This window comes from Nocardioides sp., from assembly GCF_041913365.1.
GTDB lineage: Bacteria > Actinomycetota > Actinomycetes > Propionibacteriales > Nocardioidaceae > Nocardioides.
In genome coordinates, this window is record NZ_JAYSFM010000005.1 from 137,360 (window position 1) to 193,681 (window position 56,322).

53 protein-coding genes and 1 riboswitch (1 of these 54 running past the window's edge) are annotated in these 56,322 nt (G+C 71.7%); of the genes, 25 read left to right on the top strand and 28 right to left on the bottom strand.

Annotated elements, in window-relative coordinates:
- Both ACE3QY_RS13520 and nadA read right to left on the bottom strand, forming a co-directional pair.
- On the bottom strand, window positions 1-939 hold a 939-nt coding region (locus ACE3QY_RS13520; protein WP_374456542.1), incomplete at its 3' end, for a DNA glycosylase AlkZ-like family protein.
- A gap of 13 nt (window positions 940-952) precedes the next feature.
- Window positions 953-2,125, bottom strand: a complete 1,173-nt coding sequence (nadA, locus tag ACE3QY_RS13525) for a quinolinate synthase NadA (RefSeq protein WP_374456543.1) — start codon at window positions 2,123-2,125, stop codon at window positions 953-955.
- A 57-nt stretch (window positions 2,126-2,182) separates the two neighbouring features.
- On the opposite strand from nadA, the gene ACE3QY_RS13530 reads away from it, so the two are divergent.
- Window positions 2,183-3,424: a glucose-1-phosphate adenylyltransferase family protein gene (locus ACE3QY_RS13530; protein WP_374456544.1), complete on the top strand. Its 1,242-nt coding sequence runs from the start codon at window positions 2,183-2,185 to the stop codon at window positions 3,422-3,424.
- A gap of 21 nt (window positions 3,425-3,445) precedes the next feature.
- Here ACE3QY_RS13530 and ACE3QY_RS13535 read toward each other — a convergent pair whose 3' ends face one another.
- The 3 genes from ACE3QY_RS13535 to ACE3QY_RS13545 are packed head-to-tail and all read right to left on the bottom strand — an operon-like array spanning window position 3,446 to window position 5,110.
- The gene (locus ACE3QY_RS13535; protein ID WP_374456545.1) at window positions 3,446-3,766 is read right to left on the bottom strand and encodes a hypothetical protein; all 321 of its coding nucleotides are present in this window, start codon (window positions 3,764-3,766) and stop codon (window positions 3,446-3,448) included.
- 40 nt (window positions 3,767-3,806) lie between these two features.
- Window positions 3,807-4,694 carry a GNAT family N-acetyltransferase gene (locus tag ACE3QY_RS13540; RefSeq protein WP_374456546.1) on the bottom strand — a complete coding sequence of 296 codons (888 nt, stop codon included), beginning with the start codon at window positions 4,692-4,694 and terminating at the stop codon, window positions 3,807-3,809.
- On the bottom strand, window positions 4,691-5,110 hold the full coding sequence (locus ACE3QY_RS13545) for an SRPBCC domain-containing protein (protein WP_374456547.1): 420 nt from the start codon (window positions 5,108-5,110) through the stop codon (window positions 4,691-4,693). Before ACE3QY_RS13545 ends, ACE3QY_RS13540 begins: the two co-directional genes overlap by 4 nt.
- Before the next feature lie 42 nt (window positions 5,111-5,152).
- Between ACE3QY_RS13545 and ACE3QY_RS13550 the strand changes: the two genes are divergently transcribed.
- The 3 genes from ACE3QY_RS13550 to erpA all read left to right on the top strand — a co-directional run bounded on the left by ACE3QY_RS13550 (window position 5,153) and on the right by erpA (window position 8,196).
- Window positions 5,153-6,235, top strand: a complete 1,083-nt coding sequence (locus ACE3QY_RS13550; protein WP_374456548.1) for a glycerate kinase — start codon at window positions 5,153-5,155, stop codon at window positions 6,233-6,235.
- Window positions 6,236-6,724: 489 nt separating this feature from the next.
- Window positions 6,725-7,534, top strand: a complete 810-nt coding sequence (locus tag ACE3QY_RS13555; protein ID WP_374456549.1) for a hypothetical protein — start codon at window positions 6,725-6,727, stop codon at window positions 7,532-7,534.
- A gap of 302 nt (window positions 7,535-7,836) precedes the next feature.
- Window positions 7,837-8,196 carry an iron-sulfur cluster insertion protein ErpA gene (gene erpA / locus ACE3QY_RS13560; protein WP_090971856.1) on the top strand — a complete coding sequence of 120 codons (360 nt, stop codon included), beginning with the start codon at window positions 7,837-7,839 and terminating at the stop codon, window positions 8,194-8,196.
- A gap of 66 nt (window positions 8,197-8,262) precedes the next feature.
- Here the strand turns inward: erpA and ACE3QY_RS13565 are convergent, their stop codons facing one another.
- Window positions 8,263-8,529: a hypothetical protein gene (locus ACE3QY_RS13565; protein WP_374456550.1), complete on the bottom strand. Its 267-nt coding sequence runs from the start codon at window positions 8,527-8,529 to the stop codon at window positions 8,263-8,265.
- Between the two features lie 64 nt (window positions 8,530-8,593).
- On the opposite strand from ACE3QY_RS13565, the gene ACE3QY_RS13570 reads away from it, so the two are divergent.
- On the top strand, window positions 8,594-9,580 hold the full coding sequence (locus ACE3QY_RS13570; RefSeq protein WP_374456551.1) for a carbohydrate kinase family protein: 987 nt from the start codon (window positions 8,594-8,596) through the stop codon (window positions 9,578-9,580).
- A gap of 104 nt (window positions 9,581-9,684) precedes the next feature.
- Here the strand turns inward: ACE3QY_RS13570 and ACE3QY_RS13575 are convergent, their stop codons facing one another.
- Complete coding sequence (locus tag ACE3QY_RS13575; RefSeq protein WP_374456552.1) at window positions 9,685-9,936, bottom strand: sulfurtransferase TusA family protein; 252 nt, start codon at window positions 9,934-9,936, stop codon at window positions 9,685-9,687.
- Window positions 9,933-11,060 carry a cysteine desulfurase family protein gene (locus tag ACE3QY_RS13580; RefSeq protein ID WP_374456553.1) on the bottom strand — a complete coding sequence of 376 codons (1,128 nt, stop codon included), beginning with the start codon at window positions 11,058-11,060 and terminating at the stop codon, window positions 9,933-9,935. Before ACE3QY_RS13580 ends, ACE3QY_RS13575 begins: the two co-directional genes overlap by 4 nt.
- A 226-nt stretch (window positions 11,061-11,286) precedes the next feature.
- Here ACE3QY_RS13580 and coxB point away from each other — a divergent pair, with 226 nt between their 5' ends.
- The 5 genes from coxB to ACE3QY_RS13605 all read left to right on the top strand — a co-directional run bounded on the left by coxB (window position 11,287) and on the right by ACE3QY_RS13605 (window position 16,881).
- Window positions 11,287-12,129: a cytochrome c oxidase subunit II gene (coxB, locus tag ACE3QY_RS13585; RefSeq protein ID WP_374456792.1), complete on the top strand. Its 843-nt coding sequence runs from the start codon at window positions 11,287-11,289 to the stop codon at window positions 12,127-12,129.
- A gap of 95 nt (window positions 12,130-12,224) precedes the next feature.
- A complete protein-coding gene (ctaD, locus tag ACE3QY_RS13590) occupies window positions 12,225-13,880 on the top strand; it encodes a cytochrome c oxidase subunit I (RefSeq protein WP_374456793.1) in 1,656 nt (551 codons plus the stop codon).
- On the top strand, window positions 13,877-14,275 hold the full coding sequence (locus ACE3QY_RS13595) for a cytochrome c oxidase subunit 4 (RefSeq protein WP_374456554.1): 399 nt from the start codon (window positions 13,877-13,879) through the stop codon (window positions 14,273-14,275). The genes ctaD and ACE3QY_RS13595 overlap by 4 nt, the downstream gene beginning before the upstream one ends.
- 102 nt (window positions 14,276-14,377) lie before the next feature.
- On the top strand, window positions 14,378-15,604 hold the full coding sequence (locus ACE3QY_RS13600; RefSeq protein WP_374456555.1) for an Ig-like domain-containing protein: 1,227 nt from the start codon (window positions 14,378-14,380) through the stop codon (window positions 15,602-15,604).
- A gap of 269 nt (window positions 15,605-15,873) precedes the next feature.
- A complete protein-coding gene (locus tag ACE3QY_RS13605) occupies window positions 15,874-16,881 on the top strand; it encodes a hypothetical protein (protein WP_374456556.1) in 1,008 nt (335 codons plus the stop codon).
- 308 nt (window positions 16,882-17,189) lie between these two features.
- Here ACE3QY_RS13605 and ACE3QY_RS13610 read toward each other — a convergent pair whose 3' ends face one another.
- The 4 genes from ACE3QY_RS13610 to ACE3QY_RS13625 are packed head-to-tail and all read right to left on the bottom strand — an operon-like array spanning window position 17,190 to window position 21,578.
- Window positions 17,190-18,956 carry a cytochrome bc complex cytochrome b subunit gene (locus ACE3QY_RS13610; protein WP_374456557.1) on the bottom strand — a complete coding sequence of 589 codons (1,767 nt, stop codon included), beginning with the start codon at window positions 18,954-18,956 and terminating at the stop codon, window positions 17,190-17,192.
- Window positions 18,953-20,020, bottom strand: a complete 1,068-nt coding sequence (locus ACE3QY_RS13615) for a Rieske 2Fe-2S domain-containing protein (protein ID WP_374456558.1) — start codon at window positions 20,018-20,020, stop codon at window positions 18,953-18,955. The genes ACE3QY_RS13610 and ACE3QY_RS13615 overlap by 4 nt, the downstream gene beginning before the upstream one ends.
- On the bottom strand, window positions 20,017-20,889 hold the full coding sequence (locus ACE3QY_RS13620) for a c-type cytochrome (protein WP_374456559.1): 873 nt from the start codon (window positions 20,887-20,889) through the stop codon (window positions 20,017-20,019). The genes ACE3QY_RS13615 and ACE3QY_RS13620 overlap by 4 nt, the downstream gene beginning before the upstream one ends.
- 41 nt (window positions 20,890-20,930) lie before the next feature.
- Window positions 20,931-21,578: a heme-copper oxidase subunit III gene (locus ACE3QY_RS13625; protein ID WP_374456560.1), complete on the bottom strand. Its 648-nt coding sequence runs from the start codon at window positions 21,576-21,578 to the stop codon at window positions 20,931-20,933.
- Between the two features lie 66 nt (window positions 21,579-21,644).
- Here ACE3QY_RS13625 and ACE3QY_RS13630 point away from each other — a divergent pair, with 66 nt between their 5' ends.
- A complete protein-coding gene (locus ACE3QY_RS13630) occupies window positions 21,645-22,724 on the top strand; it encodes a cytochrome c oxidase assembly protein (RefSeq protein WP_374456561.1) in 1,080 nt (359 codons plus the stop codon).
- 1,139 nt (window positions 22,725-23,863) lie between these two features.
- Here ACE3QY_RS13630 and ACE3QY_RS13635 read toward each other — a convergent pair.
- The gene (locus tag ACE3QY_RS13635; RefSeq protein WP_374456562.1) at window positions 23,864-24,736 is read right to left on the bottom strand and encodes a glycosyltransferase family 87 protein; all 873 of its coding nucleotides are present in this window, start codon (window positions 24,734-24,736) and stop codon (window positions 23,864-23,866) included.
- 52 nt (window positions 24,737-24,788) lie between these two features.
- Between ACE3QY_RS13635 and ACE3QY_RS13640 the strand changes: the two genes are divergently transcribed.
- Together ACE3QY_RS13640 and trpD are read left to right on the top strand one after the other, a co-directional pair.
- On the top strand, window positions 24,789-25,199 hold the full coding sequence (locus ACE3QY_RS13640; protein WP_374456563.1) for a hypothetical protein: 411 nt from the start codon (window positions 24,789-24,791) through the stop codon (window positions 25,197-25,199).
- 42 nt (window positions 25,200-25,241) lie between these two features.
- Window positions 25,242-26,273 carry an anthranilate phosphoribosyltransferase gene (gene trpD, locus ACE3QY_RS13645; RefSeq protein WP_374456564.1) on the top strand — a complete coding sequence of 344 codons (1,032 nt, stop codon included), beginning with the start codon at window positions 25,242-25,244 and terminating at the stop codon, window positions 26,271-26,273.
- 3 nt (window positions 26,274-26,276) lie between these two features.
- On the opposite strand, the gene ACE3QY_RS13650 is transcribed toward trpD, so the two are convergent.
- The 3 genes from ACE3QY_RS13650 to ACE3QY_RS13660 are packed head-to-tail and all read right to left on the bottom strand — an operon-like array spanning window position 26,277 to window position 32,464.
- Entirely contained in the window at window positions 26,277-27,665 is a 1,389-nt protein-coding gene (locus ACE3QY_RS13650) for a hypothetical protein (RefSeq protein WP_374456565.1), read from the bottom strand.
- Window positions 27,662-28,291, bottom strand: a complete 630-nt coding sequence (locus ACE3QY_RS13655) for a hypothetical protein (protein ID WP_374456566.1) — start codon at window positions 28,289-28,291, stop codon at window positions 27,662-27,664. The genes ACE3QY_RS13650 and ACE3QY_RS13655 overlap by 4 nt, the downstream gene beginning before the upstream one ends.
- Before the next feature lie 51 nt (window positions 28,292-28,342).
- Entirely contained in the window at window positions 28,343-32,464 is a 4,122-nt protein-coding gene (locus ACE3QY_RS13660; RefSeq protein ID WP_374456567.1) for a hypothetical protein, read from the bottom strand.
- 160 nt (window positions 32,465-32,624) lie between these two features.
- Here ACE3QY_RS13660 and ACE3QY_RS13665 point away from each other — a divergent pair, with 160 nt between their 5' ends.
- A complete protein-coding gene (locus ACE3QY_RS13665; protein ID WP_374456568.1) occupies window positions 32,625-32,903 on the top strand; it encodes an Lrp/AsnC family transcriptional regulator in 279 nt (92 codons plus the stop codon).
- Window positions 32,904-32,936: 33 nt separating this feature from the next.
- Here ACE3QY_RS13665 and ACE3QY_RS13670 read toward each other — a convergent pair whose 3' ends face one another.
- The gene (locus ACE3QY_RS13670; protein ID WP_374456569.1) at window positions 32,937-34,721 is read right to left on the bottom strand and encodes a DEDD exonuclease domain-containing protein; all 1,785 of its coding nucleotides are present in this window, start codon (window positions 34,719-34,721) and stop codon (window positions 32,937-32,939) included.
- Between the two features lie 114 nt (window positions 34,722-34,835).
- On the opposite strand from ACE3QY_RS13670, the gene ACE3QY_RS13675 reads away from it, so the two are divergent.
- The 11 genes from ACE3QY_RS13675 (at window position 34,836) to ACE3QY_RS13725 (ending at window position 46,436) form a co-directional block, all read left to right on the top strand.
- Window positions 34,836-35,753: a glycosyltransferase family 2 protein gene (locus ACE3QY_RS13675; protein ID WP_374456570.1), complete on the top strand. Its 918-nt coding sequence runs from the start codon at window positions 34,836-34,838 to the stop codon at window positions 35,751-35,753.
- Window positions 35,750-37,750: a hypothetical protein gene (locus tag ACE3QY_RS13680; protein ID WP_374456571.1), complete on the top strand. Its 2,001-nt coding sequence runs from the start codon at window positions 35,750-35,752 to the stop codon at window positions 37,748-37,750. The genes ACE3QY_RS13675 and ACE3QY_RS13680 overlap by 4 nt, the downstream gene beginning before the upstream one ends.
- The gene (locus ACE3QY_RS13685) at window positions 37,747-38,451 is read left to right on the top strand and encodes a class I SAM-dependent methyltransferase (protein ID WP_374456572.1); all 705 of its coding nucleotides are present in this window, start codon (window positions 37,747-37,749) and stop codon (window positions 38,449-38,451) included. The genes ACE3QY_RS13680 and ACE3QY_RS13685 overlap by 4 nt, the downstream gene beginning before the upstream one ends.
- Complete coding sequence (locus ACE3QY_RS13690) at window positions 38,448-39,347, top strand: lysylphosphatidylglycerol synthase domain-containing protein (protein WP_374456573.1); 900 nt, start codon at window positions 38,448-38,450, stop codon at window positions 39,345-39,347. Before ACE3QY_RS13685 ends, ACE3QY_RS13690 begins: the two co-directional genes overlap by 4 nt.
- Window positions 39,348-39,416: 69 nt before the next feature.
- Window positions 39,417-39,692: a hypothetical protein gene (locus ACE3QY_RS13695; RefSeq protein ID WP_374456574.1), complete on the top strand. Its 276-nt coding sequence runs from the start codon at window positions 39,417-39,419 to the stop codon at window positions 39,690-39,692.
- Window positions 39,693-39,714: 22 nt separating this feature from the next.
- Window positions 39,715-40,950: an NYN domain-containing protein gene (locus ACE3QY_RS13700; RefSeq protein ID WP_374456575.1), complete on the top strand. Its 1,236-nt coding sequence runs from the start codon at window positions 39,715-39,717 to the stop codon at window positions 40,948-40,950.
- The gene (locus ACE3QY_RS13705; RefSeq protein WP_374456576.1) at window positions 40,947-42,323 is read left to right on the top strand and encodes a hypothetical protein; all 1,377 of its coding nucleotides are present in this window, start codon (window positions 40,947-40,949) and stop codon (window positions 42,321-42,323) included. The genes ACE3QY_RS13700 and ACE3QY_RS13705 overlap by 4 nt, the downstream gene beginning before the upstream one ends.
- A 67-nt stretch (window positions 42,324-42,390) precedes the next feature.
- On the top strand, window positions 42,391-42,597 hold the full coding sequence (locus tag ACE3QY_RS13710; protein ID WP_374456577.1) for a hypothetical protein: 207 nt from the start codon (window positions 42,391-42,393) through the stop codon (window positions 42,595-42,597).
- Window positions 42,598-42,715: 118 nt separating this feature from the next.
- A riboswitch (cyclic di-AMP (ydaO/yuaA leader) is annotated at window positions 42,716-42,884 on the top strand.
- A 78-nt stretch (window positions 42,885-42,962) separates the two neighbouring features.
- A complete protein-coding gene (locus ACE3QY_RS13715) occupies window positions 42,963-43,883 on the top strand; it encodes an NlpC/P60 family protein (protein ID WP_374456578.1) in 921 nt (306 codons plus the stop codon).
- A gap of 61 nt (window positions 43,884-43,944) precedes the next feature.
- On the top strand, window positions 43,945-45,129 hold the full coding sequence (locus ACE3QY_RS13720) for a hypothetical protein (protein ID WP_374456579.1): 1,185 nt from the start codon (window positions 43,945-43,947) through the stop codon (window positions 45,127-45,129).
- Window positions 45,126-46,436, top strand: a complete 1,311-nt coding sequence (locus ACE3QY_RS13725; RefSeq protein WP_374456580.1) for a M48 family metallopeptidase — start codon at window positions 45,126-45,128, stop codon at window positions 46,434-46,436. Before ACE3QY_RS13720 ends, ACE3QY_RS13725 begins: the two co-directional genes overlap by 4 nt.
- On the opposite strand, the gene ACE3QY_RS13730 is transcribed toward ACE3QY_RS13725, so the two are convergent.
- The 11 genes from ACE3QY_RS13730 to ACE3QY_RS13780 form a co-directional block, all read right to left on the bottom strand.
- Window positions 46,437-46,628, bottom strand: coding sequence for a Flp family type IVb pilin (locus tag ACE3QY_RS13730; RefSeq protein WP_374456581.1), 192 nt, complete (start codon window positions 46,626-46,628; stop codon window positions 46,437-46,439).
- A 65-nt stretch (window positions 46,629-46,693) separates the two neighbouring features.
- Window positions 46,694-46,885 (bottom strand): Flp family type IVb pilin, encoded by a 192-nt coding sequence (locus ACE3QY_RS13735; RefSeq protein WP_374456582.1) that lies wholly within the window; start codon window positions 46,883-46,885, stop codon window positions 46,694-46,696.
- Window positions 46,886-46,969: 84 nt separating this feature from the next.
- Window positions 46,970-47,161 (bottom strand): Flp family type IVb pilin, encoded by a 192-nt coding sequence (locus ACE3QY_RS13740; RefSeq protein WP_374456583.1) that lies wholly within the window; start codon window positions 47,159-47,161, stop codon window positions 46,970-46,972.
- Window positions 47,162-47,335: 174 nt separating this feature from the next.
- The gene (locus ACE3QY_RS13745) at window positions 47,336-47,989 is read right to left on the bottom strand and encodes a response regulator (RefSeq protein WP_374456584.1); all 654 of its coding nucleotides are present in this window, start codon (window positions 47,987-47,989) and stop codon (window positions 47,336-47,338) included.
- Window positions 47,986-49,542, bottom strand: a complete 1,557-nt coding sequence (locus ACE3QY_RS13750) for a sensor histidine kinase (RefSeq protein WP_374456585.1) — start codon at window positions 49,540-49,542, stop codon at window positions 47,986-47,988. The genes ACE3QY_RS13745 and ACE3QY_RS13750 overlap by 4 nt, the downstream gene beginning before the upstream one ends.
- Before the next feature lie 4 nt (window positions 49,543-49,546).
- A complete protein-coding gene (locus tag ACE3QY_RS13755; protein ID WP_374456586.1) occupies window positions 49,547-50,476 on the bottom strand; it encodes a type II secretion system F family protein in 930 nt (309 codons plus the stop codon).
- 1 nt (window position 50,477) lies between these two features.
- On the bottom strand, window positions 50,478-52,373 hold the full coding sequence (locus tag ACE3QY_RS13760; protein ID WP_374456587.1) for a type II secretion system F family protein: 1,896 nt from the start codon (window positions 52,371-52,373) through the stop codon (window positions 50,478-50,480).
- Window positions 52,370-53,830 (bottom strand): CpaF family protein, encoded by a 1,461-nt coding sequence (locus tag ACE3QY_RS13765; protein ID WP_374456588.1) that lies wholly within the window; start codon window positions 53,828-53,830, stop codon window positions 52,370-52,372. The genes ACE3QY_RS13760 and ACE3QY_RS13765 overlap by 4 nt, the downstream gene beginning before the upstream one ends.
- A gap of 1 nt (window position 53,831) precedes the next feature.
- Window positions 53,832-55,070 carry a CpaE family protein gene (locus tag ACE3QY_RS13770; protein WP_374456589.1) on the bottom strand — a complete coding sequence of 413 codons (1,239 nt, stop codon included), beginning with the start codon at window positions 55,068-55,070 and terminating at the stop codon, window positions 53,832-53,834.
- Between the two features lie 2 nt (window positions 55,071-55,072).
- The gene (gene cpaB / locus ACE3QY_RS13775) at window positions 55,073-55,819 is read right to left on the bottom strand and encodes a Flp pilus assembly protein CpaB (protein ID WP_374456590.1); all 747 of its coding nucleotides are present in this window, start codon (window positions 55,817-55,819) and stop codon (window positions 55,073-55,075) included.
- 282 nt (window positions 55,820-56,101) lie between these two features.
- Window positions 56,102-56,322, bottom strand: partial view of a long-chain fatty acid--CoA ligase gene (locus ACE3QY_RS13780; RefSeq protein ID WP_374456591.1) — the 3' end only. 1,576 nt of this gene lie beyond the right edge of the window; 221 of the gene's 1,797 nt are visible here — the last part of the coding sequence; its start codon lies beyond the right edge, outside the window — the gene reads right to left on this strand; it ends in the stop codon at window positions 56,102-56,104.

Genomic DNA, 56,322 nt, shown 5'->3' on the forward strand with positions numbered 1-56,322 from the left:
GGGCGGGGGGTCGCGGTAGACGCCGCGCTGCTCCCCGCCCACCCCGGGGGGGTCGAGGGGGGGCACCAGCGCCGCCCACGGCTCGACGGGACCGGTGTCCTCGGCGTCCTCCGGCAGCAGCCAGCCGACCGCGCCGTCGTCGAGCGTGACCTGCACGGCCGCGACGTCGGCGAGCGCCCGGGTCACCGCGGTCTTGGTCGAGCCGAGCCACCACTGGATGTCGGCGGCCGTGCCGGGACCGAAGGTGACGAGCCAGGAGCGGACGAGGGCGGCGTACCCCTCGGCCTCGTCGAGGGGCTCCGGCACGACACCGAGCCAGTCCTCGGCAGTGGTCCACGTGGGCTTGTTGAGGCGCCAGTGCCCGGCGTTGCGGCCGCGCAGGGCCTTGCCCTCGAGCCCGAGGTGGGTCAGCACCCAGGGGGCGACCGGGACCGCCCGGTCCCACGTCTTGTCCGTGTCGCCGCCGATCATCCCGGCGAGCTCCGGGACCTCCGCGCGCAGCTGCGCGGTCGTGGCCGGGCCAGCGGCGAGGCGCTCGAGCACCGCCTCGCGGGCCGCGTCGAGCCAGGCGTCGCCGTCCGGCGCGATCCCCGCGCCGGCGATGGCCTTGGCGATGCGCTTGCGCTCGGAGGTGGCGACCCGGGCGGAGGCGCTGCCCCAGGCGGCCGGCAGCAGCTCGCGGGGGAAGACGAACAGCGTGCGCCGCATGGCCAGCTGCTTGACGACCTGGCGCACGTCGTAGAGCTCGGCGTCGATGAGCTCGGGCGTCAGGCCCTCCGCGCGCGCCGCGAGTGCGAGGTGCACCGTCGCCGCCTCGGTCGCGTGCAGCACGGTCATCGCCGAGGTGACGACGCCGACGTCGTCCTTGCGGTGCGGCGGCGCCAGGCAGTGGCGTACGGCGATGCGGCTGCGCCGCTCCGCGTCGGTGACGTGCCGCACCTGCGCGCTCGCCTCAGTCGCGGTGGGACTTGCCGGGCAGGTCGAGCATCCGCTGGAGGGCCAGCAGGGCGTCGGCCTCGGTCTCGGGGTCGACGGTGATCCGGTTGACCACCTCGCCGGCGACGAGGCTCTCCAGCGCCCAGACCAGGTGCGGGAGGTCGATGCGGTTCATCGTCGAGCAGTAGCAGACGTTGCGGTCGAGGAAGACGATCGTCTTGTCGGGGTGGGCGTCGGCGAGGCGCTTGACGAGGTTGAGCTCGGTGCCGATCGCCCACACCGTGCCGGGCTCGGCCGCCTCGATGGTCTTGATGATGAACTCTGTCGACCCGACGAGGTCGGCCTTGAGCACCACCTCGTGCTTGCACTCGGGGTGGACGAGCACGTTGATGTCGGGGTGCTTCGCGCGCAGCTCGTCGACGACGTCCTCGGAGAAGCGGCCGTGGACGGAGCAGTGGCCCTTCCACAGGATCATCCGGGCGCGCTGGAGCTCCTCGGCGGTGAGGCCGCCGCCGGGCTGGAGCGGGTCCCACACGACGCACTCGTCGAGGGCGATGCCCATCTGGAGCACGGCGGTGTTGCGGCCGAGGTGCTGGTCGGGAAGGAAGAGGATCTTGGAGTCCGGCTTCTGCCCGAAGGCCCAGTCGAGCGCGACGTCGGCGTTGGACGAGGTGCAGACGACGCCGCCGTTGCGGCCGCAGAACGCCTTGATGTCGGCGCTGGAGTTCATGTAGGTCACCGGCACGACGCCGTCCTGGATGCCGGCGTCGGCCATCGCGTCCCAGGCGTCCTCGACCTGGCGCAGGCGGGCCATGTCGGCCATCGAGCAGCCGGCCGCGAGGTCGGGCAGCACGACCTGCTGCGCCGGGGAGGTGAGGATGTCGGCCGACTCGGCCATGAAGTGGACGCCGCAGAAGACGATGAACTCGGCGTCGGGGCGGGCCGCGGCGTCGCGCGCGAGCTTGAAGGAGTCGCCGGTGACGTCGGCGAACTGGATGACCTCGTCGCGCTGGTAGTGGTGGCCGAGCACGAAGACCCGCTCACCGAGGGCCTCCTTGGCCGCGCGGGCGCGCTCGACCAGGGTCGGGTCGGACGCTGCCGGGAGGTCACCGGGGCACTCCACGCCGCGCTCGGCGTCGAGGTCGCGGCCCTTGCCGAGCGGGAGGAGCGGCAGGTCGACGATGCTCATGGACGCCATCCTATGAGGGCGTACCGACGCTTCTCACCCTGTGGCAGGCTCTCCGGCATGCCACGACGCGGTGAGGTCCTTGCCCTGGTGCAGGCGGGCGGGCAGGGCTCCCGCATGGACGTGCTGACGCGCGAGCGCGCCAAGCCGGCGCTGCCCTACGGAGGTGTCCACCGCCTCATCGACTTCGCACTGTCCGGGCTGGTGCACGCCGACCTCTCGGACGTGTGGGTGTCGCTGGAGTACCAGGTCACCTCGATCGACGAGTACCTCTCCGGCGGTCGCCCCTGGAGCCTGGACCGCAACCGCGGCGGCTTCCGGCGGATCGTGCCGCAGACGGGCACCGGTCCAGCGACCGAGAGCGGCTTCGCGCACGGCAACGGCGACCTGCTGCTGCGGATGTCGGCCGACCTGGAGGCGTTCGGCGCCCGGACGCTGGTGGTGTGCAGCGCCGACCACGTCTTCAACATGGACCTCGCGCCGGTGGTGGAGGAGCACGTGGCCGCCGGGCGGTCGGCGACTGTCCTGACCAGCGAGGTGACCAAGAAGGACGCCTCCGACAACGTCGTGGTCGTCGCGCGCCGCGACGGCACCGTGACCGCGATCGAGCACAAGCCGTCGCGGCCCTCCACCGGCACTGTCGCGACCGAGATCTTCGTCTACGACACGGCCGTGCTCGTGGAGACGCTGCACGCGCTGCGCGCCGAGCTCGCGGACGAGCAGGACCAGGAGGACGCGGAGTCCGGCGACAGCGGCATCGGTGACTTCGGCGAGCACCTGCTGCCCCGGCTGGTCGAGGGCGGCCAGGTGGTCGCGGTCCCGCTGACCGGCTACTGGAAGGACGTCGGCCAGCCGGGGCTCTACCTCCAGTCCCACCGCGACCTGCTGGCCGGCAAGGTCGACGTCTTCGACCACCCCGGACGTCCCGTCATCTCGCACTGGCCGGACCGGCCGGCCGCCCGGGTGCGCGCCGCGGGGGAGTGCCACGACTCGCTGGTCTCCCCGGGAGCCGACGTGAGCGGCCTCGTCGTCGGCAGCGTCCTGGGGCCGGGCGTGGTCGTGGAGAAGGGTGCCGAGGTCCACGACAGCGTCGTGATGGAGGACTGCGTGATCCGGGCCGGCTCGGTGGTGCGCACGGCCGTCCTCGACGAGCGCTGCGAGGTCGGCGCAGGCACGCGGGTCGGCGGCGAGCCGTCCGGCCGGCTGGCACGGGACGAGGACGTCGTGCTGGTGGGGCGCGACTCGCGGGTCGTCAGCGACGTGGCTGCCGGCGCCCGCCTCGAGCCCGGCTCGGACGCCTGATCGGTCCGGCGCGTCCTCCGGTCAGCCGGGATCGGTGAACGAGACCGGCTTGCCGGTCGCGCGGGCGTGGGCGATCTCCCGGCTCGTGGACTCGCCGACGTAGCCGCCCGGGTTGACGACCAGGACCCGGTCGGCCAGGTCGATCTTGCGCAGGTGGAGGGCGTCCAGCGCGGCCTTCTGCTCGTGGGTGATCGACTCCTCGCCGTGCCCGTCGACGCGCCGGAAGACGCCCGGCGCGAGGACGATGGCGCCGGAGAAGGTCAGGTCACGGTTGGCCGCGCTCATCTCGTCCGCGAAGCGGGTGGAGCCGCAGATGCAGACGATCTCGGGTCGGTCGGTCACGGAGGACTCCTCGGGATCGGAGGTGGGGACGGGCACGGGCCTAGAGGAGCGACCCGTGGTGGATGTAGGGCGCGGGCGGCTTCATCCGGCGCAGGCACAGGTAGCCGCTCTGGTGGACCGACATCCGGGCCGCCAGCCCGACGTCGATCGCCCAGGCGTTGGCCGCGGTGACGTGGTGGACCGACACCTGCTCGCCGGGCGGTGACGAGGCCAGCGCCTCCCACACCAGCGACGCGGCCGTACGCCGGTTGGTGGCCGCGACCAGCATCGGTGCCCCGTCGCTGCCGACGTAGCCGTAGCCCGAGCCGGTCGTGTGGTCGACGACGACCAGGCGGAACTGGTCGAGCAGCAGCTCGTGGTCGGACAGGTGTGCGGCGCCGCGGGTCTGCCGGTCGATCGAGTTCATCAGGTCGATGTCGGCGGCCGTGCCCTCCCGGACCCGCTCGACGACCGGGATCGCGCTGCGGTCGACCACGCCCGTCAGCAGCATCTGCGGGTGCAGGTCGAAGCCGGCCAGCCGGTAGCGGCGTACGGCACCGGGGTCGGCGCTGGAGGCGAACATGCCGCGCAGGCAGCCGCGCCCGTGGTGCAGCGCCGAGGCCATCAGCTGGGTGCCGATGCCCTGACCCTGGTGCTGCGGGAGCACGGCGAAGGACGCGAGGATCCACATCAGCTCGCGGACCCGGGAGACGGCGCCACCGACGACCTGACCGTCGACCTCGGCCGCCCAGCAGCCGCCCGGGTCGGTGCGCAGGGCCGCTCGGGTGCGGGCGATCCAGGCGCCGTTGCGGGCGGGCGGGCGGCGTACGGGGTCGGGCCAGGCGCGCTGGTAGGTGCGGGTGTCGACGTCGTAGTAGCTGGTGGCCGTGATGTCGGCCAGCGCCTCCAGGTCGTCCTCGCGCAGCGGACGGACGAGGGCCGCGGTCACGAGACGTGGGCGGCGTACCGGGCGAGGAGGTCGTCCCAGTGGGTGTACTTGGCGCGCACCTGCTCCGAGCCGTCGGCCCACCCGCCGTGCTCGAGGTGCACGCGGGTGCCGCTGCCCTCGTCGGTGAAGCGGACGTCGAGCTGCGTGGGCTCGGCCTGGTCGTGGCCGAGCCAGAAGTCCATGACCAGGTGGCCCAGCGGGTCCCACGTCGTGACGTGGCCCCAGGTGTAGCGCTGGTCGTCGTCGTGGACGGTCTCCACCGGCCCGTTGGGGTCGATGGCGATGCTGCTGAACGTCGGCGGGTCCGGGCTGAGCATGGGATCCCACCACTCGCCCATCTGGGCGGTGAACCCGACGAACGCCAGGGCGGGTTTCACCGGGACCGTGATCTCCGCGACGATGGGGTCAAGGCTCATGCGAGAAGCATGCCCGATGGGGGCGCTGCAAGGATGACCGCCATGCGCGTGCTGATCGCCCCGGACAAGTTCGCCGGGACCCTGACGGCCGTCGAGGCCGCCGACGCCATCGCCGCCGGGTGGCGGCGCCACGCCCCGGACGACGAGCTCGACCTCGCCCCGATGGCCGACGGCGGCCCCGGCTTCGTCGACGTCCTGCACGCCGCGCTGGGTGGCGAGCTCTCGGCCGTCACGGTCTCCGGGCCGCACGGGGCGCCCGTGCCGGCCGTGGTGCTGCGCGTGGGGGAGACGGCGTACGTCGAGAGCGCGCAGGCCGCAGGCCTCCATCTCGTCTCCGGCCCGGCCGAGACGGCGACCAGCCGCGGGGTCGGCGAGCTCGTCCTCGCCGCCATCTCCGGCGGCGCGACCACGGTGGTCGTCGGGCTGGGCGGCTCCGGCACCAACGACGGCGGCGCGGGTGTCCTGGCCGCCCTGGGGGCGATCTCGGACGGCGTGCTGGACGGCGGCGCCGCGGCCCTGGCCTCGGTGACCTCGGTCGACCTCTCGGCCGCACGTGCGCGGCTGGCCGGAGTCACGCTCGTCGCCGCCAGCGACGTCGACAACCCGCTGACCGGGCTCTTCGGGGCGACCAAGACCTTCGGGCCGCAGAAGGGCATCGGCGAGGACCGGATCGCGGAGGTGGACGGCTGGCTCGAGGCCTTCGCGGCCGCCACCGACCGGCGTACGTCGCTGGAGAAGGGCGCCGGCGCCGCCGGTGGCATCGGCTACGCCCTCCTCGCCCTCGGCGCCACCCGCGAACCCGGCATCGGGCTGGTCACCTCCGCCGTGTCGCTGGCGTCGCGCGCCCGGGCCGCCGACCTCGTGGTGACCGGCGAGGGCGCCTTCGACTTCTCCAGCCGCGCCGGCAAGGTGCCCTACGGCGTCGCCGGGGTGGCGGCCGAGGCCCTCCGCCCCTGCATCGCCCTCGCCGGGCAGGTGCTCGTCGGGTCGCGGGAGATGCGCGCCCTCGGCATCGAGTCGGCGTACTCCCTCGTCGAGCTGGTGGGGGAGGAGCGCGCGATGGGCGCCCCCGCCGACGCCCTCGCCGACCTCGCCGCCCGGGTCGCCCGCACCTGGTCCCGCTGATCTGCCTCCCGGGGTGGCGGCACATTGCAGGTGCGCGCAGCCTGAGGGCGTGATCTGCCGCCACCCGCGCGGGCCGCAGGTGTGGGGTGGCGGCACATCGCAGGTGTGCACGGCCTGAGGGCGTGATCTGCCGCCACCCGCGCGGGCCGCATTGGGGGTGGCGGCACATCGCAGGTGTGCACGGCCTGAGGGCGTGATCTGCCGCCACCCAGTCCTGTGCACCGCAGGCCGCGAAGCGTTCACAGCGCAGTCATCCGCGCGCTCCTCCACAGGCACTCGAGTCGGAGCTCGCAGGCATGGCGCAAGCCAACCGACGCTCGTCGGATGCAAGATCTCCGACCCGTGCGCGGACACCGGCGAGGCACCCCCTGGTCAGCCGTGACCTACGGCGTGCACCGCCCCGCGTCCAATTCGCCCGCGTCCAATCGGGCCGAGTCCGACCATCCGCCGTTCTGGGACCCCCACGACCTGGCCGGCTGGCAACTCCTCATGACCGATGTCGGGTGCTTCACCGGCCTGACTGCGCTCGAGGTGATCGGAGTCCCGCTGCCTCCGCTGCCCGACCGGTGTCCGGTCTTCATGGCACTCGCCAAGGACGACCCGCGCCCGATGCGCGACGGTGTGCACACCAGCCGGCACATCCGCACGGTGGCATGCACGGAGGTGCGCGGGCTGCGCGTCGCGGTGGTGCCGGAGGCGCTCGTGGCGGCGGCTCGGTGGGTCGGCCTCGTCGACGTCGTCGTCCTGGTCGACGCCGCGCTGTACCTCGAGCTCGTGACGTTCGACGAGCTCGAGGAGATCTCGAAGTCGCGACGCCCCGGCAGCCGCCGGCTTCGAGAGGCGCTGGCGCTGGTCGACGGCCGCGCCGAGTCGGTGTGGGAGTCGCTGCTCCGCCTGCTCCATGTCGTGTGCGACATCGAAGTCGAGCCCCAGTGGCAGCTCGTGGATGCGCACGGAGTGCTGATCGCTGAGGCGGATCTCTGGCTCGTCGGCACGACGGCCCTCCACGAGTACGACGGTGACGAGCACGAGCGGGCGCCTCGTCGAGTTCGTGATCGGCGCCGGGACCGTCGCGTGGACAAGCAGGGCTTCGTACGCCGGGGCTACACCGCTGGGGACGTCATCCGTCGAGCGGTGACGATCCTCGAGGATGCTGATCGAGCACTCGGCAGGCCGCATGACCCGACGCGCGTCCGGGCGTGGCACGACCTCCTGAGGGACTCGCTGTTCACGCCCGCCGGGCGCGCCGCGTTCCTCGAGCGCGTCCCAGTCGCGCCACCGCGCCGTCGTACCGCCTGAGGGTGGCGGCAGATCGCAGCCCGCAAGACCTGTCGCGTGCAAGGTGCCGCCACCTTCCAGCGGGCGTACCTTGGGTGGCGGCAGATCGCGGCCCGCGGGGCCTGTCGCGTGCAAGGTGCCGCCACCCTTCCGGCGGGCGTGTTGGGGGTGGCGGCAGATCGCAGCCTGCAGGGCCTGTCGCGTGCAAGGTGCCGCCACCTGGCGGGCGAGGGCAGGCGGATCTCGGGCAGGACCACGGGGAATAACCCGTGGTGTGCGACCATTGGAGACAGCAGTACCCCGAGACTTTCTGGAGTGATGAGATGACCGAGCAGGTCGAGACCACCGAGCGCCGCACCGACCAGATCAACCTGTCCGCCGTCGCAGCGGGCAAGGTCAAGAGCCTCCTCGAGCAGGAGGGCCGGGACGACCTGGCCCTGCGCATCTCCGTCCAGCCGGGTGGCTGCTCGGGCCTGCGCTACCAGCTCTTCTTCGACGAGCGCACCCTCGACGGCGACGTGACCACCGACTTCGACGGTGTGACCGTGGTGGTCGACCGGATGAGCGTCCCCTACCTCAACGGTGCCGAGATCGACTTCGTCGACACCATCGAGAAGCAGGGCTTCACGATCGACAACCCGAACGCCACCGGCTCGTGCGCGTGCGGCGACTCGTTCCACTGATCCATCCATGACGAAGGGCCCCAGCCGACCGGCTGGGGCCCTTCGTCATGCTCGGGAGCCGCGGGGTCAGTCCAGGTGGAGGTGCAGGGCGTTGGCCAGCCGGGCGGCGGCCTCCGAGATGCGGATCTCGCGCTTGCCGACCTCGGCGGGGTAGTCCTCGAAGCGGATGCTCGGCGGCGTGGCGACGGCCGCCCGGGCGGCACGCTCGAGGTGCGCCTCCAGACGCAGGTTGCGACCGGTCTCCTGGCAGTCGGCAGCCATCTCGGCAGGCGTGCCCAGCTCGTCGTGGACCAGGTGCGCAGGGCGGGCGAGACCGCCGGATGAAGTCGTCATGTCGACGACGTTATTGGCTACCGAGGGGTATCCAGAGGCGTACCGGAAGGTAGTGTTTCGCGTCGTGTCCCTCCTTGTTGCCGGATCCATCGCGACCGACCACCTGATGTCCTTCCCGGGCAAGTTCGCCGACAGCCTCGTCGTCGAGCAGCTCGACAAGCTCTCGGTCTCCTTCCTGGTCGAGGAGCTCGAGGTACGACGTGGCGGGTGCGCCGCCAACATCTGCTTCGGACTGGGCAACCTGGGCCTGCGTCCGGTGCTCGTCGGGGCGGTCGGCGAGGACTTCGCCGAGTACCGCTCCTGGCTCGAGCGCCACAACGTCGACTGCGACTCGGTCCACGTGTCCGAGACCAAGCACACGGCCCGGTTCGTGTGCACCAACGACACCGCTCACGCGCAGATCGCCAGCTTCTATGCCGGCGCGATGAGCGAGTCGCGCGAGATCGAGCTGAAGCCGATCGTCGACCGCGTCGGCGCGCCCGACTACGTGATCATCGGCCCCGACGACCCGCAGGGCATGCTCCGCCACACCGAGGAGTGCCGCCAGCGCGGCTACCGCTTCCTCGCCGACCCGTCCCAGCAGCTCGCCTTCGGCGACGGCGACCTGATCCGCCCGCTCATCGACGGCGCGGAGATCCTGTTCTCCAACGAGTACGAGGCCAGCCTGATCACCCAGAAGACCGGGTGGAGCGCTGAGGAGGTCCTTTCGCGGGTCGGCACCTGGGTCGTCACCCTCGGCCCGGCAGGCGTGCGCATCGACCGCAAGGGCGAGGAGTCGGTCGTCGTGCCGGCCGTCCCCGAGATCGAGAAGGTCGAGCCCACCGGCGTCGGCGACGCGTTCCGCGCCGGCTTCCTCGCCGCCCTCAGCTGGGGCCTTGACCACGTCCGCGCCGCGCAGCTCGGCTGCCTGCTGGCGGTCTACGTCGTGGAGAAGGTCGGCACCCAGGAGTACGAGATCTCCCGCAGCGCCTTCCTCGCCCGGTGCGAGGAGACCTACGGCGCCGACGCCGTCGCCGACATCGAGCCCCACCTCAAGACGATCCGACCCTGAGTGCTTCGGCAGTACCCGCCGGCGTGCCTGCGTAGTCAGGGACGTTCGCGTAGGTGAGTCGGGGCGTCGACCTACCAGATCGTCCCCAACTACCCCGCGGGTGCTCAGCTGAGTCTGCGCACGACGTAGCGCGGGACGCCGTCGTCGGTGGTGTCCGCGCCGACGTAGTCCTGTCCCTTCATCCGGCACCACGCAGGTACGTCGACCGCTGCCGCGGGGTCGTGGGCGAGGACGGCCAGCAGGTCGCCGACCTCGACGTCGGTGAGGTGGCGGGCCAGCTCGATCACCGGCATCGGGCAGGGCATGTCCCGGCAGTCGAGCTCGAGGGCGACGGGCCCGAGGTCGGCGCCGGTCACAGTCCGACCCGTGCGCGGATCCCGGCGACCAGACCGGGGAGGGCGTCGCAGAAGGCGTCCACGTCGGCGCGGGTGGTGTCGCGCTGTAGCGAGAGCCGCACGTTGCCGTGCGTGAGCACCCCCATCGCCTCCAGGACGTGGCTGGGCGTGAGGGTGGAGGCCGTGCAGGCCGAGCCGCTGGCGATGCCGAAGCCGCAGCGGTCCAGCTCGGTGACGAGCGCCTCGCCGTCGACGTAGAGGCAGGAGAACGTCACGAGGTGGGGGAGCCGGCGGTCCGGGTCGCCGACGACCTCCACGTCGGGGACCTCCGCAGCAACCCGGCGGCGTACGACGTCGACGAGCGCGTGCTGGCGCGCGTTGACCTCCTCGCGCTCGGCCACCACCGCCTGGAGCGCGGCGGCCGCGGCGAGGACCGCGGGAACGTTCTCGAAGCCGGTCGAGCGCTCGTCGATCCGGTCGTCGCCGGGGAAGGGGTTGCGCCACCGGGCTCGCTTGCGCACCAGCAGCACGCCGACCCCGGCCGGGCCGCCCCACTTGTGGGCGGAGCCGGCGGCCGCCGCCCAGCCGTCCGGCAGCGGCAGGCGGCCCATGGAGGCGCAGGCGTCGGTGAAGAGCGGCACGCCGTCGGGGAGCTCGAGGTCGCCGACGTCCTGGAGGGTGCCGACCTCGTGGTTGGCGGTCTGGAGGGCCACGACGCCGACGTCGGGCGCGGCAGCGCGAGCGGCGAGCCCGCCGGCGTCGACGCGGCCCAGGCGGTCGACGACCGTCTCCGTCGACCGGGCACCCCAGGAGACGGCGTGCCGGACGGCCGAGTGCTCGACCGCGGAGTGGACGACGACGTCGCCGCGCCGCGAGCCCCCCACCAGGCCGAGCAGGCCGAGGTGCACCGCGTGGGTGCCGCTGGGCGTGAACGTCACCTCGTCGGGTCGGACGCCGAGCGCGTTGGCGGTGGCCTCGCGGGCGTTGTCGAGCAGCAGCCGCGCCTCGCGGCCCGGACGGTGCAGTCGGCGCGGGTCGGCGTAACCCCGGTCGAGCGCCGCCAGCAGGACGTCGCGGGCCGCCGGGTGCAGCGGGGAGGACGAGGCGCTGTCGAGGTCGCCCTCGCGAGCCACGGGACCGGTCACAGGGGCAACTTATGCCACACACAGCGGGCTGCACGCCGGGCGGGGGAGGCTGACCGGGCCAGATCCGCCGACACCCGACCCTGCCCCGCACGGCCGGGCCGGATGGCGATAGTCTCTATCCGTCGAAAAGGACCGAGAGAGAGGCTCGTCAGTGGGTCTGCAAGTCCCCAAGCTTTCAGGCGCGCCGGCTCGGCGCATCCTGAGGGTCGCGCTGCTGGGCGTGACGATGCTGGTTCTGGCCGGGTGTTCCGACGCCGACGAGCACCAGATCCGCAACCTCGCGATGCCCGACCGCGCCTCCGCGCAGGGTCCCTACACCTACGAGCTGTGGAAGTGGGCCTGGGTGGCCGCCATGGTCACCGGTGTCATCGTCTGGGGCCTGATCTTCTACGCCGTGGTGAGGTTCCGCCGCCGCAGCGACGACGAGGTCCCGCGTCAGACGCGCTACAACCTGCCGCTCGAGGTCTTCTACACGATCGCGCCGGTCCTGATGTGCGTGGTGTTCTTCTTCCACACCGTCCGCGTGCAGGACGAGGTGGTCAAGCTCGAGGACAACCCCGACATGACCGTCGAGGTGATGGGCCAGCAGTGGACCTGGACGTTCAACCACGGCATCGGTGAGCAGAACGCCGCTGCCACTGGCGAGGACGACGACTTCGCCTACGGCGAGTACGTCTACACCTCCGGTGACGGCAACGAGATCCCCACCCTCGTGCTGCCGGTCGACCAGCGGATCCAGTTCAACCTGCACTCGCCCGACGTGATCCACGACTTCGGCGTCCCGGCCTTCCTGGTCAAGATGGACGTCATCCCCGGCCGCGTGAACAAGCTCCAGATCACGCCGACCGTCGAGGGTGACTACGTCGGCAAGTGCTACGAGCTCTGCGGCGTCTACCACTCCCGCATGCTGTTCAACGTCAAGGTCGTCAGCCAGTCCGAGTACGACGCCTACCTCGCCGACCTGGCCGAGGCCGGGCAGACGGCCGACGCGCCCGTCCTCGGTGGGTCCAACGCCACGACTCAGACCGGACTGGGCGAAAGCCAGTCCCAGGAAGGGAGCCAGGAGTGAGCGCCGCAGCATCCGCCGCCGCCCCGGAGCGCAAGGCCCTCGGTCAGCAGGTCGTCCGCCTGCTCACCACGACCGACCACAAGCTGATCGGCAAGATGTACCTCGGGACCTCGTTCGCGTGGTTCCTCGCCGCCGGCCTGATGGCCATGCTGATCCGCGCGGAGCTGGCCTACCCCGGCCAGCAGGTCGTCAACGAGCAGCTCTACAACCAGCTCTTCACGATGCACGGCACGATCATGCTGCTGCTGTTCGCGACGCCGCTGTTCTTCGGCTTCGCCAACGTGATCATGCCGCTGCAGATCGGTGCGCCCGACGTCGCGTTCCCGCGCCTCAACATGTTCAGCTACTGGCTGTTCCTGTTCGGCGGACTGATCGCGGGCTCGGGCTTCCTGACCCCGCAGGGCGCCGCCGACTTCGGCTGGTTCGCCTACACGCCGCTCTCCGACGCCGTCCGCAGCCCGGGCGTCGGCGGTGACCTCTGGATCATGGGCCTCTGGATGGCCGGTCTGGGCTCGATCCTCGGTGGAGTCAACTTCATCACCACGATCATCTGCATGCGTGCCCCCGGCATGACCATGTTCCGGATGCCGATCTTCGTCTGGAACACCCTGATCACCAGCATGCTCGTGATCCTGGTCTTCCCGATCCTGGCCGGCGCGCTGCTCTCCCTGGAGGCCGATCGCATCCTCGGGGCGCACGTGTTCGACCCGTCGCACGGCGGGCCGATCCTGTGGCAGCACCTGTTCTGGTTCTTCGGGCACCCCGAGGTCTACATCATCGCGCTGCCGTTCTTCGGCATCATCTCCGAGATCCTCCCGGTCTTCAGCCGCAAGCCGATCTTCGGCTACGTCGGCCTGGTGGCCGCGACGCTCGGCATCGCGATGCTGTCGGTCGCGGTGTGGGCCCACCACATGTTCGTCACCGGCGCCGTGGACCTGCCGTTCTTCTCCGGCATGACCTTCCTCATCGCCGTGCCGACAGGTGTGAAGTTCTTCAACTGGATCGGCACGATGTGGGGCGGAAGCCTGTCCTTCGACACCCCGATGCTGTGGTCGATCGGCTTCCTGACCACCTTCCTGTTCGGTGGCCTGACGGGTGTCATCCTGGCCAGCCCGCCGCTGGACTTCCACGTCTCCGACTCCTACTTCGTGGTCGCGCACTTCCACTACGTCGTCTTCGGCACCGTGGTGTTCGCGATGTTCGCCGGCTTCTACTTCTGGTGGCCGAAGATGACCGGCCGGATGCTCGACGAGCGCCTGGGCAAGGTGCACTTCTGGATCCTGTTCGTCGGCTTCCACACCACCTTCCTCGTCCAGCACTGGCTGGGTGTCGAGGGCATGCCGCGTCGCTACGCCGACTACCTCCCGGCCGACGGCTTCACCACGCTCAACCAGATCTCCACCGTCGGCTCGTTCCTGCTCGGTGCGTCGGTGCTGCCGTTCCTCTACAACGTCTACGTGTCCGCCAAGGCACCGGCGGTCGAGGTCGACGACCCGTGGGGCTGGGGCCGCTCGCTCGAGTGGGCCACCAGCAGCCCGCCGCCGCGCCACAACTTCCACACGCTGCCCCGGATCCGGTCCGAGTCGCCCGCCTTCGACCTGCACCACCCCGAGGTGGCGCTGCGTGAGCTGGAGGAGCACCCGGCCGAGCGCAACGGCGACGTCGCCGACGCCCCCGAGGTGTCGGGTCGCGAGGAGATGCTGCGCGACCGGGCCGACACGACCACCCCGACCGAGGAGGAGAACCGATGAAGGCCGAGGCCTGGATCTTCGGGATCACCGCGCTGTTCGTCGTGGTGGTCACCCCCGCCTACTGGTTCCTCGCCGAGGACCCGACCGGCACCTCCGCCCTGGTCATGACCGCGCTGCTCTTCGGCATGGTGACCCTCTACCTCGGTTTCCACGCCTCGCGCATGGACCCGCGGCCGGAGGACCGCAAAGAGGGTGAGATCGCCGAGGGCGCCGGGGAGCTGGGCTTCTTCCCGCCCTACTCCTGGTGGCCGCTCTGGTGCGCCCTCACCCTGGGCGTCATCGTCTACGGCACCGCCCTCGCGGCGTGGTGGCTGGTGATCATCGGCTTCACCATCGGCGCCGTGGCCGTCTGCGGCTTCGTCTTCGAGTACTACCGGGGTGAGCACGCTCACTGAGCGCCCGCCGCCGCACGCTCGTCGAATTCGGAAGAACCCCTCCACGCCGTACGCTGGAGGGGTTCTTCCGTTCCGCCACGCTGTCCCAGGGGGTCTCGCCGCATGCGTCTTCGTGCGTCCCTGCCCGTGTCCATGCGCCGCCCGGCCCACCGACGTACGGCACTCGCCGCGGCTCTGCTCGCGGCCGCCGGCCTCGCCGGCTGCTCCACCGCCGGCGGCAGCCCCTCGTCGTCGGACGGGCCCGCTGCCGGCTCCGCGTCGGAGTCTGCCAAGCCCGAGCCGGTGCGCCTGACCACGAGCTTCCAGGACGCGCGTGCGGTGCCGATCGACGCCCCTGTGACGGTGGGCGCCACCGGTGGCACGCTCGGCACCGTCCGGGTGACCTCCGAGGCCGGCGAGCTGCCGGGTGCGGTGAAAGACGGCTCCTGGACCTCGTCGGAAGCCCTCGAGCCCGGCACCGACTACCACATCACCGCGAGCGCGGAGCGGTCCGACGGGAGCAGCGTGGAGCGCTCGCGCAGCTTCCACACCGTCGACCTGACCCTCGACGAGCAGACCTACGCCGCCGTCGCGCCGCTCGACGGTGAGACCGTCGGCGTGGGCATGCCGGTCATCGTCACCTTCGACGTGCCCGTGACCGACAAGGCGCTGTTCGAGAAGCACATGAGCGTGACGAGCACCCCGCAGCAGAAGGGCTCGTGGCGCTGGCTGAGCGACCAGGAGGCGCACTACCGCCCGGCGAGCTACTGGAAGCCCGGCACCGACGTCTCGGTGGACCTCGACATCAACAGCCTGCCCGCCGGCAAGGGCATCTACGGCCAGGAGGACCGCCAGGTCTCCTTCCACGTCGGCGAGGCGCACGTCTACAAGGTCAACGCCCGGACCCACCAGATGCAGGTCTTCTCCAACGGCACCCTGCTGCGCACCATCCCGATCACCACCGGCAAGCCCGGCTTCACCACGCGCTCGGGCACCAAGGTGATCATCGAGAAGTTCGCCGAGAAGCGGATGAACTCCGAGACCGTGGGCATCAACCGCAACAGCCCCGAGGCCTACGACATCGACGACGTGAAGTGGGCGATGCGGGTCACCTACTCCGGTGAGTTCCTGCACGCCGCGCCCTGGTCGGTGGGCTCGCAGGGCCACGCCAACGTCTCGCACGGCTGCACGGGCATGTCGACCGCTGACGCCGGCTGGCTCTACGCGATGAGCCGCCGCGGCGACGTCGTCGAGTACACCGGCACCGACCGGCCGATGACGCTCGAGAACGGCTACGGCGACTGGAACCTCTCCTTCGCCGACTGGAAGCAGGGCTCGGCCCTGGCCTGAGCGGTTGCCGCCCCAAGGTGGCGGCATACGACGTGCTGCCACTCGTGGGTGGCGGCATACGACATGGATCTCGCGCGAAAACGCGCTGTATGCCGCCAGGGTGCGGTGCGCGAGTGTCGTATGCCGCCACCGTGCGGTGATCGCACCCGGCCGCCGGCACCGGCTCCCGCGGGCCGGACAGCGTCCACAGGACTGACCGCAGCGGGGCTGTCCACAGTCCCCGCCGACTGCGGGGGAGTGCAGTCGCACGCACGGAGCACAGTGCGGCGATGCGCGATCACCACGAGGGTCAGGACCACACACGGCCACGCCATGAAGAGCCGATGCTCAAGCCGGTGGGTGCGCTGCGCGGCCACCCGCGCTCAGCGGCGTACGTCCGCGAGTCGCACGGGATCCACCGCAGGCGCGACCTGGGCGATGACCTGACGGCTGCCCTGCATGCCTGGCAGCTGTTGATGCCGAACCACGGATCCTTCACGGGGTTGACGTCCGCCGCGGTCCGGAGGTGGTGGCTCCCACCGATCCCGAAAGGGACGCCAGTGTTCATCGCCCTGGGGCTCGATGACCCGCGTCCCATGCGGATGGGGGTGCGCACGAGCCGTCACACGCGCCCCATCGGGTACGACGACTTCGAGGGCCTGCGGTGCGCCTCGATCCCCGAGACGTTGCTGGCCTGCGCCCGTGCCGTGTCCCTGATCGATCTTGTGGTGATGATCGACTGCGTCCTCCATCTCCAACAGTGCACCGTCAAGGACATCGAGGCGGTCATACGTCCGCGGCGCCCTGGGGCAAAGGCGCTGAAGCGTGCTCTCGCCTACGCCGACGACGCGTCAGAGTCGGCGTACGAGACGCTGCTGAGGCTGCTCCACGTCCTGTGTGGGATCGACGTGGCGACGCAGTACGTCGTGCGGGACGAGGACGGGGTCAAGGTGGCGCGGGCCGATCTTCGCATCGTCGGGACGCCTGACCTCCCGGAGTACGACGGTGACGAGCACGAGAAGGCACCTCGTCGGGTGAAGGATCGCCGCCGCGACCGCGCGATCGAGCGTGCCGGATACGTGCGGCGTGGATACACCGCCGGCGACGTCCTGCATCGCAGCGCGTCCGTGCTGAGGGATGCCGAGCGCTCCTTGGGCCTTCCCCACGATCCGGAGCGGATCCGGCCGTGGCTCGATGAGCTCCGGAAGTCCCTGTTCTCGCCCAGCGGGCAGGCGGAATTCCTGCGGCGTACGACGCCCCGCCTGCCCGAGCGTGCCCGCCCGGGCCGGATCGACTGACCGCGTCATGCGGGAAGTCGACGGCAGCGCGCGGGCTCCTGCGTCCGAGGGTGGCGGCATACGGCAGGGGCTGCTGTGTGGGTGGCGGCATACGACATGGATTTGGCGCAGGATCTGGTCGTATGCCGCCAGGGTCCCGCGAGGGATGTTGTATGCCGCCAGGGTGGCGCGACAGACGTCGTATGCCGCCAGGGTCGCGGGAGGGATGTCGTATGCCGCCACCCACGCGCGGCGCGTAGCGGTCCCGCGAGAACGACGAGGGCCCGCCGGGATGTCCCGGCGGGCCCTCGTCGTGGTCGAGCAGACGATCAGTGGTCGCGCAGCGGCACGTCGTCGGTGTCGCGGAGGCGGTGGTCGTCGAACTGGTGGCCGTCGACCGGGTGGTCGAGACCGGCCGCGAGCTCCGCCTCGTGCTCGGCGTGGTGGTGCGCCTCCTCGAGCTCGGCGACCGTCGGCTTCTGCACGTTGTGGACGTACATCCACCGCGACAGCCGGGCCCGCAGCCGCTCCGAGCGGCTGTTGGGTGCTGCCACGCCGGCGGCGTCGGTGTCGCCGGCGCCGGTGAACACCTCGTCGCGGTCACGGGCGGTGAGGGTGTAGGCCGTCTTCGGGTTGATCGGCAGGTGCCGCTCGGCGTACTGGCCCTCGGGGGAGCGGGTGATGATGCCCGTCTCGTAGCCGTGGAGGAGCTTCTCGTTGTCGTGGCGCTGCAGGGAGATGCACCAGCGGCGGGTGATCCAGAACGCCAGGAGCGGGCCGAGGAAGATCGCACCGCGCATGAAGTAGGTGATCTGGTTGATGCTGGCGTGCAGCTTGATGGCGATGATGTCGTTGCCGCCGGCGGCCCAGGCGAGACCGTAGAAGGTCATCAGGGCGACCATCACCGCCGTGCGCGTCGGCGCGTTGCGCGGGCGCTGGAGCAGGTGGTGGTCACGCTTGTCGCCGGTGATCCAGCCCTCGAGGAACGGCAGCAGGATCAGCACCGTCAGCATCAGCGGCGGCACCAGGAGGATCGGGATCATCACGTTCCAGGAGATCGTGTAGCCGAAGATCACCGTCTCCCACCCGCTCGGGATGATGCGCAGCAGGCCGTCGGGCCAGCCCATGTACCAGTCGGGCTGCGAGCCGGCCGTCACCTTGGTCGGGTCGTAGGGGCCGAACTTCCACACCGGGTTGATCGACAGCAGGCCGCCCATGAGGGCGACGACGCCGAAGACCATGAAGAAGAACCCGCCGGCCTTGGCGGCGTACACGGGCAGCATCGGGAAGCCGACGACGTTCTGCTCGGTGCGGCCAGGGCCGGGCCACTGCGTGTGCTTGTGGTAGACGAGCAGCAGCATGTGGGCGGCGATCAGCGCGAGCAGGATGCCGGGGATCAGCAGCACGTGCACGATGTAGAGCCGGGGGATGACCGCCTCGCCGGGGAACTCGCCGCCGAAGAGCAGGAACGACATGTAGGTGCCCGCGACCGGGGTGGCCTTCAGGAAGCCGTCCGCGGCGCGGACGCCGGTGCCGGAGAGCAGGTCGTCGGGGAGCGAGTAGCCGGTGAAGCCCTCGAGGGTGCCCAGGAGGAGCAGCAGGCAGCCGATGACCCAGTTGAGCTCACGCGGCTTGCGGTAGGCGCCCGTGAAGGCGACGCGGAGCAGGTGCACCATCATCGAGGCGATGAAGATCATCGCGGCCCAGTGGTGCATCTGGCGCATCAGCAGGCCGCCGCGCACGTCGAAGGAGATGTGCAGCGTCGAGGCCATCGACTCCGACATGCCGATGCCGCGGAGCTGGTCGTAGGAGCCCTCGTAGGTGACGTGGCCCATCGACGGGTTGAACCACAGCGTGAGGAACACGCCGGTGAGGAGCAGCACGACGAAGCTCCACAGCGCGATCTCGCCGAGCATGAAGGACCAGTGGTCGGGGAAGACCTTGCGGAGGTTCTTCTTCATCGCCGTGGCGAGACCGAGGCGGTCGTCGGCCCACGTGGCGAGGGACCCGGCGGGGCCGGGCTTGGAGGCGGTCGCGGCCTCCGTGCGGTTGCTCGTCGCGACCGTGCTGGTGTCGAGCCTGGAGTCCGTGCTCACTGCTTCTCACGCTCCCAGTAGCTTGCCCCGATGGGCTCGGTGAAGTCGCTCTGCGCGACGAGGTAGCCCTCATCGTCCACTGCCAGGGGCAGCTGCGGGAGGGGCCGGGCAGCCGGACCGAAGACGACCTTGGCGTGGTCGGCCAGGTCGAAGGTCGACTGGTGGCACGGGCACAGCACGTGGTGCGTGGTGCGCTCGTAGAGGGAGATCGGGCACCCCACGTGGGTGCAGATCTTCGAGTAGCAGATGATGCCGTCGACGGTCCACTTCTCCCGACCCTCGGCCGGGATGATGTCGTCGGGGTCCATCCTGACGATGATGATCGCGCCCTTGGCCTTGTCGACCTGCAGCTGCGCGCCGTGGAGCTCCTCGTAGCCGTTCTCCTCGGTGGGGAACAGGGCCTCGGGAGCGGCGTTGATCAGGTCGCCCATCTCGATCTCGCTGGCGAGGATCGGGGTGCCGACCACGTCGCGGACCAGGCGCATGCCGGGCTCCCAGATCGTGTGCGCGAGCTTGTCGATGTCGAGCTCGTCGCCCGGCGCGAGGTCGCGGAGCAGCACGATGGCGGGCAGCCCGAGCACGCCGACCGCGCCGAGCATGGTGTTGCGCACGAGCGGGCGGCGGCCGATGCCGGCCTCGTCGAGGCCGTCGTTGAGGGCCTGGATCGTGGCCTCGCGGTCCTCGGGGGGCGAGGCGGCCGGGTGGCGCATCTCGACGATCTCGACGTCCGACATCAGCTTGCGGGCGAGATGGATGATCGCGACGCCGATCAGCAGCAGGGTGATGCCCAGGGTGACGCCGAGCGCCACCGTCGAGGCGCCCATGCCGGCGAAGGTGTCCCAGTTGTCACCGACGTCGAGGGTGAAGTAGGCGACGACGAACAGGACCGCGGAGACCATCGAGGCGATGAACATCGCGGCGATCTGGCGCTCGGCGCGCTTCTCGGCCTTGGGGTCGACGTCGGTCGGGCGCCACGAGTGCGGCGGCAGGCCCGGGTCGGGGATCGGCTCGGCCTCGCGGTGCGTCGGCACGTGCGACTCGTGCGGAGGGGTCTCGATGCTCACGCGCTCACCTTGCTCTTCTTGCTCCGGGTCGTGTGCGAGGCGATCCACACCGCCGCGCCCACGAGCGTGCCGATGCCCAGCAGCCACGCGAACATGCCCTCGGACACCGGCCCGAGGCCGCCGAGCGAGAAGCCGGCGTACTCGGGGGTCTCCTGGATGCTGTCGAGGTAGGCGATGACGTCCCGCTTCTCCTCGGGGGAGAGGTTTCCGTTGCTGAAGTTGGGCATCTGCTGCGGGCCGGTCAGGAGGGCCTCGAAGATGTACTTGCCCTCGACGCCGTGCAGGCTCGGGGCGTAGCCACCGCGGGGCATGGCACCGCCGTTGCCGTTGAAGTTGTGGCAGGCGGTGCAGTTGGTCAGGAAGATCTGGCCGCCGCGGGAGATGGCCTCCTCGCGCTCCTCCTCCGAGAGACCCTCGATGGAGTAGTCGGACTCGTTGGGGATGGCCGGGCCGGGGCCGAGCGAGGCGACGTACGCCGCGAGGGCAGCGGTCTCCTCGTCGGTGAACACGGGCTTCTTGCGGGGCGCCTGTGCGCCGGGGCTCGCCATCGGCATGCGACCGGTGCCGACCTGGAAGTCGACGGCGGCGGCACCCACACCGACCAGCGACGGGCCGATCTGGTAGCCCTCGCGCACGGTGGGCATGCCCTCACCGTTCTTGCCGTGGCAGAACGCGCAGCTGGCGAGGAAGAGCTCCTTGCCCTGCGCGACCTGGTCGGTCTCGCTCGGCTGGTTGTCCGCCTGCGCGGGGGCCAGGGCCGTGTAGAGGGAGCCGCTGATCAGCAGTCCCAGCAGCAGCACGACGAGACCCGCAAGAGGTCCCCGGCGGTGCCGGGAGAGGCGACCTGCGGTTCGGTTCAGCAAACGCACGTTGAGTCCTTGCCGGTTGCGACGGAGATTGTCGGGGGTGCTCACTTGATGACGTAGATCGTGAAGAACAGGCCGATCCACACCACGTCGACGAAGTGCCAGTAGTAGGACACCACGATCGCGGTGACGGCTTGCTCGTGGGTGAATCGTCGGGCCAGGTAGGTGCGTCCCAGCACGAAGAGGAAGGCGATCAGGCCGCCGGTGACGTGGAGGCCGTGGAAGCCGGTCGTGAGGTAGAACATCGTGCCGTAGGCCGAGCTCGGGATGGTCACGCCCTCGTGGATCAGCTCGGCGTACTCGAGCGCCTGGCCGCCGATGAAGATCGCGCCCATGACGTAGGTGAGGACGAACCACTCGCGCAGGCCCCACTTGGTGAAGTTGAGCAGCCCGCCGGTGCGTCCGACCTGACCGCGCTCGGCGGCGAAGACGCCCCACTGGCAGGCGAAGGAGGACGCCACCAGGATCGCGGTGTTGGCCGTGGAGAACGGCACGTTGAGCTTCTCGGTCTCCTGCGCCCACAGCTCGGGGCTGACCGCGCGGATGGTGAAGTAGGCCGCGAACAGCGCCGCGAAGAACATCAGCTCGCTCGAGAGCCAGATGATGGTGCCCACGCTGACCATGCTCGGTCGGTCGTGGTGCCCGTGCAGACGGGATGCCGGAATCGCTGTTGCAGTCGCCACGGGCCTCATTATGGCTGCTGTTCCGGACGGAGGGCACCCCGACCCCCTGTGTTGTCGCGTCATAAAGTTCACAGCGTGCTCATCGCCCTGCCCCTGCTCTCAGGAGAGGCCTCCGAGACCCTCCCGCGATTCACGCCCGGACGGGTCCTCACCGACTGGGGGATCGACCCGATCCCCTTCGTGGTGACGGTCTGGGCGGTCGGGTTGTACGCCCTCGGCGTGGCCGCGCTGCGCCGGCGCGGGGACCGCTGGCCGGTGGGCCGCACGCTGGCCTTCGTCGGACTGGGGATGGGGTCGTTCTTCGTGGCCACCTCGTCCGGCCTGGGCCGCTACGACACCACGCTGCTGAGCGTGCACATGGTCCAGCACATGGTCCTGTCGATGGTGGTCCCGCTGGCCCTTGCCCTCGGGGCGCCGGTGACCCTCGCCCTGCGCACCCTGCCCGCCGCGCCGCGCCGCTGGCTGCTCGCCGTGCTGCACTCGCCGGTGGCGAAGGTGCTGGCGTTCCCACCGCTGGCGTTCGTGCTCTACGTCGCCTCGCCGTGGGCGCTCTACTTCAGCCCGTGGTACGACGCCAGCCTGAGCTCGACGTTCGTCCACCAGATGATGCACGTGCACCTCGTCCTGGTCGGCACGCTCTTCTTCTGGCCGCTGATGGGCGTCGACCCGCTGCCCGGCCGGGTCGGCTACCCGTTCCGGGTGCTGCTCACGATCATGACGCTGCCGTTCCACGCCTTCCTCGGCGTGACGATCATGGGGCAGACGACCCTGATCGGCGGCGAGCACTACCTCGCGCTGCGCGAGGGGCCCATGGGCGCGTGGTTGCCGCCGGCGCTCGAGGACCAGCACCTGGCCGGCGGGATCCTGTGGGCGAGCGGCGACCTCATCGGCGTGCTGTTCTTCGCCGTGCTCTTCACCCAGTGGGTGCGGCAGTCGATGCGGGAGGCGTCGCGGGAGGACCGGCGGCTCGACCTGCAGGACTCAGCGGCCCGGCGTGCGGGCTCCGTGCCGAGGACGGAGACCGGGGTCGAGCCAGATGCGGCGGACCAGGACGCTCAGCAGCCCCGCCACGACGACGGCACCGACCGCCACCGTGGGGGAGACGGACACGGCCTCGACGAAGCTGTTGTGCGTCCACACCTGGGCGAGCGGTAGCCCGAGGCCGTTGTTGACGGCGCCCACGGCGATGGCCAGCGTCTGCACCACGAGCACGGGGGTCAGGAGCCACCGGGCCACCCGTCCCGTGCGCGGTGCCGAGAAGGCGAGCGCGGGCGCGCTGCACAGCAGCAGCTCCAGAGCCATGCGGTAGCCGTAGACGGAGTCGCCCCCGGGGAAGATCACCTGAGTGGACTCGGCCACCACGAACACCAGCCCTGCAGCCGCGAGCGCTCGGCTCCAGTCCGGGAGCGTGCGCCAGCTGCGCACCAGGGCGGGCAGGAGGAGCAGGATCACCGGGGTCCAGACGAGGATGCCGCGGTCCGGTGACACGAACAGGCCGAGCAGGTTCACCGGGTCGAAGAGGCCGTCGGGGCGCCACTTGGCGACGTCGTCGGGGTTGTAGTAGCCGACCGGGTTCCAGACGCCGTACATCCACCGGGTCCAGAGCAGGTCCACCCCGAGCAGGACCGTCGAGGGGAGCCCGACCTTCGCCGCCAGGCGCCAGTCACGGCGCAGGACGGCCAGCGTGAGCCCGAGCACCGCGGCGATGATCGCGGTCTGCGCGCGCCCGAGCACCGCGACGCCGGCGAGCACCCCGACGAGCCACCAGCGCTCACGCGCGCACGCCCAGCCCATGGCTGCGATCGCGACGACCGTGACGGTGTGCGGCCACACGCCGTTGGCGGCGACGCTCCACACCGGCGTCGCGAAGGCCAGGACGAAGGTGGCCAGCGACGCCTCGCGCACCGGGAGCCGGGTCCGGACGGTGGCGTGGAAGAACGCCACGGCGAGCCCGGTCACGAGCGCGGCGGTCACGGCCGCGGGGACCAGGGTGAACGTGTCGCCGCCGCCGAGCTGCGCCCAGAGCCAGTACGCCGGCACCGCCAGCATCATCGGCCCGGCGGACCGGCCGATGATCTCCCGCCCGTCCGCGTCGAGGACGACCCAGATGGCCCGGCCGGGGTGGTCGTCCAGCGGGGCGTAGGTGAACTGGTCGAGGTAGGGGCGGCCGTTGGTCGCGAGCTGCCACGACGCGAGGTTGGTGGTCAGCACGTCGCCGTTGATCTCGGCGTACGCCGCCGTGGCGAGGTAGACGCACGCGGCGGCGAGGAACCACCACAGCCAGGACGGGGCCCTCATGCGGAGCCGGTGTCCTCGCGGTCGGCGGACCGCACGACGGGGGCTCCGGGCGCGCCGGGGTCCACGCCGCGCGCCGCCGCGGTGAGCCGGGGGATGGCGGCGAGGAGCGTGAAGGACCCGTTCCAGATGAACGGGGTGGCGAGGACCATCGCGACCGGGAGCACCCAGACCCGGTCGGTGCGCGCGGCCCAGACCACGAGCAGCACGGCGACCGGCAGGCGGTAGAGCGGCCCGGGGATGAACTCGTAGCCGACCGCTCCGTCGGAGATCCGGGCCTGGTCGACGAGGAAGCCGATCCAGTCGCGCCACAGGTCGGGCGCCACGAGGGCGGAGACGACGACGAGGCCGGTGGTGGTGGCGACGACCCTGGCCAGGGCCGACCACTCGCCCCGCGCGGCGAACCAGACCGGGCCCAGGCACGGGGTGATCTTGGTCAGGGCGACGAAGGCCCACAGGTGGGGCAGTCGCAGGCCGAGGACGGCCACGACGGCCATCGGGATGAACACGTTGCCCGACATCACCTCCTGCGAGCCCGCGAGCCACAGCGGGACGGCCAGGGTGAGGGGGAGGGGGCGGAGCAGCCAGGCCAGCCCGACGGCGTTCACCGCGATGAAGAAGCCGGCGAAGGCCGGCCACGGCAGGTGCGTGAGCGGCCACACCAGCTGCGCGAACACGGGGCTGTAGAGGTAGTGCCCGGGGTCGCCGACCGAGCCGTCGTACATCGCGCCCTGCCAGGCGTTCCAGTAGGCGCGGGCGTCCCAGCCGGGTCCGGTGAGATCGAGGTGGACCTGCGTCTCGATGAGGCCGACGCAGGCCAGCAGGAAGCACAGCGCGACGGCCGGCAGTCGCTTGCGCAGGTCGATCTCCACCGTGCGGAGCCTAGGGGACATCGCGGCGCACGGCGTGGATACGATGGACCTCGTGAGCGACACCACGAAGCCGTTGAAGGTCCTGGTCTACAGCGACGACGTCAACACCCGACAGCAGGTCATCCTCGCTCTCGGTCGTCGGCCGCACCCCGACCTCCCCGAGCTGGAGTACGTCGAGGTGGCGACCGAACCCGTCGTGCTGCAGAACATGGACTCCGGCGAGATCTCCCTCGCCATCCTCGACGGAGAGGCCGTGCCGGCCGGTGGCATGGGCATCGCCAAGCAGCTCAAGGACGAGATCTACCAGTGTCCGCCGGTGCTGGTCCTGACTGGTCGCCCGCAGGACGCGTGGCTCGCCACCTGGTCGCGCGCCGAGGCCGCAGTGTCCCACCCGATCGACCCGATCCAGCTCGCCGAGGCCGTCATCGGCCTGCTCCGCAGCAACGTCCCGGCCACGTCCTGAGCCGGACCGGCCGTGCGCCGGCCCGGCCACTAGCCTGAGGCCATGTCCCACACGTGGCCCGATGTCCTCTCCACGCTGGTCGCCGGCGGCGACCTGACGACCGAGCAGGCGCGTTGGGCCATGGACGAGGTGTTCGCCGGCGCGGCGACGCCCGTCCAGATCGCCGGCTTCGTGGTGGCGCTGCGGGCCAAGGGCGAGACCGTGGGGGAGCTCTCCGGCATCGCCGCGGCCATGCTCGCCGCGGCGAACCCGATCTCGGTGCCCGGCCGGCTGCTCGACATCGTCGGCACGGGCGGTGACCGGTCGATGTCGGTCAACATCTCGACCATGGCGGCGATCGTCGCGGCCGGCGCCGGCGCGCGCGTCGTCAAGCACGGCAACCGCTCCGCCTCGTCCCAGTCCGGGTCCGCCGACGTGCTCGAGGCGCTCGGGATCCGCCTCGACCTGAGCCCGGCGCGCGTCGCCGAGGTGGCGGAGGAGGCCGGCATCACGTTCTGCTTCTCGGCGGCCTTCCACCCGGCCATGCGGCACGCGGCGGTGCCGCGTCGCGAGCTCGGCATCGCCACGGCCTTCAACATCCTGGGCCCCCTCACCAACCCGGCGCGGCCCCAGGCCCAGGCGATCGGCTGCGCCGACCCGCGCATGGCGCCCGTCATGGCGGGAGTCCTGGCCGAGCGTGGCGTCGACGCGTGGGTCTTCCGGGGTGACGACGGCCTCGACGAGCTGACGACGACCACCACCTCCACGGTGTGGCGGGTGCGCGACGGCGCGGTCAGCGAGGTCGTGGTCGACCCGCTCGCGCTGGGCATCGCCCGCGCCACGACCGCCGACCTGCGCGGTGGCGACGCCGCCCACAACGCCGACGTCGTACGTCGGGTGCTGGCGGGCGAGCCCGGACCGGTGCGCGACGCCGTGCTGCTCAACGCGGGTGCGGCGCTCGCCGTGCATGGTGCGCCCGAGGAGGAGGTCGAGCCCGCGCTGGCCGCCGGCGTCAGCCGGGCGGCGGAGGCCATCGACTCCGGGGCGGCGGGCCGAGCCCTGGACGGCTGGGTCGCCGCGACCAGTCGGGCCTGAGCCTCACGAGCCGGGCGGCACCAGCAGCACGAAGTCGTCGTCGCCCTCGACGCGCGTCCACCCCAGTTGCCGCTCCACGGCGTAGCCGAGAGCGGAGCCCGGGTCGAGGAGCGCAGCATCGGCGTCGAGGTCGGCGACCAGGTCGTCCCAGCCCGGCTCGAGGCGGACCAGGTCGGCGTTGCGCTCGAGCTCGGCGTCGGTGAAGACGTCGCCGTAGCCGTGCATCACCAGCTCGAGGTCGGGGTGCTCGGCGAGGACGTAGGCGCCGCTCGGCCAGTCGTTCAGCACCCTGGCGCCGGACGGCAGCGCGGCCAGGCGGCTGTCGACCCAGTCCGGCACGACCTGCTCGGACGCGCGGCGGGCGGCTGCGACGGCCAGCGCCGTCGTGGCGACCAGCAGGATCACCAGGAGCGCGGCCAGCTCGGGTCGCGAGAGCGGGCCACCCTCGGGGACGACGCGCTGGATCGCCGCGGCGAGCAGCGGGGCGAGCATGAAGGCCGCGACGGGGGTGGTCCGCACGGAGTAGAGGGCCCACGCCAGCGCGAGCAGCGCGAGCAGCACGTGCACCCAGTGGACGGGGGCGGAGCGGAGGCCGCTCATCAGCACGAGCGCGATGATCACCGCGAGCACGGCGGCGGCGGGCTCGGTGAAGTCCGTCGGTCCCCACTCGGAGAAGTACGACGCGCGCGAGCCCACGTCGAGCAGGGCGCGCACGACCGAGGGGCCGAGCGGGTTGAGGACCGCCACGAGGAGGGACAGCACCGGGACCGCCGCCAGGCGCAGGAGCGGACGCCCGCGGACCTCGCCCTGCAGCGCGATGCCCACGACCGCCACGGCAGAGATCGAGATGCCGATCGGCCACATGCCGTGGAGCATCGGCCAGGCCCAGGCGAGGCCGACCACCCACCAGCGGGGGCGCCCGTCGCGGGCCGTCTCCAGCCAGGCGTACGTCGTGGCCACGACCAGCAGGTAGCTCAGCAGCTGCGGCCGCGCCGAGAGCCCCGGCGACGCCGCCATCATGGCGACCGCAGCGGCCATGGCGGCCGGCAGCGGGCTCGCGAACCGGCGGCCGGCCACGTAGAGCAGGACCGCGGCGACCAGCTGGAGGAGGCCACCGGCGAAGACGACGCCACCGATCCCCAGGTGGTCGTCGAGCCAGGCCATGCCGATCTGCGGCAGCCACTGGGTGGGCACCCAGTCGGCGGTGTCGAACACGCCGAGGTGGCCGGGGTGGCGCAGGCCCCAGGCGCCGGAGAGGAACTCGTGGCCGAAGCGGAGGTGGAACCAGGTGTCCGACACCGCCGGGGGCACGTGCTGGGTGCGCACGATGGCGCCGAGGACCACGGCCAGCGCGGCGAGCGGGACGACGCGCCGGACCAGGACGGTGATCATCCAGCCACGTCCAGCACCCACGAGTCGCCCTCGCGGCGGAACCCCAGGCGGTCGTAGTAGGCGCCCACCATCGAGGGCGGGGTGACGACGCGGCGGATGCCGAGCTCGGCGAGCAGGCCGCTGCGCCGCCAGACGAACTCACCGGGGGAGAAGTCGCGGTAGCGCGGGGTGACGTAGTCGAGCAGCACGTGGGCGGTGCCCGCCTCCTGGCGCAATAGGACCACCCCGACCGTCTCGTCGCCCTTCTGGACCAGGAAGGCGTCCTGGGTGTCACCGGGGTCGTGGACGAAGTCGGGGTTGAACCGGAGGATGTCCTCGCCGTGCACGCGCAGGACGTGGCGGAGGTACTCGTCGGCCGGCCCGACCTGGAGCACCTGGAAGGCCGTCTCGTCGTGCCTCTCACGCAGCATCTTCACGATGAACCACGCGTTGATGGCGACCAGCACCGTGTTCATGCCGACCATCGGCCAGACGTCGAGCACGGCGTTGAACACGATCAGGATCACGCAGGCGATGCCGTTGAGCACCCGGAGGCGCAGGACGCTCGCCTGGAGCAGGGAGTAGACGAGGAGGGCGCTGCCGCCCCACCCCAGGAGGTCGAGCCAGTGGTCAGCGAGCCAGGTCACGGCGGGAGCCTACTTCCCGCCGTGACCGGCTCACGGAGCTCGTGCCGGGTGTCACTTGGTGATGATCAGGCGCTGCACCTTGGACGCCGAGCCACCGGTGGTGGCGTTGCCGACGTAGACGGCCTTGATCTTGTGCCGGCCCTTCTTCTTCAGCTTCAGCTTGGCCTTGACCAGGCCCTTGCGGAACGGGTCCATCTGGATCGTCTTCAGCGTCTTGACGCCGTCCATGATCTTGACCAGGCCGCTGGGGCCTTCGACGCCGGGCACCGAGACCGTGATGCCGAACGCGACCTTCTTCTTCTTGCTGGTGCGCGTCGTGCTCATCGTGAAGGCCGTGGTCGACGTCAGCTTGGCCACGGCCACCGAGGGCGCCGTCGCCGAGCCGTCGGAGAAGCCGTTCTTCTTGGCGAAGACGACGACCGAGACGTCCTTGCCGGCGTCCTCCGGGGTCAGCTGGTAGGACCCGCCGGTCGCCTTCGGGATGGGCGCTCCGGTGCGCAGCCACTGGAAGCTGAGCGTGGGAGAGGGCTGGGTCCACGAGGTGGCCTCGACCGACAGCGTCTGGCCCGGGGCAGGCGTGCCGGTGATGCGCACCGGGGCGGTGGGCGCGAGGGCGCCGCCGGCGGTGACCCGGATCGTGTTGCTCACCGAGGTGCCGTCGGCGTACGCCGAGCGCTTGCCGATGACGCGGAGCGAGATGTCCTTGCCGAAGTCGTCCAGCGTCAGCGTGTACGTCGGCTGGTTGGCGTTGTAGATCGTGCCGCCGTCGCGCATCCACTGGTACGTGATGGCCACGTCCGACTGGTTCCAGGCCGGCGGGGTGCTGGTCAGCGTCGCGCCGACACCCGTGCCGCCCGGGGCGTAGATGGCGGTCGGGGTGGTCGCCGCGAGGCCGGCCTGGACGACGAACGGGCGCTCGCTGGTGCCGATGGCCCGGCCGCTCATGTCGTACGCCGTCACCTGCCAGCGGTAGTTGCCGGAGGTCAGGCTGCGCGGGACGGCCCACGCCGTGGCCGCGGTGGTCTCGCCCTGGATCTCGTCACCGGAGCTGGTGAGCAGACGCACGCGGTAGTTGCGCGCACCGGCGAGCGGCTGCCACTGGAAGACCGGCCCGTTCGGCGGCTGGACCGCGCCCGAGGCGGGCGAGTCCAGGACCGGCAGGGCGGGGTCGACGTAGAACCGGCCCCAGTCCGACCAGGCGGCCTGCTTGCTGTCCACGTCGATGCGACGCACGCGCCAGCGGTAGGGCTCGCTCGAGGCCGGGATGGTGTCCTGCGTGGTGTAGGCGGCCTGGTAGGCCGTCTGGGTGTCGACGAGCATGTTGCCGGGAGCGCCGGTGGTGTCGTCGTTCTTGGCGATCTGGATCTGCCAGGTGCCGTCGAAGTCGTGGGCGCTCCACGCCAGCGTGGTGGTGCCGGCCGGCTGGTGGGAGTTGAACGCCGGGAAGGCGGAGGAGTCGAGCGCGCGCTCGTTGGCCACCGTCGTGCCCGGGTCGAGGTTCAACGTCGGTGTGGACTTGACGAACTTGCGGGTCGGCGACCACGCCAGGCGGTTGCCCTGGTCGTCGATGGCCTGGACCCGCCACCAGAGGTCACCCTCGGGGTAGGTCCGGCTCCACGAGGTGAACGTGGCCTGGTCGACCGTGACGTCCTGGAGCGCGTTCGCGTCGGTGATCGTCGCGTTCTGCGAGACCTGGAGGCGGTAGGCGCGAGCGGACTGGTGCGACGACGCCGCACCGCCGGCGAAGAACACCTGCGCGTTGGTCTCGCGGTAGTCCTCCCACGTGAAGGTCACCTCGGAGCCGCGCTCGACGGAGTCGGCCGCGGGGAGGAACTGCTTCACGGCGGGCGAGACCTTGCGGAAGGCGTTGGTCGCCGCGTCGGGCTGGTTGGCCGGGTCGGGGCCACAGTTGACGTAGGGGATCTGGGCCACGCTCACGCACGGCCGGATGAACCAGTAGTAGGACTCCTGCGACTCGTTGTCCTTGAGCGCGTTGAGGATCTCCCGGGTCGGCGTCCACCGCGAGTTGGTGGTCACCGCGTAGGGCTCCTGCACCCGGTACGAGATGTCACGGTTCCAGGCGAGGTACACGAGGTAGCCGCCGGCACCCGTCACCGACTGCCAGTCCAGCACCGGGGTGGCGGGCACGCCGTCGCAGAAGGCACCGCTGTTGGCCAGGGCGCTGGTGCACGCCGTGCCGTTGTCCAGCGCGCGGCCGTCGAGGGCCAGCCGCTGGCCGGTCACCGGCTGCGGGCGGGCGATGGTGAAGGTGCCGTCCGTGCCGGAGGAGCCGAGGTAGCTGTCGTTGGCGCCGTACGCCTCGACCCACCAGGTGTAGGTGCCCGGCTTGACGAAGAAGGTGCTGTCGTCGGTGACGCTCGGGTAGGCGAGTCGGCGGTTCAGCACCGGGGTGGCGTTGGTGGGGAAGGTGTAGCCCGCCTCCGAGACGCGCAGCCGGTAGTAGACGGCCCCGGGCATCGGGTTCCACCGCAGCCGCGGGACGCGGGTGTTGACGGGCTCGACACCACCGTTGATCGGGTCCAGCGGGGAGCCGGCGAACACCGGGTCCTGGTCGGTGAGGCTGAAGGTCCGGCCCTGGTACTTCGGCGAGCGCCGGCCGTCACTGTCGACGGCGACGACCGTCCAGTAGAACGGGCTCTCCGCGGGCGCGAGCTTGTCCGACGGGGTGTACGACAGCGCCGACGTGGTGACGAAGGAGACCCGGTTGCCGGCGTTGTTGAGGATCTCGACGTCGTACTGCGAGGCGTCGGTCGAGGGGGCCCAGCGCAGCGTCGGCAGGTTGTTCGTGTTGTCGAGGGCGGCGCCGTTGGCCGGGCTGGTGAGGTTCACCCGGCCGGAGTCGTAGACGAACTTGCCGGCCTGGTTGTCCGGCTCGTTCGGGTCGGCGTCGGAGAAGAGGCCCTCGGTGGGCGTCGGGCGGTCGAGCGGCTTCACCCGCCAGTAGACGGGGAAGCCCTGACGCGGCATGCACCGGTCGTTGGCGTTGTGGCCCGGGGTGAACGTCGTCTGCGCGGTGAAGCAGGTCTCGTAGGTGCCGGGGGTGAAGTTGGCGTCCGTGCCCACGTCGAGGCGGTAGGAGCTGGCATGCTTGACCGGCGTCCACTGGTAGTAGAGGTCGTCGCTGACCGGCTGCGAGAGGTCGCTGGGCGGGTACAGGAGGGTCGGCGCCATGTTCCAGCGGCGCTGGAACTGGTTCGGCGTGTCCGGCCACGGCATCTTCTCGCCGGCGGCGTTGACCGCGCGGACCTTCCAGAAGTACGGCGCGTTGTCGTAGGTGTCGGCGGGGGAGTAGCGGGTGCCGTAGACCTCGCGCGGGCCGTCGATCGTCGTGCTGAAGCTGATGTCCTTGGCGACCCAGATCTCGTACTTGCTGGCGCCCTGGACCGGGTCCCAGTCGAGGACGACGTCCTGGACGGTGACGCTCGGGCGCACGCCGGTCGTGGGGGAGGGGGCGCACACGAGGCCGACGTCGCAGGTCGCCGCGGTGACGTCGGGGAGGCGGTCGACGTCGTACTTCACCCACGGGGTGAACTGGGTCTGCAGGCCGTAGTCGAAGTTGGCGCGGACGCGGACGTAGTAGTCGCCCATCGCCTGCGGGCGGGGGATCACGTAGCTGGTGCCGCGGATGTTGGCGTACTCCGTCGGGTTGACCTCGTCACCCTCGTCGTCGACCTGGAGGGTGTAGCTCACCGCGGCGGTGACGGGGTTCCAGCGCGCGACCGGCGGCTTCACCGGGGGAGAGGTGGCCTGGCCGCCCGACACGGTGAGGTTGGTCGGGGCGGCGACGGTCGGCACCGCGAACGTGGCGGACGGGGAGTACGGCCCCCAGCCCTGGCCGTCAGTCGCCCGCACGCGCCAGTAGAGCGAGCCGGACTTCAACGTCCGCGTGGGGACGTACGACGTGTTGGTGGTGTTCCACTCGAAGACGAGCGAGCTGAAGGAGTCCGTCTCGGACCCCTGCACCTGGTACTCGGTGGCGCCGACCATCCGGTTCCACGACAGCATGGGGATGCTCGTGCCCGTCGACGTCAGGCCCGTGGGCGCCGTCGAGGGGGCGGCACCGACCGGCGACACCACGCCGATGGCGAGCCCGAGCGTGAGCACTGCGGTGATGAGAGCACGCGCGAACGGCGCGTGGACCTTGCGTGGCATGCCTGATTTCCCCTCGTGGGCACGGTGACGACCTCGTCACGCTAGGGCGGCACCGGGACCCCACGCCTGCGAATGGCCCGCGCATAGTCCCAAATGACTAGTAACGCTGCCCGATCGGTCAGCCGGGCGCGTGCGGCGCGGCTGGCGCTACGGTGGCGACATGATCACCGCCATCGTGTTCGTGAAGGCCGACGTCGCCCGCATCCCCGAGGTCGCCGAGGCGATCGCGGCGCTCGAGGGCGTGAGCGAGGTCTACTCGGTCACCGGCCAGATCGACCTGATCGCCCTGGTGCGGGTGCGCGAGCACGACGACGTCGCCTCGGTGGTGGCCGACCGGCTCAACAAGGTCGAAGGGGTCACCGAGACCGAGACGCACATCGCCTTCCGCACCTACTCGCGCCACGACCTCGAGTCGGCCTTCAGCATCGGCCTGGACTGAGTCCTGGACTGAGCTCTGGACTGAGCTGTCGGCTCAGCGCACCGGCCGGTGGACCGGCGAGGGCAGACGCTGCTCGTCGAACGGCGTCAGCGAGAGCCGCGACTGGTTGACCGCGTCGTAGACGGCCAGGTGGCGCGCGGCGCCGGCGACCGGGCACACCCAGTCGCCCTCGACGTCGACGAGCCGGATCCCCGGTGACTCCAGCCAGCGCAGGACGCGCTCGGTCTCCTCGGCGGTCGCCGCCGGGACCGGCCCGGGCGCACCGCCGATGGTCTCGGCGCTGGCCGTGAGCTCGCGGACGAACTGGTGGGCGTCGCCGCCGCGGGGGATCACCCCGGCAGCGGCCAGGCGGCCGTGCCGGACCACGTGCACGGCCCACCGCCCGTCGTCCTCGCGCCGGGCCGCCACGACCTCGGGACACCGGGTCAGCGCGGACAGCCGCTGCGTCCGGGCCGCGGCCCGGACGAACGTGGAGAGCCGGTCGCGGTGGATCCCGGCCTCCTCGAAGCGCTCGAGCTCGGCGAGCGCCTGCATCCGCTCGTTGATCGCCTCGACGACCTGGTCGGGTCGGCGCAGCAAGGTGTCGCGCAGCTGGCGCACCACCGCGGCGTAGGCCGTCGCGTCCACGGTGCCGTCGCAGGGGGACAGGCAGCGACCCATCTCCGCCAGCACGCACGGCGAGCCGGACGGGACGGCGGGCATCCGGCCGCTGCACTGCCGGACCGGGAACGTCTCGTGGAGCGCGGCCAGGCACTTCTCCGCCGTCTTGCGCGAGGAGAACGGGCCGAGGTAGTCGGCGTCGTCGTCGAGCACCCGGCGCACCAGCGAGAGCCTCGGCCACGCCTCCCGGGTGAGCTTGACGAAGTGCACCTTCTCCGGGAAGCGGGAGCGCCGGTTGTAGCGCGGCTTGTGCTCGGCGATCAGCCGCAGCTCGCGGACCTCCGCCTCGAGGGGGGTCGCGCACTCGATGCCGGTCACCGAGGTGGCCAGGCCGACCATCTCGCCCATCCGGCTGCGGGTCTCGGAAGCGGTGAAGTACGTCCGGACACGGGTGCGCAGGTCGCGGGAGGTGCCGACGTAGAGCACGCGGGAGCGCTCGTCGCGGAAGAGGTAGACCCCCGGCGCGTGGGGGAGGCCCTCGGCCAGGTGGCGCTTGCGGCGCTGCGCGGTGGAGACGCGCGCCGAGAAGGTCTGCAGCTCCTCGAGGGTGTGGACGCCGAGGCCACCGAGGCGCTCCATCAGCCCGTGCAGCACGTCGACGGTCGCGCGCGCGTCGGACAGCGCCCGGTGGTTGGGGGTGGTGGCGGAGTTGAACACCTTGGCGAGGGAGGAGAGCTTGCAGTTGGGCGCGTCGTCGCGGGTGATCACGCGTCGGGCCAGCTTGGCGGTGTCGAGCACCTCGACCTTCGGCCACGGGCGGCCCTGCTGGGCCGCGAAGTGCTGGAGGAAGCCGACGTCGAACGGCGCGTTGTGCGCGACCAGGACGCAGCCCTCGGCGAACTCCAGGAAGGCGGGCAGGGCCGACTCGATCGCGGGCGCGTCGTGGACCATCGAGTTGGTGATGCCGGTCAGGACCGCGATGAAGGCCGGGATCTCGGTGTGCGGGTTGACCAGGGTCTGGAACTCCCCGAGCACCTCGCCGCCACGCACCTTGACGGCGCCGATCTCGGTGATCATCGAACCGGCGGCGGCGGACCCGCCCGTCGTCTCGAGGTCGACCACGCAGAAGGTGAGGTCGCGCAGCGGCCGCCCCAGCTCGTCGAAGGTGCGTTGCGCCTCCCACCGGGATGTCGCAGACCGCATGATGGTCGTGCCCATGTCTCGAAGGTAGACACGACGTCCGACAATCCGGCGTGGGACGCGCCCGGTTGCTGGCACACTGAGCCCGTTTGACAGGTGCACGACGGTTGGCACGACGGAAGGGTGGAACCTGTGATCTCGGTCGTCATCCCTGCCTTGAACGAGGCGGAGAACCTGACCGTGCTGGTCCCGCGCGTGACGAGCGCGCTGACCGGCCTGGCCGGGGAGTGGCGCGTCCTCGTGGTCGACGACGGCTCCTCCGACGACACCGCGCAGGTCGTGGCGAAGCTCGCGGCCGAGGACGCCCGGGTGGCGCTCCTCCAGCACCGTCGCAACCTCGGCAAGGCCGCCGCGCTGGACCACGGCTTCTCCTGGGTCCTCGAGGAGGGGGCCGACGTCGTGGTGATGATGGACGCCGACGGCCAGGACGACCCGGCCGAGCTGCCCCGCCTGCTGGAGGCACTCGGGAGCGCCGACCTGGTGACCGGCGCCCGGCTCAAGCGGCAGGACCGCTTCATCAAGCGCAACACCTCCAAGCTCTACAACTGGACCACGGGCCGCCTCTCGGGCGCACCCGGACGCGACTTCAACTCCGGCTACAAGGTGATGCGCGCCGACGTCGCGCGTGACGTGACCCCGATGCTCTACGGCGAGATGCACCGCTACCTGACCGTGATCGCCCACCAGGCCGGCTACCGCGTCGCCGAGGTGCCGGTCGAGCACCACGCGCGGATGAGCGGCAGCAGCAAGTACGGCCCGGCGCGCTTCTGGCGCGGCTTCTCCGACCTCCTGACCGTCCGCTTCCTGATGTCCTACGAGAACCGTCCCTCCCACCTCTTCGGCGGGATCGGCGCGGTGTGCTTCCTGCTCGGCACCCTCACCCTGCTCTACCTGACCGGCGTGAAGCTCACCGGCGAGGCGATCGGCGGACGTCCGCTCCTGCTCGCTGGTGTGCTGTTCACCGTGGTCGGGCTCCAGCTGGTCCTGTTCGGCCTGCTGGCCGAGCTCGTCGTGCACGCCCGCAACCGGACGAACCGGGGCGGCGCATGAGCCCATGGGGCCAGCCGCCCCGGTGGTTCGTGTGGCTCTGCGCCACTGTGGTCGTGGCCGCGACGGTCGTCACGCTGGTCGGTGCCGTCCGCATCGGCATCACGGTCGACGAGACCTTCCACGTCGTCCGGCTCGGCAACTACTTCGACCACGGGTGGTACCTCCTCGACGACGACCTCCGCGCCGGCCGGCCCGGGGAGTGGGTCACCGACTCCTACGTCTACGCGCCGGTCGCAGCCCTGTTCCTCCACCTGCTCAACGTGCTGGTCGGCAACGAGGGCTGGTCCGAGGTCTCGACCGGCACCGGTGCCTACGTCGTACGCCACCTCGGCGTCGCGTTCCTGGCGCTGTGCACCGTCGCTGCCACGGCCGCCATGACCCGCCTGGTCTCGGCCTCCTGGCGCTGGGCGGTCGTGGCCTGTGCCGTGCTGGCGGCGCTGCCGATGTGGAGCGGGCACGCGATGTTCAACGTGAAGGACGTCCCGGTGGCGGCGGGCCACACCTTCGTCACGCTCGCCTGCATGCTCCTCGCCACCACCGAGCGCTCCGCACGCCGCCGGCGCGTCCTGACCGTCCTGCTGCTGACCGCCGGGGTCGTGCTGGCCGTCGGCACGCGGCCGGCGATCTGGCCCGGCCTGGCCGCGGCGCTCGGCCTGCTGGCGCTGGTCTCGCTGGTGCGTCGCGATCGGGCCGCGCACTGGTGGCGGGTCACCGACGCCGCGCTCGGCACGCTCGCCGGCCTCGCTGTCCTCACCGCCGTCTACCCGTCGGTGTTCCTGCACCCCCTCCGCTGGGCCCTGGGCGCCACGTCGGAGTCCGCCGGCTACCAGGGCGCGCGCTTCTGGGGCTACATCCCGCTCTACGTGATGTGCACGGTGCCGGTCGTGCTGCTGCTGTTCGGCCTGGCCGGGTCCTACGTCCGCTTCCGCGGCCGCGTCGCGCGCCGCCGGGAGGGCTGGGGCACGCGCGACCTGCTGATGGCGCTCGTCGCCTCGCAGGCGCTCCTGCTCCCGGTGCTGCTGATGATCCGGGTGCCGTCCCTCAACGGGGGGCTCCGGCACCTCCTCTTCGCGGCTCCCTGCGTCGCCGTCCTCATCGCTGCCGGCATCGCCCAGGTGCTCGGCGACGCCCCGGGTCGACGTGGACGCGGCCTGGTCGCCGGGATCGCGGCAGCCGGCCTCGTGGTCCCGGTCGGCGCACAGGTCCAGCTCTTCCCGCTGGGGTACTCCTACGCCAACCCGGTCTCGGACGCTGCCGACCTCGACCTGGCCGGGGACTTCTGGCAGGCCAGCTTCCGCGAGTACGCCGACGAGATCCCCGACGGCGCCTTCGTGGTCTGCGGCGCGAAGCTCGACGACGACGCGCGCCCGCTGCGCCAGATGCCCAACGGCGGCCAGTCCTGGCTCGACGTCGGCCGGGACTGTGCCACGTCCGGCGACCTGAGCGTCCTCCAGCCGTTCCTGCCCGCGGAACGGGCGCCCGCGGGGCCCGAGGTCGCGTCCGACTTCGTCGCCCTCGTCGTGTACGACGACCCGTCGCCGCAGGGGTGCCGGGAGATCAGCCGGGTCACCCGCCACCGGCTCGTGACCGAGGTGGTCGCCAGCCGGGCGCTGCTGTGCCCGCTCGTGCTGCCCGACTACGACGGGCCGTTCGCCGTCGACGGCGAGGGCCACGGTGCGATGTACCTCCTCGGTGGGTGGAGCGGTGACAGTGGAGCCGAGGACATCACGGTGGTGGACCGGGCGAGCCTCGGCTTCCACCTCGACGAGTGGCCGGCCGGCGGTGTGATCCGGGTGGAGGGCAGTGCGCAGGGTGGCCTCGACTTCCTGGTCAACAACGTCCCCGCCGAGTCCGAGCCGTCCGGCGACGGCTGGCTGGTGCGACCGGCCGAGGTGCTCCCCGAGGTCGGCGAGCCGGGCAACGTGGTCCTGACACTGGTCGCCGCGGACCGACCGGCGCGCGTCACGCACGTCGGGGTCGAGGGTGGTGCCGGGTGAAGCGCGCCTACGTCGCCGTCGTACGAGCCGTGCGCAGTGTCCTGCGGGCCGTCGGGGTGCTGCGCCTCCTCGACGCGTGGGCACGCCGCTCGCAAACCGGACGCTGGGTGCGGTCGCTGCTGGCGATCTACGACGTCCACGAGCTGGTCGCCCTCGACACGCCCTGGTGGACCTTCGAGTCGGCCGACCTCGTGGCCGCCCACCTGGCCGAGCACCCGGGTGCCCGGGTCTTCGAGTGGGGCTCCGGGGCGTCCACCGCCTGGCTCTCCCGCCGGGCCGGCCGGGTCGTCGCGGTGGAGCACGACGCCGCGTGGGCCGCTCAGGTCCGCCCCCTGGTCGGTGACGGCGTCGAGGTCCGCAACGTGCCGCCGGTGCCCGCACCTGCAGGAACGGGTGTGCGGTCGCAGAAGCCCGGCTTCGCCGGCCTCGACTTCAGCGACTACGTCGCGGCCATCGACGCGCAGGACGACGTGTTCGACGTGATCGTGATCGACGGACGGGCGCGCGAGGCCTGCCTGGCCCGGGCGATCGGGCACCTGGCGCCCGACGGCCTGGTCGTCTTCGACAACGTCGACCGCCGGCGCTACCGCGAGGCGTTGTCGGCGCAGCCGGGGATCGAGGTGCTGTGGACGCGTGGCCTGACGCCGTCGCTGCCGTACCCGACGCGCACCGCCCTGGTCCGCCGGACGCCACCGGCATGAGGGGTCGGCTCTGGAACGTCCTGCGGTGGGCCTTCGTGGTGGCCGTGGTCGTGGGCGCCTGGTGGTCGTGGCGCGACTCGGGGGAGGAGCTCGAGCGCGCGCTGGGACGACTGAGCCTGGGGGCGGTGGCGGTGGGGGCGGTCCTGGTCCTGCTCGGCCTCGCCCTGTCCGGCCTGGTGTGGCGGACGGCGCTCGCGTCGTTCGCCGCCGACGGGCCGGCGCGCGAGGTCGTGCCGCCGTTCTTCGTCGCCCAGCTCGGCAAGTACATCCCCGGCTCGGTCTGGACCTTCGCGGTGCAGGGTGCCCTCGGTGCGCGACGCGGCCTGCCGCCACGCGTCCCGGTCGCCGCCGCCGTGCTCTTCCTCGGCGTCCACGTCGCCTCCGGACTGCTGCTGACCGGCGTGGTGGGCTGGTGGACCGAGCTGCCTGCCTGGGTCGTGGCCGCCTCACTCGTGGTCGGGCTCGTCGGGCTGGTCCCGGCGGTCCACCGGCTCGTCGGCCGCCGCGTCGCGGGCGTGCCCTGCGACTGGGGTCTCGGCCACAGCCTCCGCGGGGCGCTGGTGATGACGGTGCTGTGGTCCCTGTACGCCGTCGCCCTGACGGCTCTCGCGCCCGGTTCGGGCGCCACCGCGCTGCTCACCCTCGGCTGCGCCTTCGCGGTCGCCCACGCCGTCGGGGTCGCGGTCCCGATCGCCCCGGCCGGTCTCGGCGCCCGGGAGGCCGCCTTCATCGTGCTGGTCGCCCCCGTGCTCGGCGCCGGTCCCGCGGGCGCGCTCGCCGTGGTGTTCCGGCTGCTCCACACCGTCGCCGACTTCCTGCTGGCCGGCGTCTCCTCGCTGCTGATGCGCGCGTCCGGCGCCCGGCAGCCGTCCGGCCCGCCGGTCGACGACCACTAGGCTGACGCCGCACCGGGCCGCGGGCCGGTGCGTCCCCCGCCCCCTCCCCGAACCTGTCAGGAGCTGATCGTGACCGACCAGAACGCCGGCCTTCGTGTCCCCGCCGAGGGCGAGAGGTGGCGCTGCGCGGGCTGCGGCAACCTGACCCGGTTCGACGTGACGCGCACCCGGCGCACCACGGAGTACTGGCACTTCGACCTCGCCGGCGAGCACCAGGTGGAGGAGGAGACCGTGCGGGCCGAGGCCGTCGAGGCCGTCTCCTGCCGCTGGTGCGGCCGCGACGACGCCATCGAGCTGGTCGACCGCGCCTCCGCCGACACCTCGGCCGACCCGGCTGCGGACTGAGCCCGAGACCGACCGGACGACCGTGCCCGAGGCCGACCTGCCCGAGCGACTCCGCCTCCGGGTGGTGGCGCTGGTGTCGGCCGTGCTCCCGTCGGTGACGCCGGTGCCGCCGCCGCTGCGCAAGGTGGCCGGCTTCGCGCCCGCCCGCCGTGCGCGCCTCGGTGGGCAGGCGATCTGGGAGGCCCTCGCCGACGACGCGTTCCGCCAGCGCGCCGCCGTGCAGGTCGCCGCGGTGCCGGCCCAGGCCGACGACCCGTACGACGCGGCCGCGCGGGCCTGGCTGGTGCGTGACGAGGGATGGGCCTCGGTCGTCGACGCCGTGGTGACCGACCTCGAGGAGGCGACGGCCGAGGACGAGCGCGTCCACGGCGAGGTCGTCCGCCTGAACGCGCAGGTGGCGGCGCTCCAGGCCGAGCTGGCCACCGCGCGGGCCGACCACAGGGCCGAGGTCGAGGCGATGCGGGCCGAGCACAAGGTCCTGCGCCAGCGGCTGGGCCAGGCCCGCAGCGCCCTGCGTGAGGCCGAGGAGCAGCGCGACGAGGCAGTGGCCGCGCGTGACGCCGCCGCGACCGCCGCCGAGGTGGCCGTCGCGGCCGCCGACGCCGACGTACGCCGGCTCCGTGCCCAGGTGGAGCAGGCCGAGGGCGAGCTCACCGCGTCGCGACGCGAGGGGCGCGCCCACCGGGACCAGGCCACGATCCGGGCGCGCTACCTGCTGGAGACCGTGGTCGAGGCCGCGACCGGGCTGCGCCGCGAGCTGGGCCTGCCGGCTGTGGAGGGCACGCCCGGCGAGGCGCTCGAGTCGTCGCTCGACGAGCCGTCCGCAGCGCCCGCGTCGAGCGCGCCGGGGACTCCGGCGCTTCTCGAGCAGACGATCGCACTGCCCCGCGCCCGGTTGCTCGTCGACGGCTACAACGTGACCAAGCAGGCCTGGGCCACGGCCAGCCTCGAGGCCCAGCGCAGCCGCCTGGTGACCGCGCTGGGTCCTCTCGTGGCCCGCTCGGGCGCGGAGACCACGGTCGTCTTCGACGCGGCCTCCGCGGCGACCCGTACGGTGATGCCCGCGCCGCGGGGCGTGAAGGTGGTCTTCAGCCCGCAGGGCGTGATCGCCGACGACGTGATCCGCCAGCTCGTCGCCGCCGAGCCGCGCGGACGCGTGGTGGTGGCGGTCACCGACGACCAGGCGCTGGCGAAGGACCTGACGCGGGCAGGCGCCCGGGTGCTGCCGTCGGCGGCCCTGATCGGCCTGCTGACGTGACCCGTCGCGTGCTCGCGTGGCTCGACGCGTGGCGGTGGTGCCTCCTCGCGAGCGTGGTCTCGCTGCTCCTGCTGGCCCAGTTCGTCCGGATCGGCGGCGACTGGGACTGGCTGGTGGCGATGGGGGACCACGTGGTGGCCACCGGCTCCGTGCCGGACCATGTCCCCTTCGTGACGGCGGACACCTCGGGCTGGCACAACGTCCCGGTCCTCGCCGAGCTGGTGGCCGCGGGCCTGCACGCCCTCGGCGACCGCACGGCGGTCCTCGTCCACCTCGGGCTGGTCGCCGCGACCCTCGCCGTGCTGGCCGCCACGGCTCGTGCCCGGGGCGCGCGTGACGCCTACGTGGGCGGCGCCCTCGGCGCTCTGGTGGCCGGCAGCCTCGCCACCCTGGGCGTGGTGCGGGCGCAGACCTTCTCGCTCCTGCCGTTCGCGCTCCTGCTCGCGCTGCTGGCGCAGCAGGCGCGCCGCCCCGACCGCCGGATCTGGTGGGCCGTGCCGCTCGTCGTGGTCTGGGGCAACCTCCACGGCGCGGCGCTCCTCGGCACGTGCGTCCTCGGTGCCCACCTCCTCCTGCACCGGCTCCCGCGCCGGCCGCTGGAGGCGATCGCCGTCGGCGTGGCGGCGCTGGTCGGCCTGTGCGTGACGCCGCAGGGATGGCGCACGCCGCAGTACTACGCCGAGGTCTTCGACAACGTGTCGGCCCAGCGGGCGGAGGGCCTCTGGGCCCGCCCGGCCCTCGACGCGCCGTTCGACGTCCTGATGCTGCTCGCCGCCGCCGTGCTGGTCGGTCTGGTCCTGCGCACCCGGCGCGACCTGTGGGAGTACGTCGCGGTGGCCGGGCTCGTGGTGGCGACTGCGAGCGCCGCCCGACACGGCGTGTGGCTGCTCCTCCTGCTGGTCGTGGTCGCCGCCGGACGACGGGACCCGGCGACCGAGCCGCAGCCCGGCGGGGTCGTGCGTGGCGACGTCGCGCGCGGGGCGGCGGCGGTGGCCTGCGTGGCGTACGTCGTCGCGCTGCCGGTGGTGGCGCTGCGCGGGGAGGCCGTGCTGGGCGCGCGCTCCGAGGTGGTCACGACCGTCGCCGAGGTCGCGGGAGACCGGGTCGTGCTGGCGCCGGCGCCGCTGTCCGAGGCACTCGCCGTGCGCGGGGTGCGGCTGTGGGCCTCGAACCCGCTCGACGCCTTCGAGCACGAGGACCAGGCGGCCTACCTCGACTTCCTCGACGGCCGCGCGGGCGGCCGGGCGGCGGTGGAGCAGGCCGACGTCGTCGTGGTCGGGGACCTCTCCGCCCCGCAGGCCCTGGTGGTCGACGACCCCGCCTTCGCCGCGCAGCCCTGCGGTGGACGCTGGATCTGCTACGTCCGTCGCTGAGCCGGTCCGATACGCCGCCGCGACACGCCGGGAGCCGTTGTCGGTGGGCCCTGTCACGGTGTGACCCATGACGACACGGATCGACTGCGACACCTGCGTGGTGCGGGGTCTGCACTGCCACGACTGCGTGGTGAGCGTGCTGCTGGGGCCACCGCCGGAGCTGACCATCGACGACGACGAGATGGCGGCGCTCGACGCGCTCGCGTCGGGAGGGCTGGTGCCGCCGCTGCGCCTGGTGGACCCGGTCGCAGGCCCGGTCGTCGAGTCCGCCTGACACGCCCGCGGGTCGAAGTGTGGCGAAGATTGGCGGGGCTCACGTTCCCGGTCTAGGGTGTCCCTGGCGCTCGTGGAAGTGGGTCACCCGGACCCGCGCGGGCGTCGCGCCGAGTCGCAGCCCACGTCCCCCGCATCACCCGTGGTCTGTGAGCCGGGGAACCACACTTCCCCCTGGGGTGAATCCCCTGCGAGGCGCATCGCGCGAGCGGTGCGTGGAGCAGGGGTAGGACACGTCGTGCCGAACCCGTCAGCTCACCCGGTAGGCGTACGACACCCCGAGGAGTTCCCCCGCTCGTGGCTCACACCCGCAAGCGAGTTGGTGCGACCGTTCTTGGTCTCTCCGCGATCGCTGCCATCGCTCTCGTGCCCGCGACCCCCGCGCAGGCCGACCCCGACATCAAGGACGTCAAGGCCAAGGTCGACCGGCTCTACCACGAGGCCGAGGCCGCCCAGGAGCGTCTCCACGACGCCCGGCTCGACCTCGCCGACCTCGAGCAGGACCTCGCCGGCCTGAAGGCCGACCAGGCCCGCCAGGACGAGCGGCTCGACGCCGTCCGCGACCAGGTCTCCGACGCGGTCGTCCGCCAGCTCGAGGGCGAGGGCATCTCGACCGTCGGCCAGATCGTGGTCTCCGAGGACCCGGGCTCCTTCCTCGACTCCCTCTCGACGATGTCGTCCTTCAACGACCTCCAGGCCTCGCTCCTGTCCGACTACGACACCGAGCTCGAGGCCCTCGAGATCCGCCGCGAGGCCACCGACGACCGCACCCAGGAGATCGCCGAGCTCACCGAGCAGCTGAGCACGGAGAAGGAGACGGTCGACGACAAGCTGGCCGAGGCCAAGAGCCTGCTGGCCGACCTCGAGGCCGAGGAGCGCGAGCGCCTCCTGGCCTCCCGCAGCGGGGTCACCCGCATGCCCAGCTCGGTCCCGGCCTCGGGCCGCGCGGCCGCGGCCGTCCAGTACGCGATGGCCCAGGTCGGCGACGCCTACGTCTACGGCGCCATGGGCGAGAACGCCTTCGACTGCAGCGGCCTCACGATGCGCGCCTGGGCCCAGGCCGGCGTCTCCCTGCCGCACTCCTCGAGCGCCCAGTACGGCTCCGGACCGCACATCGCCGCCGGCGACCTGCAGCCGGGCGACCTGGTGTTCTACTACAGCCCGATCAGCCACGTCGGCATGTACATCGGCAACGGCATGATCGTCCACGCGGCCAACCCCGGCACGGGCGTGGCGGTCTCCGGCCTCTACTCGATGCCCTACGTCGGCGCGGTCCGTCCTGGCTGACCCGAAGACCTCGAAGGCCGGTCGTCCACTCCTGTGGGCGGCCGGCCTTTCGTTGTGCCTGGTGGCCGTCCTGGTCGCGGTCCTGCTCGTCCGTGAGCCGCGGCACGAGGTCGACCCCGGCACGGTCGACGTGCCACGGGCGAGTCCCGCGGAGGCGGCCGAGGCGCTGCAGGCGTTCGTGGCGGCGGTCGGCTCGGGCGACGCGGACGCCCTCGCCTCGCTCGCGCCCGCGGGCGACGCCGGTGCGCGGGAGCGGCTCGCCGGCATCGGCGCCACCCTCGACGCGCTCGACTTGCAGGCCGTCACGGCACGCTACGTCGACCAGGTGGGCACCGTCGGGTCCGACGGCTCCTGGACCGGGGTCGCTGAGCTGACGTGGCAGCTCGGAGGCTTCGACGCCGCGCCGTCGGAGTCCGACGTACGGGTGTCGTTCGCGCCGTCGGGCGACGGTCTGGGCATCACCGGCTTCGGCGGCGGGCCGGCTGACGGCCCCGGGCGCGTGCCGCTGTGGCTGCGCGGCGAGCTCGCGGTCGCCACCGCTCCCGGCGTCCTGGTGCTGGACGACGGGTCCCGCGCCGACGCGGACGAGGTGGCGGCGCGTGTCGTCGAGGGAGTCCGCGTGGTGCGCCGCGTCCTGCCCGGCTGGTCCTCGCCGGTCGTCATCGAGGTCCCGGCCACGGCCGCCGACCTCGACGAGGCCCTCGGCGCCGCGCCCGGGACGTACGCCGGCATCGCCGCGGTCACCACGACCGCCGGCACCGCCTCGGACGGCGCGCCCGTGCACGTCTTCGTCAATCCCGAGGTGACCTCCGGGCTGCGTCGGGCCGGTGCGCAGGTGGTGATGAGCCACGAGCTCGTCCACGTGGCCACCGACGCGGCGCGCAGCCCGGCCGAGCCGTGGCTGCTGGAGGGCTTCGCCGACTACGTGGCGCTGCGCGACGTCGACCTGCCCGAGTCGACCACACTGGGCCGTGCGATCGCGCTCGTCCGCCGCGACGGTGCGCCCGACGCACTGCCGGCGGCTGCCGACTTCGACACCCGGGCCGCCGACCTGCAGGCGCGCTACGAACAGGCCTGGCTGGCGTGCCGGATCGTCGCCGAGCGGCTGGGGGAGCAGGGTCTGGTGGACGTGTACGACGCCGCGGCGGCTGGCACTCCCGTCGGCGAGGCGCTGGCCAAAGCGGGGTTGCCGCTCGGTGACCTCACCCGGACGTGGCGGACCCGCCTGCAAGACTTGGCCGGGTGACCCGCCCGACCTCCCGTGCCCGTGATCGCAGCCCGGCCGTGGCGGTGGTCCTCCTCGCCGGCGTCGCGTTCGTGGTGGCGGCGGCGTGGCTGGTGCCGTGGAGCCCGGTGCCCGGCGGCACGCCCGATCCGGTGCCGGCGGGGTCCGCGTTCACGGCGGCCGAGATCGCGGCGGGGGAGCACTACGCCTCCTGGACCCGGCTCTGGAGCTGGTCCAGCCTCGCGGTCCAGCTGCTGGTGGTGTGTGCGCTCGGCTCCGCACGGGTGCGGGAGCACCTCGGCCGGCGACTCCCCGGTCGGTGGTGGGTGCAGGTGCCGCTGGCCGTCCTGCTCGTGACGCTGGTCCTGCGCGTCCTCGCGCTGCCGTTCGGGGTGGCCCTGCAGCAGCACCGGCTCGACCACGGACTTTCCACGCAGTCGTGGTGGGGCTATGCCCGCGACGTGGCCACCGGCACGGCGGTGAGCGTCGTGGTGACGTCCCTGGCCCTGACGGTGCTCGTCGCTCTCGCGCGACGGTGGCAGCGGGCCTGGGTGGTCGTCGGAGCCGCGCTCGCGGGCGGCCTGGTGCTGGTGGGCTCGCTCGTCTACCCGCTCGTCGTGGAGCCGCTCTACAACTCGTTCACGTCACTGCCCGACGGGTCGCTGCGGACCAGCGTGCTCGAGGTCGCCGACCGCGAGGGCGTGCCCGTCGACGACGTCCTGGTGGCGGACGCCTCGCGCCGCACCACGACGCTGAACGCCTACGTGTCGGGCTGGTCGGGGACGCGCCGGGTGGTCCTCTACGACACGCTCGTCGAGTCGCTGCCCGAGGACCAGGTCCTGTCGGTCGTGGCCCACGAGCTGGCGCACGCCCGCCACGACGACGTGCTCACCGGCACGACGCTCGGTGCACTGGGCGCCGCCTTCGGCGTGGGACTGCTCGGCCTCCTGGTCGGGGGGGAGCGGATGCGTCGGGCGTCGGTCGTGCCGCTCGTGATGGCCCTGCTGGCGGTGGGCACCCAGCTTGCGAGCCCCGTCGAGAACGGGATCAGCCGTCGGATCGAGACCCGGGCGGACGTGGACGCACTGAAGGCGACCGGTGACCCGGTCGCCTTCAGGGAGATGCAGCTGATGCTGGCGCGGCGGTCGCTGGCGGACCCGACCCCGCCGGCCTGGTCGCAGTGGTGGTGGGGGTCGCACCCCACCGTGCTGCAACGCCTCGCCCTGGCCGACCGCTCGGCCGCTGGACCAGCCGCTGAACGCGCAAGGGCCGGCGCCGTGGAGCACGGCGCCGGCCCTGTCGACCGCGGAGGTCTGATCAGGTCGTGATCAGATCCGGTTGGCGATGTCGCTGAAGAGGGCCTTCAGGTTGCCACCCAGGAGGGTGACGGCGCCGATGATGACGATCGCGATGAGGGCGACCATCAGGCCGTACTCGACAGCGGTGGCGCCACGCTCGTCGCGCTTGGCCTTGAGGTCGTTGACGAGCATGAGCGTCATGAGCTGGAGCTTCTCGATCATGGTGATCTCCCTTGGTGTGAGTGGTGCGAGCTGGGGTCGGGCTCCGAGGGCCCGGGTGGTGCGGCCTAGCCGCGGCTGAAGATGCCGGCGGGGATGGAGTACAGCCGGACGACGGAGCTGCCGAACAGGGTCACCGCGCCGATGATCACGATGGCGATCATCGCCACCATCAGGCCGTACTCGACCGCGGTCGCTCCGCGCTCGTCACGATCGTGGACCCGGTGGACGAGTCGCAGGTACAGACGAGGCAGGGACATGGCTTTCACCTCCTGGTGGAAAGCGGGAACCGGCGCCGTGGGCACTTCCACGGCGCCGGTTCTCGAACCGCAGAGATCCTTGGATCAGATCTTGTTCGCGATGTTGCTGAAGAGGGTCTTCAGGTTGCCACCCAGGAGGGTGACGGCGCCGATGATGACGATCGCGATGAGGGCGACCATCAGGCCGTACTCGACGGCGGTGGCGCCACGCTCGTCGCGCTTGGCCTTGAGGTCGTTGACGAGCATGATCGTCATGAACTGCAGCTTCTCAATCATGGTGATTCCCCTTGTAAGTCGTGTGTGATGAGTCCCGAGCCCACGAGGACCCGTCGAGGAATACTCTGCTGGACTTCGTCGATCGGCGGATCGGGTGAACGGCCGCGAGTGGATAGTCCGATGTGACTATCTTGTGACCACCCTCGACGACACCCCGGGTGGCACGTCCACGCGTCAGCGCAACGGGTCGCCCGACGAGAGGTGGTCGAGCATGCCCATCCGCATCGCCGTGACCAGCGCCTGGGCGCGGTTGGCGGCCCCGAGCTTCTGGTAGATGTGCGTGATGTGGGTCTTGGCGGTCGACTCGCTGAGGTAGAGCCGGCCGGCGATGTCGCTGGTGCCGAGACCCTCGGCGAGCAGCACCAGGACCTCCTCCTCGCGGCCCGACAGCCGCGGTGCCGCAGGCGTGGTGGCACGTCGCATCATCGCAGCGCTGAGGCCCGCGCAGAGGAACGTGCGCGGCGCGACGGCTGCGTGCTTGGCGGCGCTCACCACCTCGGACGCCTTGCTGTCCTTGCCCACGAAGGCGGACGCACCGGCCTCCATCGCGGCGAAGATCTGGTCGTCGCCGGCGTGCATCGTCAGCACGACGAGGCCGACCGAGTCGTTCTCGCTCCGCACGGCGCGGACGATCTCGAGGCCGAGGCCGTCGGGGAGCTGGAGGTCCGTCACGACGACGTCGGGCGTGAGGTCGCGGTAGGTCGCCAGCGCCTCGTTGACGCTGCCGGCCTGGCCGACGATCTCCATCTCCTCGTCGCGCTCGAAGGCCTTGGCCAGCCCCTGTCGGATCAGCTCGTGGTCGTCGACCAGCATCACGGTGGTGCTCATGGGTGAGCGCTCCCCTCTCGGGCGGTGGTGGAGTCATGGGTTCGTAGGTGCACGCGGGTGCCGCCGCCTGGGCGCTCCCGCACGGTCAGGGTGGCGCCGATGCCACGGGCCCGCTCGGACATGGTCTGCAGGCCCCAGTGGCGGTCCCGCGGGCCGGCCTGGCCGACGCCGTCGTCCTCGATCTGGAGGTCGATGAGGAAGCCGTCGGTGGCGAAGGCGACCCAGACGTTCTTGGCCTGGGAGTGACGTCGCACGTTGCCGATCGCCTCCTGGGCGATGCGCAGCAGCTCGGTCTCGGTGCGGGCGGACAGCTCGGGCCCGGACTCGTCGAAGGTGAGGTGGACGCGCATGTCGGTGCCGGTGCTCAGCTCGCGGACGTACTCGGCGAGCGCGCCGGAGAGCCGGTGCTCGGTCACCTGGTGGCGCAGGTCGTAGATGGAGTAGCGCAGCTCGCTCACGACGCGGCTGATCTCGTCGCGCAGCGACGCGGCCAGCTCCCGGGTGCGGGTGTCGTCGGACACGGACTCGATCTCGTCGACGACGTAGCCGAGCGCGACGATCTCCTGTGCGACGCCGTCGTGCATCTCCCGGGCGAGCCGGTTGCGCTCCTCCGACGTCGCCATCCGGCGCACCTCGTCGAAGAGCTCGGCGGTGTCGATGCGCAGGGCGAAGTTGTCGGTCACCTGGACGGCCTGCTCGGCGATCTCGTCGTTCCAGCGCAGCACGCCGCCGAGCACGAGGTAGCCGAGGACGCCGTCGGTGCCCTGGACGGTCAGCACCCGCACCCCGGGCGAGCGGTGCTCGGGGGCGGCGCCGATCTCCGCGGCGAGCGGTGCGCCGTCGCCGTAGCTGGAGAGCATCACGGGCTCGCCCTCGGGCGAGCAGGTGAACACTGCCGACGCGACGGCCCCCGTCTTGCGCCGGAGGTCGGCCTCGAGGTCGGCGGCGAGCTGGGCGCTGTCCAGGCCGATGTCGCCGCGCCGGGCGAGGCCGTGCAGCTGCTCCATCAGCTGGTGGGCGGCCTGGTAGGGCGCCCGGCGGTCCACCTGGTCGCGCACGGACCGCGACTGCCAGCTGGTGAGCAGGCCGGCGCCGAGGCCGCTGAGGACCCAGGGGCCGGCAGCGACGAGCTCGGGGCGCGGGTCGGTGCCGGAGGCAGCGGCCGCCAGCACGCCGATCGCGCCCACGAAGGCCACGTTGACGGTGGTGACGAAGCCGTGGCGCACGCCCGTCACGACCGGTGGTGCGGCCAGGTAGGCATAGAGGCCGGCGGACGCGTCGGCACTCGCGAGCATCAGGGCCGCCAGCAGCATCTCCGCGGCGGCCGTCCACGAGGTGCGGGTGGACTCGGGGGTCCAGTCCAGCACGGCACCGGCGCACGCGATCAGGACCAGGGCCGCCAGGAGGGGGCCCGAGACCCCGGCCCGGTCGTCGGAGAACACGATCCCCGCCGCCAGGGCGAGCGCGAAGACCCGGACCGCGGTGGTGACCCGCCAGGTGTACGGCAGGCCGCCCCGAGTGCCTGTCCTGTCCACCCGATTGGTCAGGCGCATCGGCTCACTGGTTCCCGAACGTCTGGGCGATCTGGATCGCCGCCGGCCCCATGATCACGAGGAAGAGGCACGGGAGGATGAACAGCACCAGCGGGATCATCATCCGGACCGGCACCTGCTGGGCCTTCTCCTCGGCGCGCTGACGGCGCTTGGTGCGCATCTCACCGCTCTGGATGCGCAGCACGCGACCGATCGGGATGCCGAGGCTGTCGGCCTGCACCATGGCGAGGCAGAAGGACTTCAGGTCGTCGAGCGAGGTGCGCTCGGCCATGGCGCGCATGGCGTCGGTCCGGCCCACGCCGATGTTCATCTCTTGGAGCAGGCGCGCGAACTCGGCGGCGAGGGGGCCGTCGGTGTTGCGGGCCACGCGGTCGACGGCGGCGTCGAACCCGAGTCCGGCCTCGACCGAGACCGTCAGCAGGTCGAGCGCGTCGGGCAGCGCGTTGCGCATCAGCTTCTCGCGCTTCTGCCCGGCGTTGTAGAGCAGCACGTTGGGCAGCACGTAGCCGAAGGCGGCGACGGCGGCGGTGCCGATGACCACCCGGATGAAGGGCCAGTCCATGCCGGCGATGTAGAGGAACCCGATGCCGCCGAAGACGGCGAGGCCGAGCACCTTGAGGCCGATGAGCCGGTTGGCGTCCCAGCCGGGCGGGTTGCCGGCGACGTTGAGGCGGTACTCGAGCTTCGAGGCCGTGTCGGCGCGGACGAGCTTGCGCCCGGTGCCGACGAGCTGGTCGCCCAGCGGGCCGAGCACGCGCTCGGCGAACGGGCGCTCGAGCTCGGTCTTGAGCATGTCGGGCGTGCTCGTGCTCATGGCCTGGATGGCCGCCATCGAGCGCGCCACGCCGCGGCGTTCCTTGCTGACCACGCCGATCATCGACATCGCCAGCACGAGGGCCAGGAAGACGAGCCCGGCTCCGATGTACAGGATCATCTCAGACCTCCACCGTGGCGAGCTTGGCCATCGCGAACGATCCCAGGCCCAGCAGGAACAGGGCGACGCCCAGGATGATGTAGCCGGGCAGGGTGGTGTAGAGCAGTGCCACGTAGTCCGGGTTCGCGAAGGTCATGTAGAAGAAGATCAGTGGGGGCAGGCCGGTCAGAATGTAACCCGAAAGCCGGCCCTCTGCGCTGAGCGCCTTCACCTGGCGGCGGAGGTACTCCCGCTCGCGCAGGGTGTCGGCCACCGTGTGCAGGATCTCGGCGAGGTTGCCGCCGACCTCGCGCTGGATGCGGATCGCCATGACGACCCACGAGAAGTCGTCGCTCTCCATCCGCTCGCCGACGCCGTCCAGCGCGTCGGTGATGTCGACGCCGAGCCGCTGCTCGACGAGGGCTCGGCGCAGCTCGCCGGCCATCGGCTCGTGCCCCTCGCGCACCACGGTGTCGACCGCCTGCGGCAGCGACAGACCGGCCTGGAGACCGCCGGCCATCAGGCCGAGGGTCTGCGCCAGCTGCCCGTTGAAGGCGCTGAGGCGTCGGCCGTGGCGGAACTTGAGGTAGACCCACGGCAGCACGATGCCCAGGAGCAGGCCCAGGATGCTGAGTGGGATCCCGCCCATGACGAGCCCGACGAGTCCACCGCCGAAGGCGATGCCGGTGTGCAGCAGCACCCACTCGGAGGCGGTCAGCGCGGAGCCGGCGCCCGAGAGGCGCTGCGAGATCTTGGTCTCGAGGTCCTCGCTGACGAACTTGTTCGCCACGGAAACCGCCGAGCCCTTGAGGTCGGACGGGCTGGCCTGGCGCTTCTTGCCCTTGATCGCTGCCGGCGTGCCGTTGAAGTACGCCTCCAGCTGCTTCACCGACTGGGGCCGGTTGTCGCCGGCGCTGATCATCGCGGTGGCGAGCAGGCCGAAGAGCCCGATCGCGAGGGCACCGGCGCCCAGCAGCATGCCGGTGTTGCCGATGAGCGCCTTGCCCGAGTCGACCACGTCGGGGACGGCGAAGCCGGGACCGAGGGTGGCGAAGGCAGTGTCGTGGTACTGCGTCCCGCCGGACTCGACGACGACGTCGATGTTGGCGTCCTCGCCGCTGGCGTACGGCGCCTCGAAGGTCACCAGCAGCTGCTGCGACAGGGCCGCGGCGCGCTCGTTGAAGACCGAGGTCAGCGCCGCGGGGTCGGCCGGGATGACCGAGCCGTTGGTGTCGGTGGCCACGGTGGCCAGCTCGTCGGACTTGGCGCCCTGCACGAGGGACACCACGTCGACGACGACTCCGGCCTCCTGGGCGTCGGCGGTGGCGACCTCCAGCGTCATGTCGCTGCCGGTGTCGGCGCCGTCGGAGAGGACGAGCAGGTTGCGCGAGCCGTCGGCGTCGAGCAGCTTCACGCCCTCGACGATGCCGTCGTACACGCTCGTGCCCTTGGCCAGCGTCACGCCGGCCAGAGCCTGGCGCACGTCGTCGTGGTCGATGGTGGGGGAGACGGTCGTGGTGACCTTGCCGGCGAACGCCACCAGACCGATCGCGACGTCCTCCGGGGCGCTGTCGAGGAAGGCGTTGATCGCGGTGGTGGCCGCGTCGAACTTGCCCTGCCCCTTCATGCTGTTGCTGGCGTCGAGGACGATCACCGTCGAGCGGTCGATGTCGCCGGCGTCGACGAGCTTGGCCGAGGACTCCACCGACGAGCCGTTGAGCTCGATGAAGACCTGGGACGGGTCGACCGTGCTGCCGTCCGGCAGTCCGTCGGTCGACAGGAGCAGGCTGACCGTGCCCCGGTCGGTGGCGACGTGGTCGATGCTGATCTCGTCCTCGGCGAACGCCGGGGCGCCGGCCGACAGCGCGAGCGCCGAGGTGGCGAGCGCGCCGGCGAGCCAGCGCGAGGCGGTCCTCATCGGGCGCCGCCCACGGTGAACACGGCCGGGTTGAGGTGCACGCCGTGGTCGGCGAGCCGCTCCAGGAAGCGCGGGCGCAGTCCGGTCGACTCCAGGCCGCCCTTGAACTTGCCCTGCTCGTTCATGCCGGCGGCGTAGTCGAAGAGGAACACGTCCTGGGTCGTGATGATGTCGCCCTCCATGCCCACGATCTCGGTGATCGCGGTGATGCGACGCGTGCCGTCCTTGAGTCGGGTCTGCTGGATGATCAGGTCGACGGCGCTGGCCACCTGCTCGCGGATGGCGCGGACCGGGAGGTCCATGCCGGCCATGAGCACCATGGTCTCCAGACGGGAGAGGGCGTCACGCGGCGTGTTGGCGTGCAGCGTCGAGATCGAGCCGTCGTGACCGGTGTTCATCGCCTGCAGCATGTCGAGGGCCGCGGCGTCACGGATCTCACCGACGACGACGCGGTCGGGGCGCATGCGGAGGGAGTTCTTCACCAGGTCGCGGATGGTGACCGCACCCTTGCCCTCGATGTTGGGCGGGCGCGACTCGAGCCGCAGGACGTGGTCCTGGACGAGCCGGAGCTCGGCGGCGTCCTCGATGGTGACGATGCGCTCGTCGTCGGGGATGAAGGACGACAGCACGTTGAGGGTGGTCGTCTTGCCGGCACCGGTACCACCGGAGACCAGGATGTTGAGGCGACCGCGGACACAGGCCTCGAGCAGGTCGGCCGAGGCGCGGCTCAGCGTGCCGAAGCCGATCAGGTCGTCGACCGTGTAGGGGTCCTCGGAGAACTTGCGGATGGTGAGCTTGGAGCCGTCGAGGGCCAGGGGCGGGATGATCGCGTTGACACGGCTGCCGTCGGGGAGGCGGGCGTCCACCATCGGGCTGGTCTCGTCGACGCGACGGCCGATCTTGCTGACGATCTTGTCGATCGTGCGTCGCAGGTGGGCCTCGTCGGCGAACGTGGCGTCGACCTTGACCAGCTTGCCGCTGCGCTCGACGTAGATGTCCTCGAAGGTGTTGACCATGACCTCGGAGAGGTCCGCGTCGCGCAGCAGCGGCTCGAGCGGGCCGTAGCCGAGGATGTCGTCGGCGATCTCCTGGGAGATGCGGGACTTGTCGGCCGACGACATGGGCATGTCGACCTCGGAGAGCGTGGTCTGCAGGGCCAGGCGCACCTGCTGCTCGAGGTCGGACTGCGTCAGGTGGGCGTCGTACAGCGTCGGCCCGAGCGTGCTGACCAGGCGGGCGTGGACGATCTTCTTGAGGTCCTTGTAGGGGTCGTTGCCCGTGGCGCGCGCGGCCGCGCGCCGGCGGCCGGCCTCGGTGGACTCGGAGGCCTTCGCCGGCGTGGTGCTGGTGGTGGCTCCGCCCGCGGGGGCACCCGCGGGCGTGCCGGCGTGCGCGCCGGCCGGGTTCTCGCCGGTGCGGTTGCGCGACGCGGCAGCGAGACGGTCGGTGAGACTCATGTCAGCCCTTCCTCATGCGGAGACGGCCGGCCTTGCGACCGGCGGGAGCGACCGCGGGGTCCTCGGCGTGCGCCTTGGCCAGGGTGGTCGCGAAGGTGGTGAGTGCCTTGCTGTTGGCGTTGGCGGGGAAGGCGCTGACCAGCGCCTCGCCGCGGTTGACCGCTGCCAGGACCTCGCGGCTGGACACGAGGGTCGCGTCGGCCTTCAGTCCCAGCGTGGACTCGAACTCCGGCTGGGTGAGCCCGACCTTGGCGTCGGCCCGGTTGAGGACGAAGCTCCAGGAGTCGCGCGGGAAGTTGAGCAGGTCGAGGGTGCTGGTCGCCAGCTTCACGCCCTTGAGCGCCGGGATGTCCAGCGTGCCGACCAGGATGATGGTGGCCGAGCGGTCGAGCGCGGCCAGCGCCTGGTCGTCGAACACGCCGGAGGTGTCGACGACGATGAACTCGAACATCGCCTTGAGGCCGTCGAGCAGGCGGCCGATCTCCTCGGCCGACGCCTGGTCGGGGGAGTCGAGGGTGACCGGGGCGGCGATGACGGACATCGTGTCGGAGTGCTTGGTCAGCAGCGACTCGATGGCGCCCTCGTCGATCTCGCCGCGGAAGCTGACCAGGTCGTTGACGTTCCGGGTGGGCGAGAGCTGGAGCATGATCGCCACGTCGCCGCTGTTGACGTCGAGGTCGACCAGGCACACGCGGTGGCCGCGCTGCGACAGCGCGACGGCCGTGTTGACCGCGACGAGGCTCTTGCCGACGCCGCCCTTGGTGGAGAAGACCGTGAAGAGCTTGCCCTGCGGGGCCTCCTCGGCGGCGCGCTGGGCCTCCGCCTCGGCGACCAGGCGTGCCTTGGCCTCCTCGGCGGCCGCCTGGACCTCGCCCATCATGGTCTGGCCGATGGCGCTGGCGACCGAGCGGGCACGCTGGACGGCGGTGGTGATGCCGGCCAGGTCCTTGCTCTGCACGACCTCACGCATGCCGCTGCGCAGGGCGAGCGACAGCGTGCCGGCGTCCACGGTGTCACGCAGCAGGATGACACCGAGGTCGGGGCGGTTGACCCGCGCCCACTGGGCGAAGGAGGCTGCCTCGTCCGTCGTGATGCTGGGACCGATCACCACGGCGAACTCGGCGGGCTGGGACTGGATGTGCTCCGAGAGTGCCTCGGCGCTGGGCAGGCCGGTCGATCCGTGCAGCATCGCCTGCAGGACCGCGCGGTTGGCGGCGTCGGGCTCGAGAATGGCAGTCATGGTCAGCTCACGGCGGCGGCGGGGAGACCGGGCAGGACGATCGGGGCGTCGACACCCTTCTGGTCGACCACCTTGGTCTTGTCGCTGAGGAGGGCGAAGTTCAGGTCACCGAAGCGGTCGGCCCAGATGAGCTTCTCGCTCTCCTTCTGCGTCAGCGCCAGCGTCAGGATGGTCTTCGGGACCTCCTCGATCGTCTGCGCACCGGACTCGTCGGTGGTGGTCCGCGACGTGGTGGTCGTGGTGCCGACACCGATGACGGTGACGCGGGTCAGGAGGACCCGGGTGTACGACTTCGGGTCGCTGACCGTGACGAACACGGCGACCTCGGAGCCCGGGTTGACGAAGCCGGCCACGCGCTCGGGGTCGGTCAGCTCGACGGACATGGCGAGCATGTCGTCGGGGATGACCAGCGTCTCGGCGTCGCCGACGTTGCCGAACTTGTCCGCGATCAGCTGCTCGCCCGGGTAGATGTTGCCGGTGGCCACCAGGCCGGTGACGCTGGTGGAGGAGGAGAGGGCGCCCGGGACGAGGTCGTCGCGGCGGATCTCCTTCTTCTCGAACTTGCCGGCCTCTTCCGCGGCCGAGACGGCCTCGCCGGCGTTGACGATGTCCTTGGCCACCAGGACCTCGACCAGCTCCTGGCCCTCGGTGGCCCGGTTGTCGATGCCCTGGACGTACATGACGATCAGCAGGGTGCCGACGAGGGCCGTGACGATGGCCAGGGCGAGGAGTACGGAACGACGCGCCATCAGGCATTCCTTCGGTGTCAGGGATCCACGAGCGTGGATCGCTCAGCAACGTGCCGGGAAGGTCAACCGACCGTTGATGGTGCTGTGCCACCGTCTTCAGTCCACGAAGGGCCCCGACGTCCTCTCGTGCATCGATGAACATAGGGGCGCGCAAGCGCTGTCGGGGGCTAAGCCTGACAAACCACCCGAAGGTGGCCCTCGGGTAGTCCGATGTGACTAGTCCGTCGTAGTCATGGTCTAGCCCGCGGGCGGGGAGTCCCCCGGAGAACCCGGGGGAGAGCCTCAGGAGAGGTAGAGCGCCTCGATCTCGGAGCGGGCCTCGCGCACCACGACGTTGCGCTTGAGCTTGAGGCTGGGGGTCAGCTGACCGCCCTCCTCGCTCCACTCGCCGGGCAGGATCGTGAACTTGCGGATCGACTCGGCCTTGGAGACGGCCTTGTTGGCGTCGTCCACCGCTTCCTGGACGGCGGCGACGAGGTCGGGGTCGTCGACCAGGTCGGCGA

Excerpts from the sequence above, each read along its gene's own strand:
- ACE3QY_RS13565 (WP_374456550.1), bottom strand. The coding sequence starts at position 8,529 with ATGACGACTTCATCCGGCGGTCTCGCCCGCCCTGCGCACCTGGTCCAC.
- ACE3QY_RS13660 (WP_374456567.1), bottom strand. The coding sequence starts at position 32,464 with ATGCCACGCAAGGTCCACGCGCCGTTCGCGCGTGCTCTCATCACCGCA.
- ACE3QY_RS13750 (WP_374456585.1), bottom strand. The coding sequence starts at position 49,542 with ATGCGCCTGACCAATCGGGTGGACAGGACAGGCACTCGGGGCGGCCTG.
- ACE3QY_RS13555 (WP_374456549.1), top strand. The coding sequence starts at position 6,725 with ATGACCGATGTCGGGTGCTTCACCGGCCTGACTGCGCTCGAGGTGATC.
- ACE3QY_RS13755 (WP_374456586.1), bottom strand. The coding sequence starts at position 50,476 with ATGATCCTGTACATCGGAGCCGGGCTCGTCTTCCTGGCCCTCGTGCTG.
- ACE3QY_RS13745 (WP_374456584.1), bottom strand. The coding sequence starts at position 47,989 with ATGAGCACCACCGTGATGCTGGTCGACGACCACGAGCTGATCCGACAG.
- ACE3QY_RS13770 (WP_374456589.1), bottom strand. The coding sequence starts at position 55,070 with ATGACTGCCATTCTCGAGCCCGACGCCGCCAACCGCGCGGTCCTGCAG.
- ctaD (WP_374456793.1), top strand. The coding sequence starts at position 12,225 with ATGTACCTCGGGACCTCGTTCGCGTGGTTCCTCGCCGCCGGCCTGATG.
- cpaB (WP_374456590.1), bottom strand. The coding sequence starts at position 55,819 with ATGGCGCGTCGTTCCGTACTCCTCGCCCTGGCCATCGTCACGGCCCTC.
- ACE3QY_RS13740 (WP_374456583.1), bottom strand. The coding sequence starts at position 47,161 with ATGATTGAGAAGCTGCAGTTCATGACGATCATGCTCGTCAACGACCTC.
- ACE3QY_RS13625 (WP_374456560.1), bottom strand. The coding sequence starts at position 21,578 with ATGAGGCCCGTGGCGACTGCAACAGCGATTCCGGCATCCCGTCTGCAC.
- ACE3QY_RS13735 (WP_374456582.1), bottom strand. The coding sequence starts at position 46,885 with ATGTCCCTGCCTCGTCTGTACCTGCGACTCGTCCACCGGGTCCACGAT.
- ACE3QY_RS13665 (WP_374456568.1), top strand. The coding sequence starts at position 32,625 with ATGATCACCGCCATCGTGTTCGTGAAGGCCGACGTCGCCCGCATCCCC.
- ACE3QY_RS13670 (WP_374456569.1), bottom strand. The coding sequence starts at position 34,721 with ATGGGCACGACCATCATGCGGTCTGCGACATCCCGGTGGGAGGCGCAA.
- ACE3QY_RS13730 (WP_374456581.1), bottom strand. The coding sequence starts at position 46,628 with ATGATCGAGAAGCTCCAGCTCATGACGCTCATGCTCGTCAACGACCTC.
- ACE3QY_RS13550 (WP_374456548.1), top strand. The coding sequence starts at position 5,153 with ATGCGCGTGCTGATCGCCCCGGACAAGTTCGCCGGGACCCTGACGGCC.
- ACE3QY_RS13545 (WP_374456547.1), bottom strand. The coding sequence starts at position 5,110 with ATGAGCCTTGACCCCATCGTCGCGGAGATCACGGTCCCGGTGAAACCC.
- ACE3QY_RS13650 (WP_374456565.1), bottom strand. The coding sequence starts at position 27,665 with ATGATCACCGTCCTGGTCCGGCGCGTCGTCCCGCTCGCCGCGCTGGCC.
- ACE3QY_RS13710 (WP_374456577.1), top strand. The coding sequence starts at position 42,391 with ATGACGACACGGATCGACTGCGACACCTGCGTGGTGCGGGGTCTGCAC.
- coxB (WP_374456792.1), top strand. The coding sequence starts at position 11,287 with ATGCTGGTTCTGGCCGGGTGTTCCGACGCCGACGAGCACCAGATCCGC.
- ACE3QY_RS13530 (WP_374456544.1), top strand. The coding sequence starts at position 2,183 with ATGCCACGACGCGGTGAGGTCCTTGCCCTGGTGCAGGCGGGCGGGCAG.
- ACE3QY_RS13605 (WP_374456556.1), top strand. The coding sequence starts at position 15,874 with ATGCGCGATCACCACGAGGGTCAGGACCACACACGGCCACGCCATGAA.
- ACE3QY_RS13600 (WP_374456555.1), top strand. The coding sequence starts at position 14,378 with ATGCGTCTTCGTGCGTCCCTGCCCGTGTCCATGCGCCGCCCGGCCCAC.
- ACE3QY_RS13680 (WP_374456571.1), top strand. The coding sequence starts at position 35,750 with ATGAGCCCATGGGGCCAGCCGCCCCGGTGGTTCGTGTGGCTCTGCGCC.
- ACE3QY_RS13765 (WP_374456588.1), bottom strand. The coding sequence starts at position 53,830 with ATGAGTCTCACCGACCGTCTCGCTGCCGCGTCGCGCAACCGCACCGGC.
- ACE3QY_RS13690 (WP_374456573.1), top strand. The coding sequence starts at position 38,448 with ATGAGGGGTCGGCTCTGGAACGTCCTGCGGTGGGCCTTCGTGGTGGCC.
- nadA (WP_374456543.1), bottom strand. The coding sequence starts at position 2,125 with ATGAGCATCGTCGACCTGCCGCTCCTCCCGCTCGGCAAGGGCCGCGAC.
- ACE3QY_RS13760 (WP_374456587.1), bottom strand. The coding sequence starts at position 52,373 with ATGAGGACCGCCTCGCGCTGGCTCGCCGGCGCGCTCGCCACCTCGGCG.
- trpD (WP_374456564.1), top strand. The coding sequence starts at position 25,242 with ATGTCCCACACGTGGCCCGATGTCCTCTCCACGCTGGTCGCCGGCGGC.
- ACE3QY_RS13595 (WP_374456554.1), top strand. The coding sequence starts at position 13,877 with ATGAAGGCCGAGGCCTGGATCTTCGGGATCACCGCGCTGTTCGTCGTG.
- erpA (WP_090971856.1), top strand. The coding sequence starts at position 7,837 with ATGACCGAGCAGGTCGAGACCACCGAGCGCCGCACCGACCAGATCAAC.